This window comes from Janthinobacterium sp. BHSEK, from assembly GCF_056174685.1.
In genome coordinates this window covers 1-57,671 of the sequence record NZ_JBWBYV010000030.1, presented here as the reverse complement: position 1 = coordinate 57,671, position 57,671 = coordinate 1, and the positions used below count along the sequence as shown (strand labels likewise).

Sequence of the window (57,671 nt, the reverse complement as noted above, 5' to 3'; positions counted from 1 at the left end):
GGTAAAGCCCAGCTTGGCCGCTTCGCGCAAGCGCTCCTGGCCCCGTGGCGCGGGGCGGATTTCACCGGCCAGCCCCACTTCGCCAAACACCACGAGTCCGCGCGGCAAGGGCTTGTTGCGCATCGACGAGTTAATCGCCAGCAACACGGCCAGGTCGGCCGCCGGTTCCGTAATTTTGACGCCGCCGACGGCATTGATGAAGACGTCCTGGTCGAAGGCGGCGATGCCCGCATGGCGGTGCGCCACGGCCAGCAGCATGGCCAGGCGGTTCTGCTCCAGGCCGACGGACAGCCGGCGCGCATTCGGCAGGTGGCTGGTGTCGACGAGAGCCTGGATTTCCACCAGCAGGGGACGCGTGCCCTCCTGCGTCACCATCACGCACGAGCCGGGCACTTGATTATCGTGCTGCGACAGGAACAGCGCCGACGGGTTCGACACCCCCTTCAAGCCCTTTTCCGTCATGGCGAACACGCCCAGTTCGTTGACGGCGCCGAAACGGTTCTTGATGGCGCGCACGAGGCGGAAACTGGAATGGGCGTCGCCCTCGAAATACAGCACCGTGTCGACGATGTGCTCGAGCACGCGGGGGCCGGCCAGCGCGCCCTCTTTCGTCACGTGGCCCACCAGGATGATGGTCACGCCCGTCTGCTTGGCCGCCCGCGTCAGCTGCGCCGCGCATTCGCGCACTTGCGCCACGGAACCGGGCGCCGAGCTGAGGGCGTCCGAATACACGGTCTGGATCGAGTCGATGACCACCACTTCCGGTTTTAAATCGGCCAACGTGGCGAGGATCTTTTCCAGCTGGATCTCGGCCTGCAATTTGAGTTCCTTGGCGTCGATGACGAGGCGCTTGGCGCGCAGGGCGATCTGCGCGCCCGACTCTTCGCCGCTGACGTACAGCACGCGCTTGTGGTGCGACATGTTCGCCAGCGCCTGCAGCAGCAGGGTCGACTTGCCGATGCCGGGGTCGCCGCCGATCAGCACCACGCCGCCCGCCACCATGCCGCCGCCCAGCACGCGGTCGAATTCCTCGATGCCCGTGCCGAAGCGGGGCACGTCGATGGCGTCGATATCATCGAGCGACAGCACGGGCGCCGTCTGCGCCAGCGACATGTGCTGCGGGTTCGAATAGCGGTTGTTGCCGCCCGTCTCGGGCAGGGTTTCCACCATGGTATTCCACTGGTTGCACGAGGTGCATTGCCCCATCCATTTGTTGCTGATGGCGCCGCAATCGCTGCAGGTGTAGATGGTCTTGACTTTTGCCATGGTGTACTTTGCCCGGGTAAGATGAAATAGCTGGTTATATATACAGTATATACAAACCGCGCTTGCGCGTCACCCTACGCTTCGTTCACCGGAACGCGCGGCGCCAGCGCGCACATCAGCTCGTAGCCGATGGTGCCGGCGGCCAGGGCCACCTCGTCGATCGGCATGCCCTGGCCCCACAAAGTGACGGCACTGCCGACCTTTGCGCCAGGTACCTGCGTCAGGTCGACCATCAGCATGTCCATCGACACCCTGCCGATCAGCCCCGTGCGCACGCCGTCGACCAGCACGGGCGTGCCTTCGGGCGCGTGGCGCGGGTAGCCGTCCGCATAGCCGCACGCCACCACGCCCACCTTGACGTTGCCGGCCGCCTCATAGCGGCTGCCGTAGCCGACCACTTCGCCGGCGGCGATATCCTGGATGCCGATGATGCTGCTGCGCAAGGTCATGGTGGGCAGCAAGCCGAAGTCCTGCGCGGACGTGCCGCCGGGAGCACCGCTGGGCGTGCCGCCATACAGCATGATGCCGGGGCGCACCCAGTCGCTGTCCAGATGGTGCATCAGCACGCCGGCCGAATTGCACAGGCTGCGCGGCAGCGGCGTACCGATGCTGGACGCGCCCGCCTCAAAACGCAGCATCTGCTGGGCCAAAGGCAGGCGCGTGGGTCCCGCCTCGTCCGCATTGGCGAAATGCGTCATCAGGGTAATCGTGCCGATATGCGGCATGGCGCGCAGGCGCGCATACGCGGCGGCGATGGCGTGCGGCATGAAGCCCAGGCGGTTCATGCCTGTATTCATTTTCAGGTGCACGTCGATGGGGTGCGGCAAGCGCGCCGCTGCCAGCATGGCGATCTGTTCCTCGCAATGCACGCTGCCGTTCAAGCCATATTGGGCCATGAGCGGCAAATCGCTGGCATCGAAAAACCCTTCCAGCAGCAGGATGGGCTTGCTCCAGCCCAGTTCGCGCAAGCGCACGGCGTAATCGACCTCGACCAGCGCCAGACCATCGGCCTCGGCAAAGCCCCGCATGGCCCGTTCCAGGCCATGGCCATAGGCATTTGCCTTGACGACGGCCCACACCTTGGCGCCGCGGGCAGCGGCACGGGCACGCGCCAGATTGTGTTGCATGGCATCGAGATGGATGGTGGCGAGGAGTGGCCTGGGCATAAGCGTGACACACGGCAAGTGGGAAAGCCGTATTTTACCGGATGGGCCGCAAGCGGGGACCGCAAGCTGGTCCGCCGGCGAGCACCAGACCGGCGTCCAGGACACCATGTACAAAATGCTCACATGTGATGTATTTTTCTACGGCAGATTAATTAAGCTTCGCTTAGGCAAGACTATGCAAAGCGGCCCCGTCCAAACTTGGGGTTTGCCGTTTTTTCGTGGTATAAAGCAAGCCAGATATGATTTCAGGCATTCCAGAATGAATCGTGGTTTTTATACCATCATGGCGGCGCAGTTCTTTTCCTCGCTGGCCGATAACGCCCTCTTTTTTGTCGCCGTCGATTTATTGGTGTCCATGAAATCCCCGGCGTGGATCACGCCGCTACTCAAATTATCGTTCGTCTTGTTTTACGTGCTGTTGGCCGCTTTTGTCGGCGCTTTCGCGGATGCTTTGCCGAAAGGCAAGGTCATGTTCATCGCCAACATGGTCAAGATCTTCGGCTGCGCCCTCGTCTTCTTCCATGTACACCCTCTGCTGGCCTACGCCGTCGTCGGTTTCGGCGCGGCCGTGTATTCGCCCGCCAAGTACGGCATCCTGACGGAACTGCTGCCGCCGGAAAAGCTCGTGGCGGCGAACGGCTGGATCGAAGGCTTGACCGTCACCTCCATCATCCTCGGCACCGTCATGGGCGGCGCGCTCGTCAGCGGCCACGTGTCCGACCTGCTGCTGTCCTTCGACTTCCCCCTGATCGACACGGGCATCACCAGCAAGACGGAAGCGGCCCTGTGCGTGGTGGTCGGCATCTATGCGCTGGCAACCCTGGCCAACCTGAAGATTCCAGACACGGGCTGCGTGTATCCGCACCAGGAGCGCAATCCTATCAAACTGATCACCGATTTTGCCAATTGCTATTCCATCCTGTGGAAAGACAAGCTGGGTCAGATCACCCTGGCCGTGACGACCCTGTTCTGGGGCGCTGGCGCCACCTTGCAGCTGATCGTGCTGGAGTGGGCCAAGCAATCGCTGAACATGCCGTTCGACAAGGCGACCAGCCTGGTGGGCGTGGTCGCCATCGGCGTGGCGGCCGGCGCCGTGCTGTCGGCGCGCTTTATTCCGCTGCGCAAGTCGCTGACCGTCATTCCGCTCGGCATCGCCATGGGCGTGATCGTCATGATGATGACGCAAGTGCACTCCGTATGGATCGCCTACCCGCTGCTGATCCTGATCGGCGCCCTGTCCGGCTTCTTCGTCGTGCCCATGAATGCCCTGTTGCAACATCGCGGCCACGTGCTGATGAGCGCAGGCCATTCCATCGCCGTGCAGAACTTCAATGAAAACCTGTCGATTCTCACCATGCTGGCCGTGTATTCGATCATGATCCGCTTGCACCTGCCGCTCAATATCATCATTACCCTGTTCGGCCTGTTCGTCGCTGGCACCATGTACGCCATCATGCGCAAGCACAAGCTGAACCAGGCTGAGCATGACAACTTGTCATTGATTGGCGAGCAGAAGCATTAAGCAATGTGGCGTCGGATTACGCGCTATGCGCTAATCCGACCTACATGACTCCGGCGTTACGGCTTTGGTTCTTGGTTACGCAGGTAGCGCACCTGCTATCCGCCGCGCGGCTGCCTGCTCCGTCCAGTCATGGGGCACGACAAAACCGCGCGTGCGCTCCACTTCCCAGCCTTCGATAGTATCCACCGTGGCCACCATCACCGGTTGCGCCAGATCAAACAACTGCGCGCGCAAGGCTTCCACATCCAGCACTGCCACCCCGCACCCCTTGAACGGCGCCAGCCATTGCAGGCGCGGCAGCACGATATAACGCTGTTCCGGCAATTGTGCCGGCGTGCACCAGAAGCCGTGACCGTGTGCCGGGGAAATGCCGTCCATGCCGGGCGCCGTGCCGAGGGCGTAAAACAGCCAGCCCTTGACGAGCGCCTGCGCCGCGCGCACGGGCTGCGCCAGCAGGCTTTGCGCGGCCGGATGGCGGGACAGGGCCAGTTGCTTGTCGAGAATTTTGCGCATCTTCAAGCCCAGGGTGTCGGCCAGATTCGGGCCGATCAAGTGGTTGAAGACGCCGGGATCGGGCGTGCCTTCGAGCAGGTAGAACTTGGTGGCGAATTCCCAGTGCAGCAATTCACTGTCGTCATGCAGCAGGAAATCGAATTCGCCGACCGTGTCGTTGCGGTTGACCTGCACCTGCAGGCCATGCGCAGCCAGCACGCCGTGTTGCTCAAAATAAAAGGCCAGCAGCTTTTCAGCATACAGGCCCAGGCGGGAATAGAATTTCGCCCCCAGCGCCGCATCGAGCGGCGATGGGTCATCCTGCAGCACCCCCAGCCAGGCGACCACGGCAGGCGTAACGGGAGGCAAGCTGGCGATGCGCCCACCCCAGTGGGGGCTGGACGGGTCCAGCAAGTCGGGCGAGTCGAGCAGCCAGGCCAGCGCCCGCACGCGGGGGTGCGTCAGATGGCCCCAACGGCGTTCGAAGCGGGCCTGGAAAGTAGCGACGGCCGTATCAACCACCGTGCGTGCTTTTCGCCAGGCACAGGTCGGCCCAGGCGCGCGCCTTGGCCTTGCCCGTCTCGTCCTGCAACAGCATTTCCAGATGGAAGGTGGCGATCAGCGAGGCATTGCCCAGCTGGCGCACCTTGCCGCGCACGGGCTTTTCGCCGGGATGGATGCCGGCGGCGGCCATCGAGCCGAGCGTCAAAATAGTGCGCGGCTGCAGCAGAGCCAGTTCGCGGTCAAAATACGGGCGGCAGGCGGCGGACTCGGCCTCGGTGGGCAAGCGTTCCTGGCCCGCCGCGTCGAGCGGACGGCATTTCAGCAAGTGCGTGATGTACACGTCGCTGGCCGCGTCAACGTCGATGGCTTTCAACATATTGTCGAGCAACCTGCCCTGCTCGCCCGGCAAGGCGCGCCCTTCGCGCTCTTCCAGCCGGGACGGGCTGCTGGCCAGCATCAGCCAGGCACCCTGGCGGTCGCCACGGCCCACGACGACGCCCTTGCGCGTCTTGCACAAGTCGCAGCGCGCGCATTTGGACACGGCGGCCGCCAAGCCATCCCAGTCGAGGGCGGCGATGTCCGTATCGCTGAGCTGTCTGGCGGGCGGCGGCGGAGGCGCATCGTCGAACCAGGCCGTGTCGTCGGGCGCGGCGGCAGGCACTGGCGTAGCGGCAACGGCGACGGGCGCTTCGGCCCGCACCTCGGCGGCAACTTCGACGACGACCGCAGCGGCCACCTCGGCAACCACCTCGATCACGGCTTCAGCGGCTTCGGCCACGGTTGGCTCCAAAGCGGCTTCCATCTCCACGGGAGCTTCAAGAGCTTCAATAGCCTCGGGGGCAACACCCTGGCGCAAGCGCCACAGGGGGCCGACACCCATTTCATCGAGGAAAACGGCGCTGCGGCTCATAAGGTATAACGCATGACGATGGCGTCCTCACGTTGCGAATTGGCCGCCGGATAATATCCCTTGCGGCGGCCTATCTGTTCAAATCCATAGCGCTGGTAAATATCGAGCGCGCGCGTATTCGACGGGCGCACTTCCAGCAGCATCGATTCCATGCCCAGCTGGCGCGCGCAGGCGCAGGACTGGTTCAGCAGGAAGCGGCCCAGCCCCTGCCCCTGGATGGCGCCCTCGACGGCCACGTTCAGCAAGTGCGCCTCATCGACGACCAGCATCAGCAAGAAGTAGCCGAGCAAGGTGCCATCCACGTCGCGCAGCACCCAGGCCGGGTAGCCGCTGTTGAGGGAATCGACGAAGTTGCCGTGCGTCCAGGGATGCGGGTACACGCGCTGCTCCAGCGCCAGCACCTCCAACAGGTCCGCCTCACGCATCGGCTGATAGTCGAGGCGCAGCAAGTCCCAGCCGGCCGCGCTGTCCTTGCCCGTCTCAATCATTGTGCCGACTCCGCAGCGGCCTTGGCGGCCTGCATGTCGAGGCGCTCGGCACTGGTATACGCGATCTTGTTGCGCAAATACAAAGGCTGCGCCTCGGCCGCCGTCACGCACCGGCCGGCCGCAAAGGCGATGCGCGCCAGCTGCGCCACCTGCACGGCGTGCGGCATGATGACGGCATCGGCCGTGGCGGTGCACGGCAACGCAGCCAGCGCCTCGGCATAGGCGCTAAAACCGTTGCCGCAGCCGGCCACGTCGCCTTGCGGCGCCACGCCGCTCGGCGCGCTCAGGGCCGGTGGCGAAACGATCCGCAAGCCATCCTGGTAATCATATTGCGCCCAGTACACTTCGCCCATGCGGGCGTCGAGCACGGTCACGATGTGCTGTGCGCCATGCTGCTGGTGGCATGCGAGGGCCATCGCGTCGAGCGTGACGACGGGCACGACGGGCAGCTTGGCGCCATAGGCCAGGCCTTGCGCGATGCCGCAGGCCGTGCGCACGCCCGTAAACGAGCCGGGGCCGGAGCCGTAGGCGATGGCATCCACGTCGGCCAGGGTCACGCCCGCTTCCGCCAGCAATTCCTGCACCATGGGCAAGATCGACTGGGAATGGGTGCGCACGCCCGACGAGGCACGGGACAGGACGACATCGCCGCGCAACAAGGCGCAGGAGGCGAGTTCGGACGAAGTTTCAATGGCAAGCAAGGTGGGAAGTAAGATAGGCATGCCGTATTTTACCTTGCCGCGCCATGGCGCGGCACTCCCCGCTGCGGCCTGCCCGGAGCAGGCGGGCAGCGGTCAAGCTGACGCGGCTTGCACAGCGGCCCCGCGAGGACGGCTATAATGAACGGCGCAGCCTATTATTTGACCGGCATCAAGTCTGCCGCGCCAAGCAATCGTTCAGCCATGACTAAGCAACACTACTAAGCTACATCGCTCAGCAACATCGTCTTTCCACTCTTGCCCTGGTCCGTTCCGTGAATCCACTTCTTGCTAAACTGCAACCATATCCATTCGAAAAGCTGCGCCAGCTGTTTGCCGGCGTGACGGTCAATCCCGAGTATGCGCCCATCAGCCTGGGCATGGGCGAACCCAAGCACCCGACGCCAGCCTTCATCGAGCAGGCGCTGGTCGACAATATCCACGGCCTGGCCAGCTATCCGACCACCATCGGTTCGGAAGCCTTGCGCAGCGCGATTGCCGGCTGGCTGGAGCGCCGCTACGGCATCCCCAAGCTCAATCCTGCCACGCAAATCCTGCCCGTGAACGGTTCGCGCGAAGCGCTGTTTGCGCTGGCGCAAACGGTGATCGATCCGTCGGCCGGTTCGCTCATGATCAGCCCGAATCCGTTCTACCAGATCTATGAAGGCGCGGCCTACCTGGCCGGCGCCGAACCGTATTTCGTCAACTCCGACCCGGCGCGCAATTTCGGCTGCGATTACGACAGCGTACCGGCCAGCGTGTGGGAAAAGGTCAAGCTGCTGTTCCTGTGTTCACCGGGCAACCCGACGGGCGCCGTGCTCACCCTGACGGACTGGGAACACCTGTTCGCCCTGTCCGAGCGCTATGACTTCGTCATCGCCGCCGACGAGTGCTATTCCGAGATCTACCACGGCGACACGCCCCCGCTGGGCGCGCTGCAGGCGGCGCACATGCTGGGCCTGTCCACCATCGAGCGCCCGTATGCGCGCCTGGTGGTGTTTTCCAGCCTGTCGAAGCGCTCGAACGTGCCGGGCATGCGCTCGGGCTTCGTCGCCGGCGACGCGGAAGTACTGAAAAAATTCCTGCTCTACCGAACCTACCACGGCGGCGCCATGAGCCCCGCCGTGCAGGCGGCCTCCGTCGCGGCCTGGAACGACGAAACCCACGTCGAGGAAAATCGCGCCAAGTACCGCGCCAAGTTCGACGCCATCACGCCGCTGCTGCAATCGGTGATGGACGTGCAATTGCCGGACGCCGGCTTCTACCTGTGGGCCGACGTCAGCCGCACGGGACTGTCCGACACAGAATTCGCGCAACGCCTGTACGCCGAATATAATGTCACGGTATTGCCTGGCAGCTACCTGGCGCGCGACGCGCACGGCATCAATCCGGGCCGCAACCGCATCCGCATGGCCCTGGTGGCCGAAACGGCCGAAGGGCTGGAAGCGGCCTTGCGCATAGTAAAATTCTGCCAGCAGCTTTCCGCATCCGCATCAACCAACTAAATGAACAAGACATCATCATGAGCCAACAACTGCAAACCATCATCGACCAGGCCTGGGAAAACCGCGCCGAGATCAATCCGCGCAACGGCACGGCCGAACTGCGCGACGCCGTCTCCCACGTCATCAATGGCCTGGACAACGGCAGCATCCGCGTGGCGGAAAAAACCTCGGGCGACTGGGTCGTCAACCAGTGGGTCAAGAAAGCCGTGCTGCTGTCGTTCCGCCTGGAAGACAACGTCGTCCTGCCATCGGATGGCACGATGCAGTTCTACGACAAGGTGCCGACCAAGTTCGCCAACTACACGGCCGAAGACTTCGCCAAGGGCGGTTTCCGCGTGGTGCCGCCTGCCGTCGCCCGCCGTGGCAGCTTCATCGCCAAGAACGTCGTGCTGATGCCGTCCTACGTCAACATCGGCGCCTACGTCGATGAAGGCGCCATGGTCGACACCTGGGCCACCGTCGGTTCCTGCGCGCAGATCGGCAAGAACGTCCACCTGTCCGGCGGCGTCGGCATCGGCGGCGTGCTGGAACCGATGCAAGCGAACCCGACCATCATCGAAGACAATTGCTTCATCGGCGCCCGTTCGGAAATCGTCGAAGGCGTCATCGTCGAAGAAAATTCCGTCATCTCGATGGGCGTGTACATCGGCCAGTCGACCAAGATCTACGACCGTGCCACGGGCGAAGTGACCTACGGCCGCGTGCCAGCCGGCTCCGTCGTGGTCTCAGGCAACCTGCCTTCGGAAGACGGCAAGTACTCGCTGTACTGCGCCGTGATCGTCAAGCGCGTCGATGCAAAAACCCGCGCCAAGACGGGCATCAACGAGTTGCTGCGCGGTATCTGATGACTGCGCCGCAAGGCGCACGCAGCACCCTGAATGTCCCGCTCCGGCGGGACATTTTCATTTCCGACTAGCAACTTCAATCGTCCCGCTGTCCTGTTCCATCCTGTCCTATACTGGATGGCATGAATACTCCTCCCGTCTTGATCGTCGGCGCCGGTCCTACCGGCCTCATGCTTGCCTTGCGCCTGGCGCGCCATGGCGTCGATTGCCGCATCATCGATAAAAACAGCGGCCCCGGGCAGGCGTCGCGGGCCATGGCCGTGCATGCGCGCACCCTGGAGTTTTACCAGCAGCTGGGCTTTGCGGACGAGCTGGTCAGCCTGGGCATCAAGATCAATGCCATGCACATCCACGAAGGGGGCGAAGAGCTGGTAAAACTGGCGCTGGGCGAGATCGGCGAAGGCCTGAGCCCCTATCCTTTCGTGCTGAGCCTACCCCAGGACGAGCATGAACGCTTTCTGATCAGCAAGCTGGCGGCGGCCGGCGTGCACGTGGAATGGAACGTCACGCTGGACCTGTGGACGCAGGACGATAGCGAAGTGCAAGCCATCCTGCTCCACAATGGCGAACGCCAATATTGCACGTTTGACTATATCTGCGGCTGCGACGGCGCCCGCAGCAAGGTACGCGAGATCGCCGGCTTCGCGTTCTCGGGCGGCACCTACGACCACCTGTACTACGTGGCCGACGCGCAAGTGGCCGGCAACAACACGGATTTGCACGCCCACCTGGGCGCGAACTCTTTCGCGCTGATGCTGCCCGTGCGCACCAGCGGCATGCAGCGCCTGATCGGCATCCTGCCCGACCGTTCCGACGGCGCGCCGGCGCCCGTCTTCGACGACGTGCGGGAACAGGTGCAAGCCTTGCTGGGCATCCACGTCGAACACGTGAACTGGTTTTCCACCTATAAAGTGCATCACCGGGTAGCGGCCCAATTCCGCGCCCGGCGCTGCTTCATCCTCGGCGACGCGGCCCACTTGCACAGCCCCGTGGGCGGCCAGGGCATGAACACGGGCCTGGGCGACGCCGTCAACCTGGCCTGGAAACTGGCGCAAAAGCTGCACGACCAGAGCAACGATGCCCTGCTCGACACCTATGAAAGCGAGCGCATCGTGTTTGCCCGCAAGCTCGTCGCCACAACCGACCGCGCCTTCCAGGCCATCGTCGCGCAAGGCATCGCCGGGCAATTCCTGCGGCGCTGGCTGGTGCCGCACGCGCTGCCCTTCCTGTCCGGCTTCGCGCGGGCGCGCCGCTTGCTGTTCAAGACCGTATCGCAAATCGAGATCAGCTATGAAGACAGCGCCCTCTCCGCCGGCCATGCGGAATACCTGCGCGGCGGCGACCGCCTGCCCTGGTTCTCGGACGGCACGCAAGACAATTTTATCGCCCTGCGCAGCATGGATTGGCAATTGCACATCTATGGCGAGCCGGCGCCCGAGCTGCTCGACGAGGCGCGCGTGCTGAAACTGCCCGTGCATTGCTACACCTATAACGTGGCCGCCAAGCTGGCCGGCCTGGGCCGCGACGCTGCCTACCTCGTACGCCCCGACGGCCACATCGCGCTGGCCCTGCACCTGCAGGAAAGCGGCGCCCTGCGCGCCCTGGCCTTGCGGCTGGGCCTGCATTTTGGTCCTGCCGAACCGGGCAAGGCGGCGCCACGGCCCGTGTAGGCCGCCGCACTCAAGGTTTGTGCTGCATCAACGCGTTGAGATTTAATTTACTTGCTTTGTTTGCTTTGTTTGACTTCGTGTCCTATGCTGAAACATGCATTGCAAGGAGTTGGCCATGTCAAACACATCAAACACACGTCGCCCTGCCAGCAATGGCGACACCGGCACAATTGATGAGGCAGCCCCCGAAGCCGCGCAGGCTCCAGCCGCCCCCTCGCTGGCCAGGCAGTTGGCGGATACGCTGGCTGCCAGCGCCACCGGCTTGCGCTTCAATATTGCGCAAGACACCTTCCAGGAAGCCTATGCATCGCTGCTGGACGCCGTACCGCACGACGACCGGCCCGCGCTGCTGGCGCAAATGCGGCGCGATCTCGATATCGTGGCCGAGCGCGAACTGAACCTGGCTTCCGTCCTCGACATTCAGGCAGGCCACGTCAGCACCCGGCAATTCATGCGCGGCCTGGAAGAGCAGGAACGGCAGCAGCGTGAAAAAGACGTGGCCTCGCACAGCTTGCTATCCGGCCCCGAATTGCGCGCCCGGCTGGCAGTCACGCCGCAGGCAATCAGTGCGGCAATGAAAGCCAGGCGCCTGTTCGCCTTGCGCGGCGCCTCCGGCGAATATGTTTACCCCGCATTTTTCGCCGATCCCCGCCACGACCGCCACACCCTGGAAAAAATCAGCAAAATTCTCGGTGACTTGCCCGGCGCCGCCAAATGGGACTTTTTTACCATCCCGCGCCTGTCGCTGGGCGGCAAGTCGCCGCTGCAAGCCTTGGCAAAAGGAAAACTCGACGCCGTAATGGCGGCCGCCCGCGCCTACGCCGACGAATAGCGGCGCCCCCGTGGCAACCTTGCGCCTGCCCCGCTTGCCGCAACTGCCCGCATCGCTGCAAACGGTGCGCTGCGATCCCGCCACCTTGTACCGGGTTTCCGGCCATGCCACGGGTGAACCGTACTTCGGCAGGGCGAATACCTACCGCTTCGACGATCCCCACCCGCAGGCGGCGACCCGATTCGGCACCTGCTATCTGGGTAGTTCGCTGGCCGTCGCCCTCGCTCCATCCGGACTTCGGCCAGGTGGCGACGCAACTGGGCATTCGCAGCGCCTGGCCCTGAACCTGCCCGTAACATGCAACCGTGTTGCACTGCCGCATCGACTACGCATCAACTGTATAATGGCGGCTACCATCGCATTTTGGCCTGGCGCAAGCGCCGCGATCAAGCGAACCGCATTCATTCCCCTTAGCCCTACCCATGACGACCATTACACTCTACGGTATCCCCAACTGCGATACCGTCAAAAAGGCCCGCACCTGGCTGGCCGCGCAGCAACTCGATTTCACCTTCCACGACTTCAAGAAGCAGGGCCTGGAACGCGCCACAGTGGAAGCGTGGCTCGGGCAATTGCCGTGGGATGTGCTGGTCAACAAGAAAGGCACGACCTGGCGCGCCCTGTCCGACGAGCGCAAAGCCGCCACCGTCGACGCCGCCAGCGCCCTGGAACTGATGCTGGAAAACCCATCCATCATCAAGCGCCCCGTGCTGGACAAGGATGGCCAGTTCAGCGTGGCGTTTTCCGATGCCCAGTACAAGAACATTTTTTCAGTTTAAACCCGACACCAGCAAGGCTGGGGTCGTACGGGGACGCCGAGTCCCAAGGGTACGACCCCGCTCCACACCATGACCACCTCCAAAACCCTCGCCCTGACCGAAAAACTGATCGCCCTATCCTCGGTCACGCCCGACGACAAAGGCTGCCAGCAGCACCTGATCGACCTCCTCACGCCGCTGGGCTTTGTCTGCGAGACGATCCAGTCGAACGACGTCACCAACCTGTGGGCACGCCGCGGCACCACCTCGCCCGTATTCGTCTTTGCCGGCCATACGGACGTGGTGCCGACCGGCCCCGTCGAGCAATGGCGCTCGCTGCCCTTCATTCCCACGCACCGCGACGGCAAGCTGTACGGCCGTGGCGCGGCCGACATGAAGACGTCGATCGCCGCCATGGTGGTCGCTTGCGAGGAATTCATCGCCGCCACGCCCGGGCACACGGGTTCCATCGCTTTTTTGATCACCAGCGACGAGGAAGGCCCGGCCACGGACGGCACCGTCATCGTCTGCGAGCAACTGAAGGCGCGCGGCGAGCAGATCGACTATTGCCTGGTCGGCGAGCCGACCTCGAGCTCGCAGCTGGGCGACATGATCAAGAACGGCCGCCGCGGCTCCCTGTCGGGCCGCCTGACGATCAAGGGCGTGCAAGGCCATATCGCCTACCCGCACCTGGCGAAAAACCCGATCCACGAGGCGGCGCAGGCGCTGGCCGACCTGGTCGAAGAGAAATGGGACGCCGGCAACGAGTATTACCTGCCGACCTCGTGGCAAATGTCGAACATCAACGCGGGCACGGGCGCCAATAACGTGATTCCGGGCGACATGGTGATCGATTTTAACTTCCGCTTTTCCACGGCCAGCACGGCGGAAAGCCTGCAGGAAAGAGTGCACGCCATCCTCGACAAGCATGACTTGCAATACGATTTACAATGGACCCTGAGCGGCCTGCCCTTCCTCACGCCGCGCGGCACCCTCTCCGATGCGCTGTCGTCGGCCATCCTGGAAGAAACGGGCCTCACGACGGAGCTGTCGACCACGGGCGGTACCTCGGATGGCCGGTTTATCGCGCAAATCTGCCCCCAAGTGATAGAATTCGGGCCGCCCAATGCCAGTATTCACAAGATCGACGAGCACATCGAACTGCGCCACATCGATCCCCTGAAGAATATTTACCGGCGCACGCTGGAGCATTTGCTGCCCGTCTGAACCAGAATACCGAGGCCCGTCACGGCGGGCCAGAACACCGTCTTTTCGAGAATGCCATGACCCCGAACCCGTTTTCCACGCCACGCGACCTGCTGCGCTACGCCGTCACCCGTTTCAACACCGCCAAGCTGTTTTTCGGCCACGGCAGCGCCGAAGCGTTCGACGAAGCGGCCTATCTGATCCTGCACACCTTGAAGTTGCCGCTCGACAAGCTGGAACCGTTTCTCGACGCCAAATTGCTGCCGTCGGAAGTGGCCAGCGTGATGACGGTCATCGACCGCCGCAGCATCGACCGCGTGCCGGCCGCCTACATCACCAAGGAAGGCTGGCTGGGCACGTATAACTTCTACGTCGACGAGCGCGTGATCGTGCCCCGCTCCTTCATCGCCGAGCTGATCCCTGAATACTTCTCGCCATGGGTGGCGGAACCGGAAGCCGTGGAAAACATCCTGGAACTGTGCACCGGTTCGGGCTGCCTGTCCATCATGATGGCCGATGCCTTCCCGAACGCCAGCGTCGACGCCGTGGACATTTCCGCCGATGCCCTGGCCGTGGCCAAGCGCAACGTCGACACGTACAAATTGCAAGACCGCGTGCACCTGATCGAATCGGACCTGTACACGAACGTGCCGGCCAAGAAATACGATTTGATCATCAGCAACCCGCCGTACGTGAATTCCGCGTCGATGGGCGCCCTGCCCCAGGAATACCTGGCCGAACCGCAGATCGCCCTCGACGGCGGCAGCGACGGCATGGACCTGGTGCGCAAGATCATCGCCGGCGCAGCCGAGCGCCTGACGGACGACGGCATCCTGATGATTGAAATCGGCAACGAACGCGCCTACGCGGAAGCGGCCTTCGGCGAGCTGGGCCTGACCTGGCTGACGACGAGCGCCGGCGACGACATGGTATTCCTGCTGACGGCCGAGCAGCTCAAGCTGGTTTGATCGACTTGGTAGGTCGGATTAGCGTAGCGTATTCCGACATGCCTGAATTTTACGGCGAGGGGTAAAGCCCAGCCTTCACAAAGAAAAAAATGATACGTTTCCTACAAGTAAGCCTGATGCGCGGCATCAAACCGTTGCTCGAACAAGTCGACGTCACCCTCAATCCGGGCGACAAGATCGGCCTGATCGGCGCCAATGGCGCGGGCAAATCGAGCCTGTTCGCCATGATGCGCGGCGAACTGCACCCTGACCAGGGCGAGATCGATTTCCCGGCCAAATGGCGCGTGGCTTACGTGGCGCAGGAAACGCCGCCGCTGGACCGTGCCGCACTCGACTACGCGATCGACGGCGACGTCACCTTGCGCAAGCTGGAAGCGGAACTGGCGCGCCTGGAATCGGAGCCGGCCACGTCGGAAAACGGCATCGCCATCGGCGAGATCTACAGCGCGCTGGCCGATGCCGACGCCTACACCGTGCAGTCGCGCGGCGAGCAATTGCTGCTGGGCCTGGGCTTTACCCTGGACCAGATGCAGCAGCCGGTGGCGAGTTTTTCCGGCGGCTGGCGCATGCGCTTGAACCTGGCGCAAGCGCTGATGTGCCCGTCCGACCTGCTGCTGCTCGATGAACCGACCAACCACTTGGACCTGGACGCCATCATCTGGCTGGAAGACTGGCTCAAGCGCTACGCCGGCACCTTGCTGATCATCTCCCATGACCGCGACTTCCTCGACGAAGTGGTCAACGTGGTCGTGCATATCGACGAGCGCAAGCTGAAACGCTATTCGGGCAACTACTCGAGCTTCGAGCGTCAGCGCGCGGCGCAGATGATCCTGGCCGCCGGCGCGCTGGAAAAGCAGCAGCGCAAGCGTGCCCATCTGGAATCCTTCGTAAACCGCTTCAAGGCGCAAGCCTCGAAGGCCCGCCAGGCGCAAAGCCGCATGAAGGCGCTGGCGAAGATGGAAGAACTGGCGCCCTTGCGCGCCGCCGCCGAATTCTCGTTCGAATTCCGCGAGCCTTTGAGCGCACCGAACCCGCTGCTGGTGATGGAAGACGTCGACGCGGGCTACAAGATCGAAAACGAGGCGACGGGCGAAATCACGCATAAAACCATCGTCAACGGCATCAAGTTTTCGCTGCAGATCGGCCAGCGCATCGGCCTGCTGGGCCAGAACGGCGCCGGCAAATCGACCCTGATCAAGACCATCGCCGGCGAACTGATGCCGTTGACGGGCGACGCCACCCTGGGCAAGGGCCTGAACATCGGCTACTTCGCCCAGCACCAGGTGGAAATGCTGCGCCACGACGAATCGCCGCTGTGGCATCTGTCGAAGATCGCCCCGACCACGCGCGAGCAGGAATTGCGCAACTTCCTGGGCGGCTTCAACTTCCCCGGCAACATGGTCACCAGCTCGATCGCGCCGTTCTCGGGCGGCGAAAAAGCCCGCCTGGCGCTGGCCCTGATCGTCTGGCAGCGCCCGAACCTGCTGCTGCTCGATGAGCCGACCAACCATCTGGACCTGGAAACGCGCGAAGCGCTGACGGAAGCCCTGGCGCAGTTCGAAGGCACCCTGGTCGTCGTATCCCATGATCGCCATTTGCTGCGCGCCACCACCGACGAATTCATCATCGTCGCCGACGGCAAGCTGCAGCCGTTCGACGGCGACCTGGACGACTACAAGGACTGGCTCTTCAAGACCAAGCTGGGCAAGGGTACCGATGTGCTGCCGGCCGCCGGCAAGGCCAACAAGACCGATTTCCCGGTAACGTCGTCCGTCCCTGCGCCGGCCGCCGCCCCTGCCGCGCCCGTGCGCGACAAGCGCAAGGAAGCGGAGGAACGCCAGAAAACGGCCGCCCTGCGCAAGCCGATCGAGAACAAGATCAAGCGTCAGGAAGAGCAGATCGCCAAGCGCAACGCGCAAAAGGCGGAAACCGATGCCAAGCTGGGCGAGCCGACCATCTATGACGCCGCCAACAAGGCCAAGCTGAAGCAATTGCTGGCCGACCAGACCTTCTTCACCAAGGACCTGGCGCAGCTGGAAGCGGAATGGCTCGATCTGCAGGATCAGCTGGAAAAACTCGCTTAATCAAGCAGCGACAAAAGACGACCTCCGGGTCGTCTTTTTTTTCAGGCTACCTGCATGGGACTGGGGCTGCGGATGGCCATCAGGCGGTCGATGTCGACGAGAATCAGGCGGCGGCCCGCCACCGTGCCCAGGCCCAGCAGATAGTCGGCCTCCGCCTCGCCCAGGCCGGGCACGGCGGCGATGTCGCCGGGCGCCAGGCTGACGATGTCGGTGACGCCGTCGACCACCATGCCCATCACGCCATTGCTCAGCTGCAGGATGATCACGTCGGTGGCCGGGTCGGGCGCGCCGTGGGCGCTGCCGAACGCGGCGCGCATGTCGACGATGGGGATGATCACGCCGCGCGAGACGGCCACGCTGTGCAGCACTTCCCCTTCCGAGGAAAAGCGGTCGAGCTCCTTGAGCGGACGCAATTCCCGCACGCAGCGGTAGTCGAGGCCGTATTCCAGGCCGCCCAGCCGAAAGCTCAAGTACTGCGTCAGGCATTGCGCGGTTGCGGCGCCAGGCGTGGTCGTCGGCTGCATGGTGTTCCTTTCATCCGGTAAGCGCTGCCAGGATGCGCAGTGGCGCAACGTTGGCCCCATGCTAACCAGCATCGCCACAGGCGGCGTTGAGAAACATCAACTTTCCAGGAAGGCATCATTGGCTGGCCGTCCCGGCCTTGCGCCGGCGCAGCCAACTTCCCTTACAATACCCACATCGTTTCTCCACAGGCAGGCCATGCAACACCTCGTCAATCCCGCTGAAGTTGAATTTTCCGCCATCCGCGCCCAGGGCCCGGGCGGGCAAAACGTCAACAAGGTGTCCAGCGCCATCCATTTGCGCTTTCCCATCGCCGCCTCGTCGCTGCCGGAAGCGTACAAGGAACGGCTGCTGGCCCTGCGCGACAGCCGCATCAGCAAGGATGGCGTGCTGGTCCTCAAGGCGCAGCAGTCGCGCAGCCAGGAGCAGAACAAGGAAGAAGCCTTGCGGCGCTTGCAGGAAATCATCGACAGCGTGACCTTCCTGCCCGCCGTGCGCCGCGCCACCAAGCCCACGCGCAGCTCGCAGCGGCGCCGCCTCGACAGCAAGAGCACGCACAGCGTCCTCAAGCAGTCGCGCGGCAAAGTCACGGATTAAACGCTAGGGCAGCGGCGCATACGTCCAGTCCAGGCTGCCCGTGCTGTCCGCAAACACGGGCTGCGTGGCCGGCGTGGCGCTGCGCAGCAAGGCCTTGATCTCCTTCGGCGGCCGGTCGTAGACCTTGGCCGGTCCGGGCGGCACGACCAGGGCGCGTACCGTCGTCTCACCATCGACCAGGCCCAGGGTGCAGCGCGACTGGCCAGCCGTCGCCTGCCGCTCCTGGCGCAATTGTTCCACCAGGGCCAGCATCTGCGCGTGCAGGATTTCCGACTGTTTGACTTCCACGCGCAGCCGCGCCACCTCTTTCAGGACGGGGGCGATGCGCGTGGCCAGCTTGTCGTATTGCAGCTGTTGCGCCGGCTGCAGCTGCAATTCGCCGCGCCGCAGCTGGCCCGCCAGGGTCAGATAGTTGCGCACCTCGGGCAATTGCGCGATGGCGTCGATTTCCTGCTGGCGCTTGTGCCGCATCTGCTGGTGTTGCGCGGCCTTCGCCAGGCTTTCCGCCATCTTTTGCTCCAGGGCGCTCAAGTCGGGCACCAGCGGGAACAGCAACATCTCCACCTGCTTGCGCGGGCCGGCGCTGCCGATGCGGATGGTGCGCGCCGCCACGGCGCAGCCTTCGGCCAGTTCGATGACGACCTCGTCGGCGATAATTTCGCAATTGCTGGCGCTGTCGATCACCACGCGCGTGCCGGCGATGACGCAGCTTTCCGCGCGCTTCACGTGCACTTCGCCGCTGAGCGCCTGCAGCACGGAACCGGAAGCGACGCCCTCGACGCGCACGTCGCCATGCTCGTTGAACGCCGTGCCGCCCACCAGATTGCGCTGTAGCCATATTAATCCGCCATGCGAGTGCAGATGGCCGTACACATCGCCATGGATGGTGATGTCGCTGCCGTCGAGCTGGCGCTGCTCCTGCACTTCGCCATATTCCTCGTAGGCGGCGCGCAGCTTGAGGTTGCCCGTGGTGCGGCTGCTGACGCCTTCGCGGCTGACGATCTTGTTTTCGATGGAAATCTTGCCGTGCTCATCGACATTCACGTAGCCATCCTGCGTGGCCACGACGAAATCGCCATCGCTGAAGCGCTCGACCGCCGTGCCCACGCCGGCCACCGCCGCCAGGTCCAGTTCCAGCGGCGCGGGCGGCGGCAGCGCCGTGCCGGCCAGGTCGTAGCCGGGCAAGCCGGGGAACGATGGCAGCAAACGCAGCAGGCGCGCATGTTTTTTCACTTGCGGAAAGCGGTTCTTGAAGCTGAGCAGGTCGAGCCGGCCATCGGGACGTTCGCGCGGCGCATCGTCGCGGTGGATGCCTTGCGATACCTCGACCAGCTGGGCGTCGCGCCCCGGCTGCGGCGCCAGCGCCCGCGCCACCGTGATGCGCTCGGCCTTGCCGCTGCCGAGCATGGCGCGCACGGCCGCGCTATCGATGCCGTAGCGTACGCCCTTGCCCCACAGGTCGGCCACCAGCTCGTCGAATTCGCGGCGCGCCGGCACCTGGCCATCCGCGTCAGGAAGCAATGCTTCAAAGTAAAACTCGGCGCTGTCGCCGCGGATCTTGACCTGTTTATACAGCGCGCGGCGCTGGGGCGGGAATGGCGCCACGCGGGCGGCGATGCGCAGCAAGGCGTCGCCCTTGGGCGCGGCGCGGGGCGTGGGGGCATGGAACAGGGTCAGCAGGAACAAACCGTAATCGAGTCCGGCCAGCAGCTGCCCCGACTGGAACAGCTGGTCGACGGCGGCGCGCAACTGCGCCGGCGCCAGCGACAGGTCGAGACACACGCCCTCGCCGCGCTGGACGAGGCCATGCGGCAGGCTGCCTGCGGGCGCCGCATCAGGAACGGGCGTGTCGTCGTCGCTCACCACTTGCCTCCCCCAGCAACAGATTCAGAGAATTGTCTTATTGCACTATAACAATATCACGGGGCGTGGCGCTGTGCCTGGCTGGACAACAATGTTGAGGGCAAAATGCAGACAGGGCCATGTCTTGCGAGATGGCCCTGTCGGATGAGGTGTGCGATGCCTAGCGGCGCGGCGGATTCGAATAGATGTCCTGGCCCACTTCGTTGATCTGGCGGCGCAGGTCGCGGCGCTCGTCGGGCGTCATGCGGCCCGTGCGGCGCGAAGCGTCGGCGCCTTCGTTGGCACGGCGCTGCTCTTCGGCGCGCGTGTCGAAACTGCGTGCGTCACGCTGTTCGCGCAGTCGCGTATCATTGCTATTGCTGCGCTGTACCTGTTCGTACCGCTGGGCCTGCATTTGCTGCTGGTCGTCACGGCGTGGCGGCGGCTGGTTTTGCGCCAGCGCCAGGCTGGCGGCCAACACGGAACAAACGGCAAATGCGGACAGCACAGTCGTACGTGCGGCGATAGCTGCGCTGGGAGCGGCGTGAATTTTTTTAGTAAAGATATTCATTGAGTTCCTCTTCCGCAATGCCGTATAAACTTAAAGCTGATTTCCACTGTGGCCCCAGTGTATGATGCTTTACACGGTGCAGTAAGAGTAATTGGGTAAAGTTTGTAACACTTTGTAATGGGTCGCCACAGCCCCTTGCCGACGCCGCGCGAGGCGTTACTATAGCAACTAATATAAGATAACACGACACCCTAAATGACCACAACCTCCACTACCGGCAGCAATACAACAACGCAATCGATCCACGGCCACCAGGCAAAGATCATGGTGGTCGATGACGATGTGCGCCTGCGCGACCTGCTGCGGCGCTACCTGACCGAACAGGGTTTCAATGTCTTCACGGCAGAGAGCGCGACGGCCATGAACAAGCTGTGGCTGCGCGAACGCTACGACCTGCTGGTGCTCGACCTGATGCTGCCGGGCGAAGACGGCCTGTCGATCTGCCGCCGCCTGCGCGGCGCGGGCGACCAGACGCCGATCATCATGCTGACGGCCAAAGGCGAGGACGTGGACCGCATCGTGGGCCTGGAAATGGGTGCCGACGACTACCTGCCGAAGCCGTTCAACCCGCGCGAGCTGGTGGCCCGCATCGGTGCCGTGCTGCGCCGCAAGGGTCCCGATGAAATCCCGGGCGCGCCGTCGGAAACGCCGCAAACCTTCGAATTCGGCGACTTCGTGCTGGACCTGGGTACGCGCACCTTGAAAAAGAATGGCGAAACGGTGCCGCTGACCACGGGCGAATTTTCCGTGCTGAAAGTGTTTGCCCGCCATGCGCGCCAGCCGCTGTCGCGCGAGAAACTGATGGAACTGGCGCGCGGACGCGAATACGAAGTGTTCGACCGCAGCCTGGACGTGCAGATTTCGCGCCTGCGTAAACTGATCGAACCCGATCCGTCGAGCCCGCTGTTCATCCAGACCGTGTGGGGCCTTGGCTACGTCTTCATCCCGGACGGACAGCCGCGCTGATCGCTGGCGAGGCATGATGAAGCTTGTTCCCGATATCAGCCTGGCGCGGCTGAAAAGCGGCCTGTTCTGGCGCACCTTTTTGCTGCTCGGCACCTTGACCACGGTCAGCATGATCACCTGGATCGGCATGATTTCCGTCATCCAGCGCGAACCGCAGGCGCAGCAGATTTCCGCCCAGATCATTTCCGTCGTCACCATCACGCATGCGGCCCTGACGCACTCGGCGCCCGAGCTGCGCCGCGAACTGCTGTTCGACCTCGTCAGCAACGAAGGCATCCGCATCTTCTCGCTGGAAGAGGACGACCGCATCGAGCCGCCGCCCGACAATTACCTGATGCCCGAGATCGAGGCGCTGGTAAAGGCCAAGCTGGGCAAGGACACGCGCTTTTCCGCGCGCGTCAACGGCGTGGCCGGTTTCTGGGTCAGCTTCAAGATCGACGACGACGAGTACTGGCTGATGCTGGACCGCGAGCGCCTGCGCGGCCTGACGGGCTTCCAGTGGCTGGGCTGGGCCAGCCTGGTATCGCTGCTGTCCCTGCTGGGCGCGGCCATCATTTCCAGCCTGATCAATCTGCCGCTGTCGCGCCTGACGGCGGCCGCGCGCGACATCGCCAAGGGCAAGCAGCCGGCGCCGCTGCCGGAAAAGGGCCCGATCGAAATCATCGAGGCGAACCGCAGCTTCAACCAGATGGTCGATGATCTCAAACAGGTGGAATCGGACCGCGCCGTGATTTTGGCCGGCATTTCGCACGACTTGCGCACGCCGCTGGCGCGCATGCAGCTGGAAGTGGAAATGGCCAACCTGTCGGACGAGGCGCGCGAAGGCATCCAGTCCGATATCGGGCAGATGGACGCCATCATCGGCCAGTTCCTCGACTACGCCAAGCCGACGGAAGCGTCGAGCTTTACCGATGTCGACCTGAGCGGTTTGCTCCACGACATGACGCGCGAAGCGATGCGCCTGCCGGATGTGAAGCTCAACGCCAGCATCGCCGACGGCGCGCATGCGATGGGCAACCCCACCGACTTGCGCCGCGTGCTGAACAACCTGATTGAGAATGCGCGCCGCTATGGCAAGACGCCGGGCAGCGACGTGACGGAAATCGACATCGCCTGCCACGTGCGCACCAGCCACGGCGCGAAAAAGGTCATCATCGAAGTACAGGACCACGGCACGGGCGTGCCGGCGGAAAAGATCGAGCAGCTGATGAAGCCGTTCACCCGCCTCGACACGGCGCGCGGGCAGGCAAATGGCGCAGGCCTGGGCCTGGCCATCGTCGACCGCGTGCTGCTGCGCCACGGCGCCGAATTACAGGTGCGCAACCGCGAAGGCGGCGGCCTGGCGTTTCAGATCAGCTTGCCGGCGGCTTAAGCGGCCTAAGCGGCGGAAACGAACGGCACGGGCGTGCCGTTCCCTGCTGTTCAAACCGGCGCCTGCTCCGGCGTCAGCAATTTATTCATCAGCAATTCCGTCGCCCCGTAGCCGTACAGGGAATCGCTTTCCATGCCCGGCGTATCGAAGGGGATCGATTCCTCGCGGTTCAGCTTGGCAGGATCGGCGTCCGCATAGCTGGCGCGCCAGGCGCGCTGCAGGGATTCATTGCGGCGGATAAAGGCCGGCATGGGCCAGGCATCGCGCTCCCAGTGGAGGCTGTCGCCCAGCAGGGGCCAGCGCTCGTTGAGCAGGGCCATGTCGCCCGTGCGCAGGCGGCGCACGGCCTGTTCCGGCCGCAAGCCTTCCAGCTCTTCCAGTGTGGGCAAAGTGTCGCGCTTCGGCCCGAACATATACGCCAGCATGATGCGCCCGGCAGGCGCCCTGCGCGCCACCACGCCGACGGCATAACCGCCGCCCGGCAGGGGCACGGCAAACCAGCTGCCTTCTCGGTATGGTAATGATTTCATTTCTGCAAACTCCCCCAAAATCGTGTTCGGGGCACAGTCTACGCGAAGCAAAGGCTATGTGGCGCATGGTACGCCACAACAACAAACCAATAGTTACAATATTTTCTCGTCATAGTGATACTGGGCAACAATCGGCCCCGCCTTGAACAGCGCTTCCTTCATGGCCGTATCCAGGCGCGCATCGCGGCGGCGCATCCATTCGAGCAGCATGGCCGCTTCCTTGCGGCTGGTGTCGCCCGCATGCGCCAGCACGCGGCGCAGTTCGGGGTCGGTGCACGCCTCGAAGCGCTGGCTGTTCAAGTCCAGCGCCTGCAGCGCGGCGATGGTGGCGCCGATGGCGCGGTGCATGTCGAGCGCGGTGGCCGGCAAGCCGGATTCTTCCAGTGGGACGGTGGTCATGCGCATTCCTTTTCGCGTGGTGGTGACATCGGCTGCATTCTCCACCGCGCGGGCGAAAAGCTCAAGCGTCCACGACACGATTCCACCCGTTCGGCCATAATCATGGCTCAGCAACAGCCTACACCTCGGCAGCGGGAGCCCCATGTTCAATTTCGACTTTTACAATCCGACGCAAATCCTCTTCGGCCAGGGCCAGATCGCCGCCATCGCCGGCCTGATCCCGCCGCAGGCGCGGGTCCTGATGACCTACGGCGGCGGCAGCATCAAGCAGAACGGCGTCTACGATGAAGTCAGGGCGGCGCTGGCCGGCCACACGGTGCTGGAATTTGCCGGCATCGAACCCAATCCCAGCTATGAAACCCTGATGCAGGCCGTGGCCATGGTGAAAAGCGAGCGCATCGATTTCCTGCTGGCCGTCGGCGGCGGCTCCGTGGTCGATGGCACCAAGTTCATCGCCGCCGCCGCCCTGCACGAGGGCGAGGCGTGGGACATCCTGGCGAAAGGCGGCAAGATCGTCGAGGCCGCCCTGCCCTTCGGCACCGTTTTGACGTTACCGGCCACGGGTTCCGAAATGAATGGCTCGGCCGTGATCACGCGCAAGGCCACGCAGGAAAAGCGCTCGTTCATGAGCCGCAAGGTGTATCCTAAATTTTCCGTGCTGGATCCGTCGAAGACGTTCACCTTGCCGCTGCGCCAGGTGGGCAATGGCGTCGTCGATGCGTTTGCGCATGTGATGGAGCAGTATCTGACCTACCCCGTGAACGCGTCCGTGCAAGACCGCTTCGCCGAAGGCATTTTATTGACCCTGATCGAGGAAGGCCCGAAAGCCCTGTCGCACCCGGACGACTACGACGTGCGCGCCAACGTGATGTGGAGCGCCACCCTGGCCTTGAACGGCCTGATCGGCGTGGGCGTGCCGCAGGACTGGTCCACGCATGCCATCGGCCACGAATTGACGGCCCTGTACGAGCTCGATCATGCGCAGACGCTGGCCATCATCCTGCCCAGCATGTTGCGCGTGCGCAAGCAGGCCAAGCGCGCCAAGCTGCTGCAATATGCGGCCCGCGTGTGGGGCCTCGATGGCGGCGACGAAGACGGCCGCATCGAGGCGGCCATCGCGCGCACGGAATTCTTCTTCCGCCACATGGGCGTCAAGACGCGCCTGGCCGATTACGGCCTGAACCATGCCAGCGTGGACGCCGTCGTGTCCGCCCTGGAAGCGCACGGCATGACGGCACTGGGCGAACAGCGCGAAGTGACGCCGGCCGTCAGCCGCAAGGTGCTGGAACTGAGTCTGTAGATTTCGTCGACACTGTTGTAAAACGGTCGGCCAGGGGGACAGCCGGCCGTGCTTCATGCTAAGCTGTCAGTTCGCTAGGGGTCCTGGAGCAGTCATCCGGGTGAGAGATACCCTTCGTACCTGATCTGGATAATGCCAGCGAAGGAAAGCGCAAAGTACCTCCCTCCTTTGATAGCTCCTGCGTTGGCGCCAGCCGAACAAGCAGCCTGCCGTGCTCTTTCCCAGAGCCGGCTTGAACCACGAGCAATCTATGTCCACACCGAATTTATCTGTTTCCGTCCTGACACTGGCCATCCTGCACGCGTTTGCCGCGCCGGCCTTCGCCGCGAATGACACCACCGAAGCCGCCGACCCGCAGGCGCAAAGCATGGCCGAAGTCGTCGTCACGGCCAGCAAGGCGCCGGCCGCCAAGCGCGCCTCCGTGGGTGGCTTTTCCGACGCGCCGCTGCTGCAGACGCCCGCGTCCGTCACCGTCATTTCGCAAAAAGACATGCAGGACTTGCAAATCCGCAATCTCAGCGATGCCGTCAAGCTCGACGCCAGCATCAACGATGCCTACAACGCCGTCGGTTATGCGGAACAGTTTACGATCCGCGGCTTCAAGCTCGACAACAATTCCAGCTACCGCAAAGATGGCGTGGCCATTCCTGGCGACACGCAAATTCCGCTGGAAAACAAGGAACGCATTGAAGTGCTGAAAGGCCTGGCCGGCTTGCAGGCGGGCGTGGCCGCGCCGGGCGGCGTGATCGACTTCATCGTCAAGCGCCCCACCGCCGCGCCGCTGCGCACGGTGACCGTGGAAACGCGCGAACGGGGCACCTTGTACGGCGCCGTCGACCTGGGCGGACGCCTGGAAGACACGCGCTTCGGCTACCGGGTCAACGTGGCGGCCGAACGCCTGCGCTCCTACATCAAGGGCGCGGACGGCAACCGCAAATTCATTTCCGGCGCCTTCGACTGGCAGATTTCGCCGCAAGCCCTGCTGCAACTGGACGCCGACTACCAGGACAAGGCGCAGGCCACGGCGCCCGGCTTCCAGCTGCTGAACAATAAAACCTTACCGACCGGCATCAGCGCCGACGCCATGCTCAACCTGCAGCCGTGGACGCGCCCCGTGGAAACGATCACGAGCAATATCGGCCTGCGCTTCCAGTACACCTTCAATGACGACTGGCATGCCACCCTGTCGGCCAACCAGCACTCGTTCAAGCGCGACGACTACACGGCCTTCCCGTATGGCTGCAGCGGACAAGACCTGTACCCCGGCTTCTGCGGCAATGGCGATTACGACGTGTATGACTACCGCAGCCTGGGCGAGACGAAAAAGCCGCTGAGCGCGCAAGCCATGATCCAGGGCAAGTTCGCCACCGGCTCGCTACGCCATGACTTCACGGCCGGCGTCTCGACCTTCCGCCGCAAGGACCGCGCCGGCCTGTACGTGTACGACTGGGTGGGCGTGAGCAATATCTACCAGCCGCAGATCGTCGGCACGTCGCCCGGCGTCACGGGTCCCGTGCGCCTGGTGCGCAAGGATACGGAAAACTCCGTCTTCGTGCAGGATATCGTCAGCCTGGCGCCGAACTGGAAACTGCATGGCGGCTTGCGCCATATCAATGTCGACGGCTACCAGTACGTGCTGAAGGCCGACACGGAAATCCGCGCCAAGCACGATTTCCTGCTGCCGAACGTCTCGCTCGTCTACACTCCGCTCGACAATGTGTCCGTGTATGCGGCCTATTCGCAGGGCATGGAACATGGCGGCACGGCCGACCGCAAGGCGATGAATGCCAACGAAGAGCTGTCGCCGAGCCGCTCGAAGCAGATCGAATTGGGCGCCAAGATGGATGTGACGCCGGACTTCATGCTGGCGGCCAGCCTGTTCCAGATCCGCAAGGGCCTGGAATTCCAGAACACGGCCGGCTACTTCGTGCGCGAAGGCCAGGCCCAGCACCGGGGCCTGGAATTGTCGGCCCAGGGCAAGGCATCGTCCAGCCTGAGCCTGGGCGCTTCCGTGACGGCCCTGAACAGCCAGCAGTCAGGCACGGGCAATGCGGACCTCGACGGCAAGCGCGTGCCCAACGTGCCCGCCTTCAAGGCGGCAGTGCATGCGGACTACGCCGTGCAACAGGTGGCGGGCTTGAGCGTGAACGGCAGCTGGGAATATGCGGGCAAGAAAGCGTTTGAGTACAACAACACGACCTTCGTGCCGTCATACCACGTGTTCAACCTGGGCGCCGCTTACGCCACGCGCATCGCCGGCACGCGCGCCGTGCTGCGCGCCGCCGTCAACAACGTAGCCGACAAGTTCTACTGGCGCGATGTGACGCCGGAGTCCGACGGCTACCTGTACCCGGGCGCCAGCCGCACCTTCAAGGTGTCGGCGCAGTTCGATTTTTAATTCCTGTAAAGATTGATCCTGGGCGCAAGAGACCTGGCACGGGGACGACGGCGAGGATGGCGAGGAAGCTGGAAATATTTCCTAATAGAAATTGATTTTATTGCTACAATAAATATCATTATTTGCAACTACCCACCCTTGCCGATGCCTACATTGCCACGCGCCTTGCCCTTACTCGTCGCCGTCCTGTTCCCGACTTTGGCGGCCAGCGCTGCCTGGTCGGCAGAGCGACTCATCCCCATCGAACACTTCACCAAGCGCGATGCCGTCAGTAAGCTGCGGCTTTCGCCAGATGGCAAGCATTTGGCCGTGACGGTGCAAGTTCCCCAGGGTGAACGCATGGTTCCCACCATCGGGATCTACAGCCTGCCCGAGATGCAACTGGTCGGCACGCTGCGCCTGCGTATCTTTGAAGTGCCGATGAGCTACTTCTGGCTGAACAACCGGCGCCTCGTCATGCGCAAGGGCGAGGAACAAGGCTCCCTCGAAAAGCCCATGTCGACGGGAGAAATCCTCGCCTTTGACCTCGACGGCAACAAGCAGGAATATTTGTATGGCTATGAAATGTTTCGCTCATCAAGCCGCGGACAGTATCAGGATGATTATGGCTACGCCTATATCAATACCATTCCCCGGCCGCGCACGGGTCATGTCTTTCTGTCCGCCCAGGACTGGGATCGCGACCGCTCGATGCTGTATGACGTGGACAGCAAACAGGGCGTGCGCAAGCTGATCGCCAATATTGCTGCGCCGCGGCTGAGTTACATCTTGCAGAATAATCAGGTGCCACGTTTTGCCTATGGCTGGAACGACGAGCTCACTCCCATCTTGTATCGCTATGACGATGCCAGCAGCGAATGGCGTCTGCATACGATGCAAAAAGGCAGGAATTTCATTCCATTCCAGTTCACGCCGGACGACAGCGCGTTTTTCGCCTTTCAGAACAACGATAACGGCCCGTATTCGCTGATACGTCAAGAACTTGCCAGCGGCAAACAAACTGTCCTGGCGCAGGATGCCGTCGGCGACGTCAGAACTGCCATGCTGGCGCCCGACGACACGCCATTTGCCGTCGTCATCGACATCGGCAGGCCACGCACCGTGTACGTCGATCCTGCCAGCGATAGCGCCAGACTGCACCAGCAATTGAGCGCCTCGTTTCCGGACGATCATGTCCAGTTCATCAATTTCACGGACGATGGCGCCACCTTGCTGTTTGCCGTTTCCAACGACCGCGATCCGGGCAGCTATTACCTGTATCACAAAGCCAGCAACAAGGCCGACCTGCTGTATGCGACCATGGCCGACATCGATCCGGAACAGATGGCCCCGCGCCGGCCGATTGCCTTCAAGGCACGTGACGGACTGGACCTGCATGGCTACGTGACCATGCCGAAGCATGCTCCCGGCGTCAAGCTGCCTCTGGTGGTGATGCCCCATGGCGGCCCGCACGGCATCGCCGACACCTGGTATTTCGATAGCGACGCCCAATTCCTTGCCAGCCGCGGCTATGCGGTGCTGCAGGTAAATTACCGTGGCTCCGATGGTCGCGGCGAGCGGTTCCGGCGCGCCGGCTATCGCCAATGGGGTACGCTGATCCAGGATGACATCCTCGACGGCCTCGCGGCCGTACTGGCGCAGGGTGAAGTCGATGCCAGTCGCGTCTGTTCGTATGGCGCCAGCTTCGGCGCGTATGCGGCCATGATGCTGCCTGTCCGTGCGCCTGGCGCCTTCAAATGCGCGATTGGCTATGCCGGCGCGTATGAACTGAAGCTGCTGCAGGACGCCCCCATGACGCGCCGCCTCAAGTATGTGCGGCGCGAGTTCCAGGACTATCTGGGCGAGGATACACGCGAACTCGATGCCATTTCACCGAGCCAGCAAGCGCAGCGGATCAAGGTGCCGGTGTTGCTCATCCATGGCGACAAGGATGAGACCACGCCGCCCGTGCAGGCCGAGCTGATGCGCAAGGCGCTGATTGCCGCCAATAACGCGCCCGAATGGATGATGGTGGAAGACGAGGGGCATGGCTTTTACAAGACGCGCAACGCCACCGCGATGTATCGGAAACTGGAAGCATTCCTGCACCAGCATATTGGCAGGCCTTAACGCTGCAGGACTGCCGCAGCCCCCGCCATCCAGCCGTCAACCTGCTTCAAGCGCTGCGCGAGTGGACCGTTGACCAGCAGGTAGGCGATGCCGCGCGCGTCCAGCTCGTCGAGCAGATAGCGGTAGATCAGCTGGCGCACGACTTCCGATTCGCGCTGCAAACCGTCTGGCGTCCAGGGGCTGTCGGGGGCAGTCACGATGGTCGCGTGGTATTGATGGCCGGCGGCCAGCGCCGCCAGTTGCGCATCGGCGCCATTGAAATAATGGCGGCTGTAGACCAGCGTCATCAAGGGCGTCGTGTCGCAGAACAGGAAGTGACGGGCTTGCGCGGCGGCCGCGTCTTCGCGTTCAACTTGCGTACGCGCAATCCCATACTGGTCTTCCGCCACAGGCACCCTGCCCTGCGTGGCGACGAACTCACGTAAATACTCGGGCACCCAGACGGTGCCGTAGCGCTCGGCCAGGGCCGCCGCCAGGGTCGACTTGCCCGACGATTCCGCGCCCAGGATGGCCACGCGCACGCAGCGGCCCGTCACTTGAGGACCATCGCGCCGGGCGCGGCCGGGGCCGACTTCTTCCACGCCAGCAAGCCGATAACGGCCATCACCACGAAGAAGGCGTACAGTACGGCCGTCAGGGTCAGGCCCTTGTGCACATACAGCCACACATACAGCACGTCGACGATGATCCAGGCGATCCAGTTTTCCAGTTTCTTGCGCGACAACAGGAATTGCCCCACCAGGCTGCCTGCCGTGAGGAAACCATCCGCATGGGGCACGTCCGTGTCCGTCGTCGTCAGCAGCCAGGCGATGAGCAGGAAACCGGCCAGCCAGCCCGCGGCGCAGGCCAGCCAGCCGCGGCCATCGAGGCGCGTGACGGGCAGGGTCTTGCCGCCGCTGGCCGGATGCAGCCACTGGTACCAGCCCCAGAACGAGACGCTGATGAACAACAGCTGCAGGGCCATGTCGCCATACAGGCGCGACTCGAAAAACACGAATCCGTAGGCGGCCGAGGAAATGATGGCGAACAGCCACGCCCAGTGATTCTGGCGGATGTTCAGCGCAACGGTTGTCAGTGCCAGGACAAAGGAAATCAGTTCAAGCGGCGTGGTGGCAAAACCCAGCAGGAGAAGCGTATCGTTCATGGGAATCGTGATGAGGCTGGTGGTGCAGTATGCAATACCGGCCATGAATAAGCAAGATTGCCCTTGCCGTCCGCCCCCTCCCCGCCTCAGGCGAAGCCTGCCCTGGCGGCGCGCGCCAGCGAATGCCGCACGATCAGCTTGTGAAACGGGCGGATCAGCAGGATGTAGGCGCGTCCCACCCAGTTGTGGCAATGCACGACGCTGGAAACGGTGACGTTGCCATGCCGACCCTCGTCGCGGTTGCGCAGCACGGACAGGCGGAAATCGAGATGGCTGTCGTCCTCGCCCAGGATGATCTCGTCGTCGCTGACGGCATAGATGCGGAAGATGCCGATGCGCTTGCCGGGCCGCGCTTCCATCTGTTTTGCCGTCCGGATGCCGAAACGCGCCACGATGGCGTCGCGCAGCACCATCAGCTTGCGCGCCCAGCCCGGCTGCCTGCCCAACAGCTGGCGCGCCAGGCTCTGCATGTCCATCTGGCGCGCCTGCGCCGTCGGCAAGTCGACGGCGTACGCATCGGCCAGGTTGCTGCCGGGATACAAGGGGGCGATGCTGGCGCCGGGCGGCAAGTCCACGGTGCGGACGGCAATGTTCATCTCATGCATGTGCTCTCCATGTTTTCAGTGATAACATGCCCATCATACACGACAATGTGAACAGCGATAACATAGAATGACAACAACGAGCACCTATCATCACGGCAACTTGCGCGACACCCTGGTCGCCACCGTCATCGCGCAACTGGCGCAGCAGCACGACGCCGCCCTGTCGCTGCGCGAACTGGCGCGCACGGTGGGCGTCTCGGCCGCCGCCGTGTACCGCCACTTCCCCAGCAAGGAAGCCCTGCTGGCCGAGGTGGCGGCGGCCGGCTTCGCCAGCCTGATACAGAAATGGGAAACGCAGCTGCCGCCGCCGGGCAGCCTGGCCGCCGAACAGCGCTTTCAATTGCTGGGCCAGCAATACATCGAATTCGCCCTGGCCGCGCCCGCCCACTACCGGCTGATGTTCGAACACCAGGACGTGCGCCAGTTCCCCGCCCTGCAGGAAGCGGCGCAAGCGTGCTTTCAATATGTGCTGCAGACGGCGGGCGCGGCCGTGCGCGAAGCGGGCCTCGATCCCCGCTGGGACAAGGCCGCCGCCAGCGCCGGCTGGTCGCTGGGCCACGGCTACGTGATGCTGCTGTTGAGCGGCCGCCTGGCCATGGCGGACGGCGGCGACGCGCTGTCGCCGGCCATGGTGCCGCGCTTCTTCCAGTTGCCGGTGGAGGCGCTGTGGCAGGCCGATGAAAAACAGTGATGGCTGTACAGATGAACAGACATCGCAAGATGAGTCCCCCCTACTTGATACATTGTTGATTTATGCAGGATATTTCAATCGACACGCTCTCCGTGATCGCCAGGCAATGCATTGCCGTCACGTGCCTGCAACGTTTTTGCCGGCGCTTTGATATGGATCATCCCGCCCTGGCCGCGTTCGCCGCTCACGTGTGGAAAGTGGCGCAACTCGCGCCTGGAGGGTTTGCAGCCTGGGAACGGGGCTTTGCATCCCTGGCCGTGACGGGCATGGGCGATCCCTGGCCGGAAGACGTGCGCGCGGCACTGCCCGGGCACCTGCTGGGCACGCTGGAAGCACTGGTGCAGCATGTGCTGGAAACGAGCGCCTGCACCTGGCATGGCGATGACCTTGCGGCAAGCAGGCGCCAGCTGGAAGCCGTCTTTGCCATCTGCGTCCGGCATGACGTGGCGCTACCGCAGTTTGGGCACTATGCGCAGCACGATGCGGCGCTGCGCGGCAGCTGGGGGCCGGCGCTCACGGACGGGGAAGTGAAGGCCTGGCAAGCCCTGATATAACGTTCACGCCAGAAGGTCTTGGCGCACCTGTTCGAGCAGGCGCTCCTCTTCATCCGTATCGGCATCGATTTGCGTGACCACGGTCCAGAACGGCGCGCACGTCTTGATCTGCTCGAAGGCATGGCTCGTTTCCAGCCGCACCATGGTTTTCCTGAGGCTGTGCAGATAGCCTTCCTCGATGGCGCAGAGCAGCTCGTCATCGGCGGCGTCGATCAGCTCGCTTAAAGCATCTTCGATCCTTGCATGCCCCTCCTCCCACAATTGCCCGATTTCCGGCACGTCGGCTTCCATGCACTCGTTCGACCAATCAGGAGGATAGTAATCGCGCGCCCTGTTACCGGGATCGGTATCAAAGCTCAGCGAAATGGAAGGGAACGATACGGCGTTGAAGGCAAAGGCTGAAAATGCCTGATCCTTGAAAGCGGACGCGCCCAGCAGCGCCAGCGATGCGCTGGCCAGCCTGAACCAGGTTGCCTCGACGTCGTAGGCTGTTTCAAACGCGTGCCAATCCGGCGGCAAATCGGGAGTCTGGGGCATGGGAACCTGTCGAAAAAGAATAGCGGTGGATAGTGCGCGGAATTATACGTGGCGCAGGCAATGCGGCAGGTCGTGGCGCGTGAACAGTGCGGGGCCATGCCGGAACCGCAAACCGGCGGGACGCAGCGCATAGTCGTCGGCCAGGAAATATGGTTTTTGTAACAGCGCGGCGGCGCTTGGCTGCGGGATGGGTGGCGGCGGACGGACGCCCATTGCCGCGTCAAGCAGGCTTTTTCGTTGACCATCCCAAGGCGGCAGATCAGCCGGTGGCAATGGCAGGACTTTATCGAGGTTGGGAAAACGGCGATTGGGGTTGAAGCCGAGGGCACGACTAAGTACGCCGTAACGTTCCGCTCGCGCCTTATCAATATACGGAACCAGCATATTTGCGAGATCAAATGGATCTCCGAATTCAATCTTGAGTTTGTTTGCGCATTTCTCGCAGCCCAGCCTTACTCCGGTATGTAATACTTGCAACGCACGTTCTTTGGTTTCAGTTGTTCTTTCCCCATCAGACGTGCCGTCAGGCGTTCTTACTACAACATATAAATAAGATAAATCATATGCGGATGGGCCATATCCCTGCCCCAGCGCGCATTCCATCATCTTGATTGCCACAGGAATGTTCCCCCACATTTCAGCACCTGGATAATCCTTCCCCGCAGTGAGTTTTTCTCCTAAAAAACCCAGCGCTTGCGGGTTACCCATCTGCGCAGCCTTTTGCCAAAAGGCATAAGCACGAGTGATGTCGCCGTTGACTCCGGTGCTATTCGCAAAATACGTCCCCATCCTGTCATAGGCGGCCGGTATGCCGAGCCGCATCGCCTTTTCCACCAGTTGCACCGCTTCTTCCTCACCATATAGAGGATCGCGTCCTTCCACATACAGGCTGGCCAGATTGAGCATCGCCTTCCAGTGCAACCGCTCTGCCGCTTGACGCGTCAGATCAACGATTTTTTTGTAATCGCGGTCTTCCACGGCAATTTCGGGATCTTCCATGGCGCGCGCTTCAAGGAACCAGTCCTCGGCTTGCGCATCAATGGGCGGTACCTTGCTCGCCTCGGTTTCGCAAATGAAGTCGGGAACATGCGGATTGAAGAGCGGCAGGCTCTGGTTACGTGGCAAGACTTTGTCGTCTGGCATTTTGCAGGCAAGCAGGCAGCACAAGACAATCAGCGACGCAAAGCGTCCTCTCGCGGCAGCCATGCTGGATTGATTGCTATCCATTGCCTTATCCAAGAGCAGGAAGGGACGCATCCATCAAATGCCACGTCACCTCGTCGTCAGGCAAGTCCAGCAGCCAGTCGCGGCGTGGTCGCGGGAATGGCGCGCCCTGGTTCAGCCACGCCTGGCGCCAGTACTGGTTGACGATGGCCTGCAGCGGATGGTCGGCAGCCACCCACGGTTGCCAGACGCCGCTGACCGGACAGACCTGGTCGCAAGCGCAGCTCAACAAAGGCTCGGGCCGCGCCACCTCGCGCAGCAAACCGCGCGCCGCGCGCGGCTCCACGGCGCCATGGTTGTGCCGTATCGTCAGGCACGGCTCCCACGTCACAGAGCCATAACGGCTCTTGCCAGCGGCATCGAGCACGCTGAAATGGCGGAACGCTTCGCCTTCACTGAACAGCCGGGCCGGCTCCGTCAAACCCTGCCCACCGGCGGGTTGCCAGTATGCGGAAAACGGCGCAGTCGGTGCGTCGCTGTGCAAGCCGGTGAGACGCAGCGCATAATCGGCGGCCAGGAAGTACGGTTTTTGTAATAGCGCGGCGGCGCTTGGCTGCGGAGTGGCTGGCGGCGGACGGACGTCCATGGCGGCGTCAAGCAGGCTCTTTCGTTGACCATCCCACGGCGGCAGATCGGCCGGTGGCAATGGCAGGATTTTATCGAGGTTGGGAAAGCGGCGATTGGGGTTGAAGCCGAGGGCACGACTAAGTACGCCGTAACGTTCCGCTCGCGCCTTATCAATATACGGAACCAGCATATTTGCGAGATCAAACGGATCGCCGAATTCAATCGTGAGTTTGTTTGCGCATTTCTCGCAGCCGAATGCTACGCCCTCATGTAGAACTTTAAGAGCAAGTGCTTTAGTTTCTGGCGTACGCGGTCCGCTAACTCTCCCTGTGGCCATTCTCGGGGAGGCATACATGTAAGATAAATTATATGCAACTGGTCCGTACCCTTGGGAAAATGCACATTCCATCATTTTTATTGCAACAGGAATATTAGCCCAATACCCTCCGCCTTCATTTGCAGGACCTACATTTAGTTTATCTGACAAAAAATCCATCGCTTGGGGATTACCCATTTGCGCCGCCTTTTGCCAAAAGGCATAAGCGCGAGTGCTGTCGCCGTCAACGCCGGTGCCATTCGCATAATACGTTCCCATCCGGTCATAGGCCGCCGGTATACCCAGCCGCATCGCCTTTTCCACCAGTTGCACCGCTTCTTCCTCACCATATAAAGGATCGCGTCCTTCCACATACAGGCTGGCCAGGTTAAGCATCGCCTTCCAGTGCGAACGCTGCGCCGCTTGACGCGTCAGATCGACGATTTTTTTGTAATCGCGGTCTTCCACGAAAATTTCAGGATCTTCCAAGGCGCGCGCTTCGAGGAACCAGTCCTCGGCTTGCGCATCGATGGGCGGCACCTTGCTCGCCTCGATTTCGCAAATGAAGTCGGGAACATGCGGATTGAAGAGCGGTAGGCTTTGGTTACGCGGCAGGACTTCTTTCGTGTCGTTTGACATTTTGCAGGCACCTAAAATGAAAATCAGGAAAACTGCCAAGATAAAAAAAGGCAGGGGAAGAGGGAAATTTTTATACTTTTTCATGCTCATCCCAAACGTATCGTGGAACTGCGTCTATCTTCCAAGGGGAGCAAGAAGCCGGTCATTTTCTTGTGGTCCGCACTTGCAGAATCAGATTTTTTCCTGCCACGGTTTTCTCCCATCAACTCCACCCACTTCCGATAAGCAGCTATAATTTCCGCCTTCGTCCCCGCCCCGCCATCAACCAATCCCCCGCTATGCATGCGCCACACCCGCTTGCGCAAATCGCGGGCCACGCGGTGATCGTCGGTGGCGATATTGATCTCGCTGTCGACGGCCATGCTGCGCTGGTTCAGGTTGGCGCTGCCCAGCGTCATGAACGCGTCGTCGACCAGCATCAATTTGGAATGGATGTAGATTTCACGGTAGCGCCAGCGGTCCTTGTCAAACGCGCTGACGTTGAGCATGGCCACCGACACCTTCAGCCCGAATTCGCTTTCGAGCGTCATCGCGCCGGGTTTGTTGATGCCGTTGGCATGCTGCACCACGTCGGGCAACTTGACTTCCGCCTCGGTGGAAATGCCGAATCCGGCCCTGACACGCCGGGTTTTCGGTCGCTTGTTGTAGTCGTCGATCATGGTGTTTTGCCCCGTCATGCCAGCGTGCTGCCCCAGTGCCGCCAGCGTGTCGTGGGTGCGCGGCACCATCTGCGCGCGCTCCGGCACGGGAATGACGATGAACACGTGCATGACCGGCATATCTTCAAGGCTCTTGCCCGCCTTGACACTGCCGGCCTTCCAGGCGGCGACCACCTTCTTGCGCTCGGCCAGCAAGTGCCGGGCCCATTCTTCATACTGGAAATACTGGTTTTCCACGTACAGGTAGCCGGCCGCCAGGCTGGCCTGGGTCACGGCGCGAAAATAGGTTTCCTTGATCGTCTTGTCTTGCTCCTCGGGCTGCGTCAGAACGATCTGCACGGTGGAGTCGCTTGGTCCGGCCTTATCCAACAGCCGCGCCGGTGGGCTGCCACATGGCAACTCCCGGCTAACACAGTCGGTGGAAGCCGAACGCGTGCGGTCGTCGATCGCGCGGTCCCATGCCTTCACGAAATTGTTGTAGAGCGCGATCAGCGCCTTGCCGCCGTCGATGCGGCAGGCGTAATCCTGATAGGGCTTCAAGGTGGCGAAGCCGCCGTCCTCGGCCACTCCCTGCACACACTCGCGCCGCTCGTTGACGCCGCCCTGTTCGCGGCGCGTATCGTCGAGCAGATGGGCCGTCGTGTCCCAATAATCGGTCACCGAGTTCAGGCCCATCACGTAACCGACGGCCTTGGCGCCCTCTTCGTGATCGAAATCGATCAGGACCGGCTTCTGGTGGTGCGTGCCCAGGTATTGCATGCCGGGCTTTTCAATTTCCCCCATCGTCAAGCCGTGCGGCTGGCTTATTTCGGTCGCGATACTCTTGCTGATCGCGGTGCTGTCGCCGTGCCGCAAACGAATCTCCAGGCCGCCAAACAGGCCCTTGAACGCGGCCGCATACCAGCTGTGACAATATTCTTGACGCGCCATCATCGGCATATCCTCGGTCCGGACGTACTCGCCCCAATAACCATTGCCTGCAACCGGTTTCTTTTTTTGGACCGCATCGTGCAACATCGCCAGGCTGGCTTTGGCGCTGATGTCATCAAAGCGTTGTCCATCGGTTTTCCATGATGAGGTGCCGTGCGAATAGCCCGGCATATTGCGCACCATCGGCGAACCGATCCGGTCATGCCAGACCAGCAGGCGTACCCTGACGTGCCGCCGTGCGGCGGCGATCAGCAAATCACCAAAGGTTTCGCCACGCGGCCAGGTGGCGCTGCTGCCGCGCACCAGTTCCATGCCCGGATCGAAACCCCAGCAGCACAGGTCGATCGAATGTTTAGCCTTGGCGATCTCGCCGGCGATGTCGGCGAACCCTTCCTGTCCGCAAATGAACAGTGTCAGCTTGCTGTTATGCGTAATCGGATGAGTGGCCTTGCCCTTCAGGTTGCGGTTTTCCAGCAGCCACTGGAGCGAACTGGTCGCAGTCCGTCCGACTTCGTCGATATGGGTGGTTTCGATGCGGCCGCTCGATTCCGGCATGGCGCTCTCCAGTCAGTGTCGTGCATCATTGAACCCCGCGGCCGTCGGCCGTGTCGTCGAACGCGCGCCAACCGCGGTTCGACAGCTTGTGTTCGCCGTCCGGCGCCGCGTCCGGGTCAAAGCGTGCGCTCGCTTGCAATGAAAACTCTTCGCCATTGCCAAGGACGACACGGTAGCGCGGCGTGCCATCCTGATGCGCGATCAGGATGCGGCCGAATTCGTCGGTCAGGCCTTGCTCGACTTCGGCTTCCCCGTTGTACAGCGTGTACGGCACCTGCGCGTATTGCCCGCCATCCGCATGGGCCTGTATCGTATGCTGCAACTGCCCCGCTGCCGGCGCGATGGGCGGCTCCTGCTCCGGTTGCGGCCGGTTCTTGGGGGCCAAGGTTTCCAGGTTTCCATGGAACAGCGTCGGCGACGCGGTAAAAAACTGGACCTTGTCGCTAATTTCAAGCATGCAGGCGCACGCCTTTGCGGCCGCGAATATTCACCCAGTCCGTCTGACTGATCAATTCCAGCACCTTGTTGGCGACGATATCGACCGCATCGGTTTGCGCCGCGATCTGCACCGGGCCAGCTGCGGCGATCAGTTTCATGCCAGCCTTGTGGACGAACAGGCGGAACGCTGCGCCGATGCTGGCGAACAGGCCGCCGCCGGCCGCCAGCGACAGGTCGCGCCCGGACGTCAGCGCAGTGTGCTCGGCGCTGGCGATGTGCGTCGATTGCGCGGTCGTCGTTTCGATACCGGCCGGACTGGCCAGCACCAGATGCGGCTTGGATAGTTCGGGAAATGCGCTTTCGCCACTGCCGGCACCACCCTTGATCCCGGCATGCTGGGCATTGAGCACATCGGCGGCGGCACCCTGCTGGGCGGCGCTTTCTTGCGCGCCGTAATGCTGCGCCAGGGCGGCAAGCGCCTTGTGCCGCTCAGCAGCCTCGGCCAACCGGCGCAAGGTTTCATCCATGCTCTTGATATGCGAGGCGGCGCCAGGGCGCGCTTCGGTGGTCAGCAACATGCCGCGCCCGGCCCGCGCCACGCCCCAGGCGTCTGACGCCAGTTCCCAGCCCTCGCCACGCGCATCCTTGCGCCCGCCGGCGTCTTCGATGCGGCTGATGCAGCCGAGCGACAATTGGCTGTGCTGATGATCGCTTTTCAGTTGCGCCTGGATGCGCTGGTGCGTGTCGTCGAACACCAGCTGGTTGCCGCGCACGCCGCAGCCGCCGCCAGGCATCAGCTCGGCGCTGCGCCAGCCGCCCAGCATGCGTTGCCCCGGCAAATTCCACGGCGGCGCATGGTTGCCGTTGTACACAGCACCGACGATGACGGGACGGTCGATATTGCCGTCGAGAAACTGGATCAGCACTTCCTGGCCGATGCGCAGCAGCGCGATCTGGCCAAACGCCTGGCCCGCCCATGGCGTCATGACCCGGATCCATGGCGAACTGCCCGCGTCGAACTTGCCCAGCCGGTCCCAGTGAAATTGCACCTTCACCCGGCCCAGCCCGTCGGTATGGATGGTTTCGCCTGCCGGCCCGGTGACGATCGCCGTCTGCACGCCCGGCAAGGCGCAAGGTGTGCTGTTGAACTGCCGCCCCGGATACCAGCGGATGCTCTTGCGGATGCAGTTAAACCGGTTTTCATAATGCGACTTCGCGCCCGTGCCTGCCTGGTAATTGTTGCTGGCGACGTGATCGACCGACAGGATCAGGTATTCGCGCGCGCCGATGTCCGGGCGCGCCGCCTCACCTCTGGCCGGCATGGATTGCTGGGCGCTGAAGTGTCCGCCCAGCGTGAAACTGCGCCCGGCCTGGGCGCAGCGGTGATTGCCGCCCGCTTCGAAGTATTGCGCCTGGCAGTTCTGCTCCTGCAGGCGGCGTTGCGCCAGCGCTTCGCCGTCGCCCATGCCGGCATAGCCATAGCCGGTGTTTTGATACAGTTCATGGGCAAACACGTCGCCCTGCTGGTGCAGCGCATAGCCGCTGGCGCGGCTGGCATACGGATGCTTGTAGTTGAAGCTGGCCAGCGTGAGCGAGCCTGAGGCGATCTTGCGTATTGCCTGCCAATCGCGTATGCCGTCGCGCTCCAGCGAGCCGGCGCCGCTGCAAAACACCATCTCGTCGGCTTCGCTGGCATGGCCGTCGCCTGGATCGATGCTGTCGCTCAGCCAGGTATTGTCGCCCAGACAGAGCGTATGGCCGTCGGCGCGATGTTCATACCAGTAATGAATACCCTGGTCTTCCCAGCGCCGGTGCAGATGGTTGTAATCGGTTTCATTATGCTGGTTGGCGCAGCTTAATATCGCTTTTTCCTCATGCAGCCGGTTTTGCCAGTCGCGCTGCAAATAATGATTGAAGGTCGTTTCACTGATGTCGATGACCGTGCGTTCGTGGAACGAAACGTTGTCCATGCGCAGCCTGGACAACGCCAGCCAGGGTTGCAGCACCATCTGGTAGAAGGCGAAACCGCCATCGCTGCGCAACAGGCGAAATTCGCCGACGTAACCATTAAAATAGCGCAAGCTGCCGTCATCGCGCACCATCGAAATCGTGACCATGCGTCCCATCATCGCCGTCAGGGGAACGTGGAGATTGTCGGACAGCACTTCGACGTCGAAGCGGAAGTCGCGTGACATTTCCTCGTGTGCCCGCAAGCTGTTGACCAGCAGCGCGGTGTCGGGCGGACCGTCCTCGCGCGGAAAATCCATGCGCAGCAAGCGGCTGTCCTGAACTTGTCTGCCCGCGCCGAAAAGGCGCGCAAGATCGGCTGCCAGCTCGCCATCATCCATATTGCCTCCATCGCATAGTTTCCCTGGTCCATGCTAACCATGGCGGACGCTGGCATATTGATGGAACTCAAATCAGTTGGCCATACGCAAAAAAGCCGCATCGGCCCCGGGGCGGATGCGGCTTTGCGCTAATGCAAGCTGAAGCTTACTTGTTGGCAGTTTTCACAGACTTGGGATACTTGATCGTCATTTCCTGCAGCAAATTATCCGCGTGGTCCACTTCCTTCATCACCCACAGCATGTAGCGGATGTCGAGGTGGATGGCGCGCGTGATGGCCGTGTCGAAGTACCAGTCCTTGGTGATCGATTCATACGTCGAATCGAAGTTCAGGCCGATCAGCTCGCCACGCTTGTTCATCACGGCCGAGCCGGAATTGCCGCCCGTGGTGTCCGCGCTGGTGAGGAAGTTGACGGGCACCGTGCCCAGGGCCGGGTCGCGGAACTGGCCGTAGCGCTTTTGCTTGACGGCGTCGATCAAGCCTTGCGGCGCTTCGAACGGGGCCTTGCCCGTGACTTTCTCGACGATGCCTTCCACGGTCGTGAACGGCCCCTTGGTGATGCCGTCGCGCGGCGAATACGGCGCGACCGTGCCGTAGGTCACGCGCAGGGTCGAGTTGGCGTCAGGATACACCGGCTTGCCTTGCGATTTCTTCCAGGCGATCACGGCTTGCATGTATTGCGGAATCACGCGTTCCAGGTTACCGTCGATTTCCTTGCGGCGCTCTTCCAGCGCCAGTTCCACGGGCTGCAGCTTGACGGCCAGCTGCATGAAGGCGTCGTCGGACTGGGCCACGGCAGCCTGGTCCTTTTCCAGCCAGGCCAGGCGCTTGGCCGTGTCAGCCAGTTGCGTCTGCTGGTACAGGGCCGCCACGGCGCCTGGGGCCGGCAGCAGCGCGTCCAGGCCTTGCGGGTGGCTCTTCGCCGCCAGCTGGGCATAACGCTTCAGGCCGGCTTCAAAACGCGCCTGGTCGACCTTGTTGACATACGACTGTTCCAGGCGCGTCAGACGGGCCTTGATGAAGGCCAGGTCGCGCTGCTGGAAGCCCGATTCGCGCTCGGCGTCCGGCTTCTGGCGCTCTTGCGACAGGCGGTAGACGGTGCGCGCGCTTTTCAGCAGATCGCTGTTGGTGGCCACCGTCCAGGCGAACTCTTCTTCGCTGAGGGCCATGTCGCTGGCGATCGCCGCGTCCAGTTCGGCCAGCAGGGTCGCCGACACGTTCGGCTGCTTGGCGTACCAGGCGCGGAACTCGGCGTCCTGTCCATCCTTGATGGCGGCGATGTCCTTGCGGGCGAAACCGTCGAGCAAGCCCTGGGTTTTCTTCAGCACGTTGTTGATGCTTTTCACCACGCTGGCGTAGCGCACGGCGGAGGCGGCATCGCCCTGCGTGGCGTCGGCCATCACGGCCAGGTCAGCTTGCAGTTCGGATACTTTCAGGGGGAAGGCCGTATCGCGCGCGAAGCGGATTTCCGCCGGCAGCTTGTAGCGGCTGGTGCGGCCGGGGTAACCCGCCAGCAAGATGCCGTCGCCGGCCTTCAAGCCTTCGGCCGAGACCACCAGGAAGTCCTTCGACTTGTACGGCACGTTGTCGGGCGACGGGTCGGCCGGACGGCCATCCTTGCCCACGTAGGCGCGCAGGAACGAGTAATCGCCCGTGTGGCGCGGCCATTCGTAGTTGTCGGTGTCGCCGCCGAAGTTGCCGATCTTGTCCGATGGCGCGTACACGAGGCGCACGTCGCGTATCATCATCTGGCGGATGCGGTAGTACTCGAGGCCGCGGTGGAAGGCTGGCACGGAGCAGCGGTACATCTTGTCCGTTTCGCATTCGGCGATCAGGTCCTTGATGCGCTTTTCCACGGCTTCGTGGCGCGCGCGGCCGCTCATGTCGGCCGTCAAGCCTTTCAGCACGCGCTCGCTGACGTTTTCCACCTTGTCCGTCACATACACCAGGCTGTTCGGACCGCCCGGCAGCTCGCCAGCGCGCGTCTTGGCCAGGAAGCCGTTGGTGATGTAATTGTGTTCCGGCGTGGAATTGCGCTGCACGGCGCCATACGCGCAGTGATGGTTCGTCACCACCAGGCCCGCGTCGGAGACGAAAGCGGCCGAGCAGCCGCCCAGCGACACGATGGCGCTCATCGGGTGCTTGCTCAGGTCGGCGAGTTTTTCTGCAGGAATGTCGATGCCGACCCGTTTGAGTTCGGCTTTCAGCTGTGGCAGCTGGTGTGGTTGCCACTGCCCTTCGTCGGCGTGTGCGCCGGCGAACGCGCCCAGTAAGGCGACTGGTAAAACGATTGTTTTGAACAAGATATGCCCCTCCATGAATAGCAGGCGAAAGTATAGCCTGTCCAAGGGGCCTGGGTCGGCAAAAATTGACCCATTGCAATTTCTGTATCAGGCGGACGGACGCCCCACGCCGTGTAGCGGAATCTGCAATGCCAGCCGGCAGCCGGCACCCGACGCGGGCAAGCCCACCTCGAAATGCCCGCCCAGCGCCGTCACCCGCTCAGCGATGCCGATCAGGCCAAAACACTGTTTCTTGCGCTGCTGCTGCGGCGTGATGCCGATGCCGTTGTCGCTGATGGCCACGTACACGGCGCAGGCATCCGAACTGAGCTCGATCTCGACCTGGCTGGCCTGGGCATGCCGCATGACGTTGCTGAGCGCTTCCTGCACGATGCGGAACAGCACGATCTCGGCCTGGCTGCCGATGGCGGCAAACAGGGCCTCGTCGCGGATCAGCAGGCGGCAGGCGACGCCGCTGCGCTTGCGGAAGTCCCCCACCTGCCATTCGATGGCCGCCTGCAAGCCCAGGTCCAGGGCCATCGGGCGCAGCTCGTTCATGATGCCGCGCACGCTCTTGATGGTGGTGTCTACATTGCTGAGCACGGCGCCGACGCGGCGGTGCAGGCGCGGATGGGAACCCTCGGTGCGCGCGCTGAGCATGGAAATGTCGATGCGCAGCGCCAGCAGGTTTTGCCCCAGCTCATCGTGAATATCGCGCGAAATGCGCTTGCGCTCGTCTTCCTTGGCCGTTTCCAGGTGCAGCGCCAGCTGGCGCAGCTGGGCGTGCGACTGGCGCAAGGCGCTATCCATCAGCTTGCGTTCCGTGATGTCCGTGTGCGCCACCACCACGCGCAGCGGCCCTTCGCCGAGAAAACGGCTGATCCTGGCCTGCGACCAGCGGGGACCTGAGCGCGTGGTAAATTCGTATTCGAGCGCAAATGCGTCGGCGTTGCCGGCAATGACGGAGCGGATGCCCGCGGCCAGCTCGCGTCCGGCGCTGCGCTGCCAGCGCGGGTCCATCTCGCAAAATTCCAGGTAGTTCAGCGGCCGCGGGATTTGCCCGACGAAGGCCAGGCAAGCCTGGTTGGCATGCACGATGCTGCCAGCCTGGTCCAGCACCAGCACGCGGTCCGTCAGCGAATCGATGGTGGCATGAAAGAAACGCTCGGCATCGCGCAAGGCTTCCTGCGCCCGCTCGCGCTGGTGCACTTCCAGCTGCAGGTGCTGGTTGGCCCGCAGCAGTTCGGCCGTGCGGTCGACGACCCGCTGGTCCAGCTCGCGGTGCAGTTCGCGCAGGTCCGCCTCGGCCAGCTTGCGTTCGGTGATATCGGAAAAGACGCCGACAAAATGGCTGATGGCGCCGTCCTGGCTGCGCATGGGCGTGATCGACAGCGATTCGACGAAGCGCTCGCCATTCTTGCGCCGGTTCACCAGCTCGCCATACCAGCTGCCATCCTGGTGCAGGCTGCGCCACATGGCTTCATAAAACTGCGGCAAATGCGTGCCGCCGCCGAGAAAGGACGGGTCGCGTCCGATGGCTTCCTCCGCCTGGTAGCCGGTGATGGTGGTGAAGGCGGGGTTGACGGAAATGATATGGTTGTCGCTGTCCGTCACCAGCACGCCTTCGCGTATGCTGTCGAGAATGACGAAGGCGCGCCGCAAGGCCGATTCGCGCGCGTGCTCGTCGCCCAGGTCCGTCACCAGCATGCGCGCCGTGGCGCTGGCCGCGTCGAAATTGGCCTCGATGCGCACCATGCCCATGCCGCCCGTGCCGCCCGCCTCGGCTTCGAACAGCTGCGCTTCGAGCACCTGGCGCGCACCGCTGTTGAAGACGGCGTCGAGGAAACGCCGGAAGCGGCCCTGTGCATGGGGCGCGACGAATTGCTCGAAGCGCCGGCCCAGCAGCTGGTTCTTGTCGCGCTGCAGCAAGCCGCAAGCGGCCACGTTGACGCGCGTGACGACGCCATCGCACGCCAGCGAAAAATAGCTGACGGGCGCCTGCTCATACAGCTCCGCATAACGGTCGCGGCTGCTTTCAAATTCATTCTTCAGCTGTTCCAGCTCGGCCAGGGCCGCACTCTGCATTTCCAGCTCGATCTGGCTGACCTGCAACTCGTGCAACTGGCGCATCACGTCTTCATTCGACTGCGGCGGCGGCACGGGCTGGCGCTGCTCCGCCGCCAGCTGTTCCGCCTGCTCTCTCAGCCGGGCAGGCACGGCACCGCTGTCGAATGGCTCGCTCATGACACGTGCTCGCCGCTACCGCCGCCTGCCGCGGCGCCGGACTGGATCTGGCGCAGCTGGGCTTCCAGCAGCTTCGATTCCGTGATGTTGATGAAGGTCACCACCACGCCATCGATCACGTTTTCAATCGTGCGGTACGGCATGATGCGCACGTTGTACCAGCGCCCGTTCTTGGTCGGCACCTGGCGCTCGCAAAACACCAGGCTGCGGATGACTTCCAGCGCATCGTCTTCCAGGCCCGGATAATCGAGGTCGTTGACGATGTCGCTGAGCGGACGGCGCAAGTCCGTCTGGATCAGCTTATAGATTTGCGTGGCCGGCGCCGTGAAGCGGCGGATGCGCAGATCGCTGTCGAGGAAGATGGTGGCGATATCGGTGCTGTTGAGCAGGTTCTTCATGTCGCTATTGACGAGCGACAAATCATCGACCTTCGATTGCAGCTCGGCATTGACCGTGTACAACTCTTCGTTCAGCGACTGCATCTCTTCCTTCGAGGTGGTCAATTCCTCGTTCGTCGATTGCAGCTCTTCATTGGTCGACTGCAATTCTTCATTAGCCGATTTCAATTCCTCGCGCGAGGTCTGCATCTCGTCGCGCACGGCCTGGATCTCATTGCGCGCCTGCGCCAGCTGCTGTTCCAGCTCCAGCACCTTGGGGTTCGGCGAACGGCCGCGGCGCGCTTCGGCCACCAGGGGCACGCTGGAAAACGTGACAAAGACCATGCCGCGCAGGGATTCGGGCTGGCTCAGGGCTTCGGCGCTCAGGTCGACGCCCAGCGATTGCCCCAGGTGGTCCTTGACGACCAGGCCCTTCAGGCGGACCACGCTTTCGCTTTGCAGCGCCTGCTTGATCAGGCCGGCCAGCTCGTAGCGCAGGCCTTCGCGCGCCATGGCATGGATATTCCAGTTGGCCTTGCCGGCGGCCGGTTCGAGAAAGGCGCCCGTGCGGCCATTGATGTACAGGATGTCGCCATCCTGGTTCAGCAGCGCGGCGGCTGGCGAATATTTCTGGAGCAATAATTGCTCGACATGGGATTGAATCTTTCCAGTCATGCTGACTTCTCTCGTGTCGCTAGGTGTAGGGGGGGATGCCAACGATACCTTGGTGGGAAAATACGTGGGCAGGCGCTGGCGTGCCAGATTGTCGAGGCGGCGGTACAGCCGGGTCGACGTGGTCAGCGGCGAAAACAGGTCGAAAAAATGACCGGGCGTATCGGCGCTGCCCAGCAGCAAAATCCCATCGCGGTTCAAGGCGTAATGAAACAGGGGAATCAAACGCTGCTGCAGCTTGGCATTGAGATAGATCAACAAGTTGCGGCAGCACAGGATGTCGAGCTTGGTGAACGGCGGGTCCGAAATGATGTTTTGCTGGGCAAAGATGATCGTGTTGCGGATCTCTTTCTTCACATGGTAGCCGTTCTTGTCATTGATAAAGAAGCGCTCCAGCCGTTCCGCGGACACGTCGCTGATGATGCTGTGCGGAAAGCGCCCCTGGCGCGCGCGGTCGATGGCGTCGGCCGACAGGTCGGTGGCAAAGATCTGCAGGCTGTACTTCGACGGCGGATTGCTGCTGGCCACCACTTCATGGAAGACCATGGCCAGCGAATACGCTTCCTCGCCCGTGGAACAGGCGGGCACCCAGGCCTTGAAGGCGCGGCCGTCCGGGTGGGCCGCCAGCATTTGCGGCACCACCACCATCTTCAGGTATTCCCACACCTTCTGGTCGCGGAAAAAGCTCGTCACGCCGATCAGCAATTCCTTGAACAGCAAGTCGATTTCGGCGGGATTGGCGCGCAAATACGGCACGTAGTCTTCCATCGACGTCATCTGGTACAAGCTCATGCGCCGCTCGATGCGGCGCAGCACCGTGTTGATCTTGTAGTCCGTAAAACTGTTGCCCGTGTGCTCGGACAGCAAGGCGACGATTTCCTGCAGCGAGTTGCGTCCATTCGGCTCGTGGCCCGGCAGGCTGAGGAAACTGCTGCGGAACAGATAGGCGATGATCTTGTCCGGCATCTTGTCGGGGAAATCGATGAGGTCCACCACTTCGGCCGCAATCGCGCTTTGCGGCATCATGTCGAACTTGGCCGTATCCGGATACTGGGCCAGGGTCAGGCCGCCCGCCTGCTTGATGGCCTGCAAGCCGCGCGTGCCGTCGCTGCCCATGCCGGAAAAGATCACGCCCACGGCCAGTTCGCCCAGCTCGGCGGCCAGGCTCTCGAAAAAGGCATTGATGGGCAGGCGGTGCCCGCGCAGCTGCACCGGCTCGCTGAGCACGAAACGGCCCTTCGACAGTCCCAGGTCCGCATTCGACGGAATCACATAGATATGGTTCGGGCGCAACTCCGCCTGGTGCGTGATTTCCGTGACGGGAATGCTGGTGGCGCGCTGCAGCAATTCGGGCAGCATGGCCTTTTGCGTGGGATCAAGGTGCTGGATCACCACATAGGCAATCCCGCTTTCCTGCGGCACGTTCGCCAGGAAAGCGACGATGGGATCGAGCCCGCCGGCGGAAGCGCCAATGGCCACCACGGGAAAGACGATGGTGGCCACTTCGGGGACGGAAGCATTGCTGTGTTTACTGCGTGTCATCGTCGGCAAGATAGCAGCCACGGCCAAAGCGTCAGGCTGGGAATTGATAATCTTGCATTCTAGCACTCAAGATGGACAGGAAAACACGAATTTGGCGCAGGGCTTTTCCCTGCGCCAGGCTGCCCCCTAGCCGTCCCCCTTACTGCGCCTGCGGCGCGTGCCAGCCGCCGCCCAGCGACTGGATCAGGGCCACGGCCGTCGTCTGGCGGTCCGCCTGGGCCTGCACCAGCGAACGGCGCGCCGACAGGGCCGTCACCTGCGCCGTCACCACGTCCGTGTAGCCGACCTGGCCCGCGTTGTAGCGGTTCAGCATCTGCTGTTCGACCTGGTCGGCGGCCGACGACGCCTGCTGGCGCAAGGCCAGCTGCTCGGCCAGCGCGCGCGTGGCCGACAACTGGTCTTCCACGGCGCCAAAGGCACTCAATACCGTCTGGCGGTAGCGCGCCACGGCCGCCTCATGCCCCGCCTTGGCCGCGTCCACGCTGGCCGTGGTGGCGCCCGCGTTGAACAGCGTTTGCGCGGCCGACACGCCCAGCGACCACAGGCTCGACGATGCATTGAACAGGTCGCCCACCTTGCTGGCGCCGGAACCGTACGATCCCGTCAGGTTCAGGCTCGGGTAATACGCGGAACGGGCGATGCCGATCTGCTCGTTGGCCACGGCCACCCGGCGCTCGGCGGCGGCGATGTCGGGACGGCGCTGCAGCAGGGTCGACGGCACGCCCAGCGGCACCTCGGGCACGGTCAGCGTCCACGGCGCCACGGCCAGGCTGAAGTCGGACGGGGCGCGGCCCAACAGGATGGCGATCGCGTGTTCCAGCTGCGCGCGGGCGCGCGTCTGGCTCGACAGGTCGATCTGCGCATTGGCCAGCTGCGTCTGCGCCTGCAGCAGGTCGGACTTGGCGGCGATGCCCGAGTTAAAACGGTTGCCGGTGATTTCCAACACGCGCTTGTAGCCATCGATGGTGGCGTTCAGCAGCGCGATCTGCGCATCGCTCTGGCGCAGCGAAAAATAATTGGTGGCCAGCTCGCCCTGCGCCGACAGGCGCGCGGCGGCCAGGTCCGCCGCGCTGGCGGCCGCGCTGGCGTCGGCCCCCGTCACGCCGGCGCGCAGCTTGCCCCACACGTCCGGTTCCCACGAGGCGCCGATGGCGGCCTTGAAGTTGTTGTTCGTCTGCTGCTCGCCCCCGCCGCCCGAACGGGCGCCGCTGCCCGTCAGGTTCACCGTGGGGAACAGCGAGGCGCGCTGTTCGCGCACCAGCGCGCGCGCCTGCTCGTACGACGCGATGGCGGCCGCCACGTTCTGGTTCGATATGTCGATGCCTTCGGCCAGCTGGTTCAGCTGCGCGTCGCCGAACAGGGTCCACCACGGGCCCCGCTCCAGGGTGTCGGCCGGCGCGGCAGGCTGCCAGCCGGCCGCCTCCTTGAACGTTTGCGGCGCGGCGGCCGTCGGCGTTTCATACGCGGGGCTGACGGCGCAGCCGGCCAGCAGGACGGCAGCAGCCACGGCCAGCAGACGGCGTGCGGGAACGGCGGAGGAAATAGGTTTTACTTGCTTCATGATTGTGTGCTCGGGTTATCTGGCCCAGGAATGCGGCTCAATTGCTGCTCGTCGGCGCTGCGCGTGCGCAGCTTGTCGAGCAGGATGTAGACCACCGGGGTGGTCAGCAATGTGAGTAACTGGCTGGCAATCAGGCCGCCGATGATGGCGACCCCCAAGGGCTGGCGTAGCTCTGACCCCTCGCCGAAACCGATCGCCAGCGGCAAGGCGCCAAGCGCCGCCGCCAGGGTGGTCATCAGAATGGGGCGGAAACGCAGCAAACATGCCTCGCGCACCGCTTCCACCGCTGTCAGTCCGCGCGAACGCTCGGCCTCCAGCGCGAAGTCGATGATCAATATAGCATTTTTCTTGACGATACCGATCAACAGGAACACGCCGATCAGGGCGATGATGGAAAACTCCATGCGGAACAGCAGCAGCGCCAGCACGGCGCCCACCCCCGCCGAGGGCAAGGTCGACAGCACGGTGACGGGATGGATCAGGCTTTCGTACAGGATGCCCAGCACGATGTAGATCACCACGATGGCCGCCAGGATCAAGAGCGGCTGCTCCTTGTTGCTGTCCTGCGCGCTCTTCGCCGAACCCTGGAAGCTGCCGCGCACGTTGACCGGCATGCCGATTTCCGACTCCGCCTGGGCCACGGCGGCCTGCCCGTCGCTGAGCGGATAGCCATCGGCCAGGTTGAACGACACGGTGGTGGCCAGCTCGCCGCCCTGGTGGTTGATCGAGGTCGCCGTCGAGCTTTCCGCAAAGCTGCTGAACGACGACAGCGGCACCATGTGCGCCAGGGTCGTCGACAGGGCCGAGCCGCTGGACGGGTCGCGCGCCGCCGTCGTGTTGGACGCTGTCGCGGCAACGCTGGTGGTGGCCGTCGCCGTCGTGCTGGTGGCCGCGACGGCCGCCGCATTCGACGCCGGCACATACACGGAGCGCAGGGCTTCCGGGCTTTGCGCATAGCGGGGCGCCACTTCCATGATCACGTGGTACTGGTTCAGCTCATCGTAGATGGTCGCCACCTGGCGCTGGCCGAAGCTGTTGTACAGCGCATTGTCGATATCCTTCACTTGCACGCCCAGCTGCGTGGCGCGGTCCTTGTCGATGGAAACAAAGGTTTCCACGCCGTTTTCCGCCTGGTCCGTGTCGACGTCGATCAGGGCCGGCTGCATCTTCATCTGGTCGGCCAGTTTCGCCGCCCATTTCTTCAGGTCCGCCTGGTTGTCGCTGATCAGGGTGTACTGGTACGTGGAATTGCTCGAGCGCCCGCCCATGCGCAAATCCTGCACGGGGTTGAGGAACAGCGAAATGCCCGTCACCTTGGCCAGCTGCGGACGCAGGCGGGCGATCACGGCTTGCCCCTTGTCCGTGCGCTGCGACGCGGGTTTCAGGTCGATGAACATGAAGCCGCCCCCTGCCCGTCCGCCGCCCGTGAAGCCGACGACGGTGGCGACGGCCGGATCGTCCTTGATGATGTCGACCAGCTGGCGCAATTTACTCTGCATGGCCTGGAACGAGATGCTCTGGTCGGCGCGCATGCCGCCATTGATCTGGCCCGTATCCTGCTGCGGAAAGAAGCCCTTGGGCGCGGCCGCGAACAGGTACACGTTCAAGCCGACGACGAAGACGAGGATGGTCATCACCAGCGCGGCGCTCGACAGCGCCCAGTCCAGGCAGTGCTCGTAGACTTTCAGCATGCGCTCGAAACCCCGTTCGAACCAGCGCGCGACCCGGCCAGGCGGCTGGTGCTGCTGGCCACTTTTCAGCAGCCAGGCGCACATCATCGGCGTGGTCGTGAGGGAGATGACGAGCGAAATCATCACGGCGGCCGACAGGGTCACGGCAAACTCGCGGAACAAGCGCCCCACCTGCCCGCCCATGAACAGCAGCGGAATGAAGACGGCCACCAGCGACAGGCTGATCGACAGCACGGTAAAGCCCACTTCGCGCGCACCCAGCAGGGCCGCCTTGAAGCGGTCCATGCCCGCCTCGATGTGGCGCTGCGTGTTTTCCAGCACCACGATGGCGTCGTCGACGACGAAGCCGGTGGCCACCGTCAGCGCCATCAGGGACAGGTTGTTCAGGCTGAAACCCAGCATGTACATCACGCCGAAGGTGCCCAGCAGGGAAACGATGGTGGCCACGGCGGGAATGATGGTGGCGCGCACGCTGCGCAGGAAAGCGCTGACCACCAGCACGACGAGCACGATGGACAGGATCAGGGTGAATTCGATCTCGTGCAGCGACGAGCGGATGGAATTGGTGCTGTCGGACGCCACCTGCAGCTTGATGTCGCCCGGCAGCTGCGCCTGCAGTTGCGGCAGCAGCGCGCGCACGCCGTCGACGGTGGCGATGACGTTGGCGCCGGGCTGGCGCGTGATCAGCACGATCACGGCCGGGTCGCCATTGAACAGGCCCAGGGTGTTGTTGTTCTCCACGCCGTCGACCACCTCGGCCACGTCGTCGAGGCGGATGGCGGCACCGTCGCGCCAGGCCACGACCAGGCTGCGGTAGTCGGCCGCGCTGCGCCCGCCCGAGGCCGTCGCCGCGCCCGAATAGATCTGCAGGCTGCGCTCGTCGCCGGAAATCGCCCCTTTCGGCCGGTTGGCGTTGCTGGCCTGGATGGCCGCACGCACGTCCTCCATCGACACGGCATAGTGATTGAGCTGATACGGCAGCAATTCCACGCGCACGGCCGGCAGCGAACCGCCGCCCAGTTCCACGTCGCCCACGCCCTTCACTTGCGCCACCTTTTGCTGCACCAGGTTCGACACGGCATCGTAGATCTGGCCCGGCGTGCGCGTTTTCGACGTCAGCGCCAGGATGATCACGGGCGCGTCGGACGGATTGGCCTTGCGGTAGGTGGGATTGCTACGCAAGGTGGCCGGCAAGTCCACGCGCGCGGCGGCAATCGCGGCCTGCACTTCGCGCGCGGCCGAATCGATCTTGCGGTTCAGGTCGAACTGCAGGTTGATGCGCGCCGAACCCGTGCCCGACGACGACGTCATTTCGTTTACGCCCGAGATCACGCCCAGGCGCCGCTCCAGCGGCGTGGCTACCGAGGTGGCCATGGTCGCGGGGCTGGCGCCGGGCAGGCTGGCGCTGACGGAAATGGTCGGATAATCGACCTGCGGCAGCGGCGAGACGGGCAGCACGAAGAACGCGCCGACGCCCGCCAGCGCGATGCCGATGGTCAGCAGCACGGTGGCGATGGGACGCTTGACGAACGGTTCGGACAGGTTCACGCGGCACTCCCCGCACCCGGTTTATCGAGACTGACAGCGTTCTTCCCTTTGCCCGCAAAGCGCTGGCCCAGGCGGTCGAAGCCCAGGTAGATGACGGGCGTGGTAAACAGGGTCAGCACCTGGCTGACGATCAGGCCGCCGAAGATGGCCAGGCCCAGCGGACGGCGCAACTCGGCGCCCTCGCCCCAGCCCAGCATCAGCGGCACGGCCGCGAACAGGGCCGCCAGGGTCGTCATCAGGATAGGACGGAAACGCAGCAGCGCCGCCTGGTGGATGGCTTCCTGCGGGCTTTTTCCCTCGTCGCGCTCGGCCTCGATGGCGAAGTCGATCATCATGATGGCGTTCTTTTTCACGATGCCGATCAAGAGGATGATGCCGATGATGCCGATCACGCCCAGGTCCTGGCCCGAGATCATCAGCGCCAGCAAGGCGCCCACGCCGGCCGACGGCAGGGTCGACAGGATCGTCAGCGGATGGATGTAGCTTTCGTACAGCACGCCCAGCACGATGTAGACGCAGACGACGGCGGCCAGAATGAGCCACAGCTGATTCGACAGCGAGTTTTCATACGCGCCGGCCGCACCGAGGAAGGTCAAGGTCACCGATGGCGGCAAGGCGATGTCCTTCGCCGCCTGGCGGATGGCGTCGACGGCGCTGCCCAGCGCCACGCCCTGCGTCGTGTCGAAGCCCAGCGTCGTGGCCGGGTATTGCGCCACGTGCGTGATCTGCAGCGGCGCCTGTTTTTCGCTGACGCTGGCAAAGGCGGACAGCGGCGTCGACTTGCCGGAACCCGTGCGCACCTGCAGGTCCGACAGGTCGGCCGGCGTGGTGACGATGCCCGGTTGCGCCTCAAGGATCACGCGGTACTGGTTGGTTTCCGTGAAAATCGTCGAGATGATGCGCTGCCCGAAGGCGTTGTACAGCGCGTCGTCGACGGTGGCCGTGGTCACCGACATGCGCGCGGCGCTGTCGCGGTCGATCGCCACCGTGACGGCGGCGCCCGTGGCGCCCGCATCCGTGACGACGTTGCGCAACTGCGATTGCTCGCGCATGCGGGCGGCCAGCTTGCCGGCCCACTCGGTGACGGTGGCCGTGTCGGCCCCTTCGAGCGAGACGCGGTATTGCGTCGGCCCCGATTCCGCATCGATGGTCAGATCCTGCGTCGGCTGCAGATACAGGGTCACGCCGGCCACCTGGGCCACGCGGTTGCGCAGGCGTTCCATGATCTCGTCCTGGCTGCCGCTGCGCGGGCGCTTCAGGTTGATCAGCATGCTGCCCGTGTGCAGCATGGTGTTGTTGGCCGCATCGACGCCGACGAGGGAACTCAAGGTATCGACAGCGGGGTCTTCCAGCAGCGCGCTGGCGGCCGCTTGCTGCAAGGTGGCCATGCGCGCGTACGAGACGGCTTGCGAGGTTTCGATGCGCGCCTGCAGCTGGCCCGTGTCCTGCGTGGGGAACAGGCCTTTGGGGATGGTGATATACAGGACGACGGTCAGCAGCAAGGTGGCCAGGGCCACGAGCAGGGTCAGTCCCTGGCGTTTCAGCACCCAAACGAGCGCAAGGTCGTACTGATGGATGACCTTGTCGAGGAAAGCCTGGATGCGCTGGCCCGTGGCGCTGATTTTTTCATCGGCGTGGCTTTTCAGCCAGCGCGCCGACATCATCGGCACCAGGGTCAGCGAGACCACAGCGGAAATCAAGATCGTGATGGCCAGGGTCATGGCGAATTCGCGGAACAGCCGGCCCACCACGTCGCCCATGAACAGCAGGGGAATCAGCACGGCGATCAGGGACACCGTCAGCGAGATGATGGTAAAACCGATCTGCGACGCGCCTTTCAGGGCGGCGGCCATCGGCGTTTCGCCCTCCTCGATGTAGCGGGCGATGTTTTCGATCATGACGATGGCGTCATCGACGACGAAGCCCGTGGCGATGGTCAAGGCCATCAGCGACAGGTTGTTCAGGCTGTAGCCGAGCAGATACATGACGCCGCAGGCGCCGATCAGCGAAATCGGCACGGACAGGCTGGCGATCACCGTGGCGCGCAGGCTGTGCAGGAAGGCGAAGATCACCAGCACCACCAGCAGCACGGACAATAATAATTCCATTTCCACGTGTTCGACGGAGGCGCGGATGCCCGTCGTGCGATCGCTCAGCACGTCGAGCTTCATGGCAGCCGGCAGGCTGGCCTGCAGGTCGGGCAACAGGGCCTTGATGGCGTCCACCGTCTTGATGACGTTGGCGCCGGGCTGGCGCTGCACGTTCAGGATGATGGCCGGCTGCTTGCCCGACCAGGCACCGAGGCGCGTGTTTTCCGCGCTGTCGACGACATTGGCCACGTCAGCCAGGCGCACGGGCGCGCCGTTTTTATAGGTGATGATCAGGCGCTTGTAATCTTCCGCCGTCACCAGCTGGTCGTTGGCGTTGATGGTGAACGAGCGCGTGGGGCCGTCGAAACTGCCCTTGGCGCTGTTGACGTTGGCCGCCGCGATGGCCGTGCGCAGGCTGTCGAGGCCCAGGCCGTACGAGGCCAGCAATTTGGTGTCGCCCTGGATGCGCACGGCGGGACGCTGGCCGCCCGACAGCGAGACGAGGCCCACGCCATTGACCTGGCTGATCTTCAGCGCCAGGCGCGTGTTGACGATGTTCTGCACCTGCGTCAGCGGCATCGTGTCCGACGTGATGGCCAGCGTCAGCACGGGCGCGTCGGCCGGGTTGATCTTCGCGTACACGGGCGGCGCCGGCAAATCGGTCGGCAGCAGCGAGCCGCCCGCGTTGATGGCGGCCTGCACTTCCTGCTCGGCCACGTCCAGGGTCTGGCCCAGGGTGAATTGCAGGGTGATGAGGGAGACGCCGGCCGCGCTGGTGGAACTCATGCGCTGTAGACCCGACATCTGCCCGAACTGGCGCTCCAGCGGCGCCGTGACGGTCTGGCCCATGACTTCCGGACTGGCACCCGGGTACAGGGTCTGCACCTGGATGGTGGGGAAATCCACCTGCGGCAAGGCGGCCAGCGGCAGGAACTTGAAGCCGACCAGCCCCGCCAGCACGATGGCCAGCATCAGCAGCGCCGTGGCGACGGGGCGCTGGATGAACGGCGTCGATGGACTCATTGCGCAGCGCCCTTCGCCGGGGCGGTCGCCGGCGCACTGGCGGAAGCCGGTGCGCTGGCCGCGCCGTCAGCCTGCTGGCGACGGTGGCGGCGTTCGCCGTTCGCGCCAGCGGCACCGCCAGCACCGCGCGCGCCGGCCGGCTTGTCGCCCGCCAGGGTGACTTTCGCGCCTTCCTTCAGGCGGTCGGCGCCTTCCGTGATGACTTGCTCGCCCGCTTCCAGGCCGGCGCGGATTTCCACCATGTCGGTGGTGGCCTGGCCCCGCGTGACCATGCGCACGGTGACGGTTTTATCCGCTTTCAGCACATACACGAAGTCGCCGTTATTGCTGTGACGCAAGGCCGTGACGGGCACCAGCACGGCGCCCGTGATGTTGCCCAGCTCCAGGCGCACATTGACGAACTGGCTGGGGAACAGCGCCATCTTGTCATTCGTGTAGCGGGCCTTGGCGCGCACGGTGCCCGTCTGCACGTCGACCTGGTTGTCGAGCGCCGTCAGGCTGCCCTTGTCCAGGGTATGCGTGCGCGTGCGGTCCAGCGCCAGCGCCGCCAGGGCCGAACCGCCATTCAGGCGTTCCTGGATGGTCTGCACCTTATCCTGCGGCACGGAGAATTCCACGTCGATGGGCGAGAGCTGCGTCACCACCACCACGCCGCCCGCGTCGCTGGTGCTCACCAGGTTGCCGATATCGACCACCTTCAGGCCCGCGCGGCCGCTGATCGGCGATACCACCCTGGTGTAGCCCAGGTTCAGCCTGGCCGTGCCTTCGGCGGCGCGGTCCGTCATGACGGTGCCTTCCAACTGTTTTACCAATGCGGCCTGCGTGTCGACGTCCTGGCGCGCGATGGAATCCTGGCCCAGCAGGGTTTGATAGCGCTTCAGGGTCAGGCGCGCGTTTTCCAGCTGCGCCTCGTCGCGCTGGCGCTGGCCCGTGGCCTGCATCAACGCCATCTCGAACTGCGCCGGGTCGATCTGCGCCACCACCTGGCCCGCCTTGACCATGCCGCCTTCCTTGAATTTCAGCTCCTTCAAGATGCCCGACACTTGCGGACGCACCGTCACCGTGGATGCGGCCGTCACCGTGCCCAGCGCATCGAGCACCACGGGCAGGTCGGACTTCACGGCTGTGGCCACGCCCACGGTGGTCGAGGGCGCGCCGCGGCGTCCGCCTGGCCCGCCTGGGCCACCGGGACCGCCGGGGCCGCCAGCGCCGGCGCCGCCCTGGGCGCTGGCGCCGGAATGGGTCAGGTACCAGGCACCGCCGCCCAGCGCGCCCATCACTGCCAGCGCGATGACGCTGCCGACGATTTTCAAGCGGCGGCTGCGCCGCGGGGTATGGGGTGTTGTCTGCGAATCCATCGCTTATCCTTGTAGTGGCCGCTGGCACGGCGAGTCTATGGCGCCGGCCGAGGTGGGACACACTCAGGCCGAACGACCGTTTTTCGGGGTTGATTTAGCTGTAAAGCGTCAGGGAGTCAAGAGCTGAAGATCAGCTGAAAAAGCCATACTCCCATCGTGAAACGACTCTAGCATAGTCATGTAACTGTTTCATTTCTACTTGAAACAATTCCACACGACAGCACGGACAGGGCCGCGGCATGCGCATCGGCAGGCGGCCGGCACCCTATGGGAAACGATGGAAAAATCAGGCTTGCAGGGGCGGACGCCATGGCGCCGGCGCGGCGCGCGCGACTGGCATGCAGATACAAACTCGCTACAAATCTCCCGCCAGGCCACTTGACCGGGCGCCAGGCAGCGCATCGGGCGGCGCCGGCACCTTGTTAGCCGGATTGACAGCGGGCACCGGCATCAGCCCGCACCCGCCCGGCAAAACAAGGCGCCCGAGGCAGCAGTGGCAAGGGGCGCCCTGCTGTTGACGCCGGCGCCGCGATCAGAACTGGTATTTGACGGAGGCA

Annotated in this window: 44 protein-coding genes and 1 riboswitch (1 of these 45 running past the window's edge); of the genes, 17 read left to right on the top strand and 27 right to left on the bottom strand. The window is 63.4% G+C overall.

Translation table 11 applies throughout. The features are described 5' to 3' along the window. Positions 1 to 1,266: the 5' portion of a DNA repair protein RadA gene (gene radA / locus AC0V2Y_RS11775; protein WP_230540493.1), read on the bottom strand. Its footprint begins 111 nt before the window's first position; the window shows 1,266 of its 1,377 coding nt (coding positions 1-1,266); it begins with the start codon at positions 1,264 to 1,266; its stop codon lies off the left edge, out of view. A gap of 74 nt (positions 1,267 to 1,340) precedes the next feature. Further along, on the bottom strand, positions 1,341 to 2,432 hold the full coding sequence (gene alr, locus AC0V2Y_RS11770; protein ID WP_475415256.1) for an alanine racemase: 1,092 nt from the start codon (positions 2,430 to 2,432) through the stop codon (positions 1,341 to 1,343). A 259-nt stretch (positions 2,433 to 2,691) separates the two neighbouring features. On the opposite strand from alr, the gene lplT reads away from it, so the two are divergent. Then, positions 2,692 to 3,954 (top strand): lysophospholipid transporter LplT, encoded by a 1,263-nt coding sequence (lplT, locus tag AC0V2Y_RS11765; protein ID WP_475415255.1) that lies wholly within the window; start codon positions 2,692 to 2,694, stop codon positions 3,952 to 3,954. 75 nt (positions 3,955 to 4,029) lie between these two features. On the opposite strand, the gene AC0V2Y_RS11760 is transcribed toward lplT, so the two are convergent. The 4 genes from AC0V2Y_RS11760 to tsaB form a co-directional block, all read right to left on the bottom strand. After that, on the bottom strand, positions 4,030 to 4,968 hold the full coding sequence (locus AC0V2Y_RS11760) for a DUF1853 family protein (RefSeq protein ID WP_475415254.1): 939 nt from the start codon (positions 4,966 to 4,968) through the stop codon (positions 4,030 to 4,032). Continuing rightward, positions 4,961 to 5,728: a uracil-DNA glycosylase gene (locus AC0V2Y_RS11755; RefSeq protein WP_475418341.1), complete on the bottom strand. Its 768-nt coding sequence runs from the start codon at positions 5,726 to 5,728 to the stop codon at positions 4,961 to 4,963. The genes AC0V2Y_RS11760 and AC0V2Y_RS11755 overlap by 8 nt, the downstream gene beginning before the upstream one ends. A 128-nt stretch (positions 5,729 to 5,856) precedes the next feature. Beyond that, the gene (gene rimI / locus AC0V2Y_RS11750) at positions 5,857 to 6,348 is read right to left on the bottom strand and encodes a ribosomal protein S18-alanine N-acetyltransferase (protein WP_475415252.1); all 492 of its coding nucleotides are present in this window, start codon (positions 6,346 to 6,348) and stop codon (positions 5,857 to 5,859) included. After that, positions 6,345 to 7,070: a tRNA (adenosine(37)-N6)-threonylcarbamoyltransferase complex dimerization subunit type 1 TsaB gene (gene tsaB / locus AC0V2Y_RS11745; RefSeq protein ID WP_475415251.1), complete on the bottom strand. Its 726-nt coding sequence runs from the start codon at positions 7,068 to 7,070 to the stop codon at positions 6,345 to 6,347. Before tsaB ends, rimI begins: the two co-directional genes overlap by 4 nt. A gap of 251 nt (positions 7,071 to 7,321) precedes the next feature. Between tsaB and dapC the strand changes: the two genes are divergently transcribed. The 8 genes from dapC (at position 7,322) to AC0V2Y_RS11705 (ending at position 16,914) form a co-directional block, all read left to right on the top strand. Beyond that, the gene (dapC, locus tag AC0V2Y_RS11740; protein ID WP_475415250.1) at positions 7,322 to 8,551 is read left to right on the top strand and encodes a succinyldiaminopimelate transaminase; all 1,230 of its coding nucleotides are present in this window, start codon (positions 7,322 to 7,324) and stop codon (positions 8,549 to 8,551) included. A gap of 17 nt (positions 8,552 to 8,568) precedes the next feature. Then, the gene (gene dapD, locus AC0V2Y_RS11735; protein ID WP_070223998.1) at positions 8,569 to 9,396 is read left to right on the top strand and encodes a 2,3,4,5-tetrahydropyridine-2,6-dicarboxylate N-succinyltransferase; all 828 of its coding nucleotides are present in this window, start codon (positions 8,569 to 8,571) and stop codon (positions 9,394 to 9,396) included. A 122-nt stretch (positions 9,397 to 9,518) separates the two neighbouring features. Next, a complete protein-coding gene (locus AC0V2Y_RS11730; protein ID WP_475415249.1) occupies positions 9,519 to 11,066 on the top strand; it encodes an FAD-dependent oxidoreductase in 1,548 nt (515 codons plus the stop codon). A 115-nt stretch (positions 11,067 to 11,181) separates the two neighbouring features. Continuing rightward, on the top strand, positions 11,182 to 11,898 hold the full coding sequence (locus AC0V2Y_RS11725) for a hypothetical protein (RefSeq protein ID WP_475415248.1): 717 nt from the start codon (positions 11,182 to 11,184) through the stop codon (positions 11,896 to 11,898). Positions 11,899 to 12,320: 422 nt separating this feature from the next. Continuing rightward, complete coding sequence (locus AC0V2Y_RS11720; RefSeq protein WP_475415247.1) at positions 12,321 to 12,677, top strand: ArsC family reductase; 357 nt, start codon at positions 12,321 to 12,323, stop codon at positions 12,675 to 12,677. 69 nt (positions 12,678 to 12,746) lie between these two features. Continuing rightward, on the top strand, positions 12,747 to 13,883 hold the full coding sequence (gene dapE, locus AC0V2Y_RS11715; RefSeq protein ID WP_475415246.1) for a succinyl-diaminopimelate desuccinylase: 1,137 nt from the start codon (positions 12,747 to 12,749) through the stop codon (positions 13,881 to 13,883). 56 nt (positions 13,884 to 13,939) lie between these two features. After that, complete coding sequence (prmB, locus tag AC0V2Y_RS11710) at positions 13,940 to 14,830, top strand: 50S ribosomal protein L3 N(5)-glutamine methyltransferase (RefSeq protein ID WP_475415245.1); 891 nt, start codon at positions 13,940 to 13,942, stop codon at positions 14,828 to 14,830. 89 nt (positions 14,831 to 14,919) lie between these two features. Beyond that, positions 14,920 to 16,914 (top strand): ATP-binding cassette domain-containing protein, encoded by a 1,995-nt coding sequence (locus AC0V2Y_RS11705; protein ID WP_475415244.1) that lies wholly within the window; start codon positions 14,920 to 14,922, stop codon positions 16,912 to 16,914. Positions 16,915 to 16,955: 41 nt separating this feature from the next. Here the strand turns inward: AC0V2Y_RS11705 and AC0V2Y_RS11700 are convergent, their stop codons facing one another. After that, on the bottom strand, positions 16,956 to 17,438 hold the full coding sequence (locus AC0V2Y_RS11700; protein WP_475415243.1) for a chemotaxis protein CheW: 483 nt from the start codon (positions 17,436 to 17,438) through the stop codon (positions 16,956 to 16,958). A 196-nt stretch (positions 17,439 to 17,634) separates the two neighbouring features. Between AC0V2Y_RS11700 and arfB the strand changes: the two genes are divergently transcribed. Next, the gene (gene arfB / locus AC0V2Y_RS11695; protein ID WP_034749850.1) at positions 17,635 to 18,033 is read left to right on the top strand and encodes an alternative ribosome rescue aminoacyl-tRNA hydrolase ArfB; all 399 of its coding nucleotides are present in this window, start codon (positions 17,635 to 17,637) and stop codon (positions 18,031 to 18,033) included. A gap of 3 nt (positions 18,034 to 18,036) precedes the next feature. On the opposite strand, the gene AC0V2Y_RS11690 is transcribed toward arfB, so the two are convergent. Both AC0V2Y_RS11690 and AC0V2Y_RS11685 read right to left on the bottom strand, forming a co-directional pair. Next, complete coding sequence (locus tag AC0V2Y_RS11690; protein ID WP_475415242.1) at positions 18,037 to 19,896, bottom strand: flagellar assembly protein A; 1,860 nt, start codon at positions 19,894 to 19,896, stop codon at positions 18,037 to 18,039. A gap of 160 nt (positions 19,897 to 20,056) precedes the next feature. After that, positions 20,057 to 20,446: a hypothetical protein gene (locus AC0V2Y_RS11685; RefSeq protein ID WP_475415241.1), complete on the bottom strand. Its 390-nt coding sequence runs from the start codon at positions 20,444 to 20,446 to the stop codon at positions 20,057 to 20,059. A 264-nt stretch (positions 20,447 to 20,710) separates the two neighbouring features. Between AC0V2Y_RS11685 and ompR the strand changes: the two genes are divergently transcribed. Both ompR and AC0V2Y_RS11675 read left to right on the top strand, forming a co-directional pair. Beyond that, a complete protein-coding gene (ompR, locus tag AC0V2Y_RS11680) occupies positions 20,711 to 21,412 on the top strand; it encodes an osmolarity response regulator transcription factor OmpR (protein ID WP_223278807.1) in 702 nt (233 codons plus the stop codon). A gap of 13 nt (positions 21,413 to 21,425) precedes the next feature. Then, positions 21,426 to 22,784 carry a sensor histidine kinase gene (locus tag AC0V2Y_RS11675; RefSeq protein WP_475415240.1) on the top strand — a complete coding sequence of 453 codons (1,359 nt, stop codon included), beginning with the start codon at positions 21,426 to 21,428 and terminating at the stop codon, positions 22,782 to 22,784. A gap of 50 nt (positions 22,785 to 22,834) precedes the next feature. Here AC0V2Y_RS11675 and AC0V2Y_RS11670 read toward each other — a convergent pair whose 3' ends face one another. Then, positions 22,835 to 23,314 (bottom strand): Imm26 family immunity protein, encoded by a 480-nt coding sequence (locus AC0V2Y_RS11670; RefSeq protein WP_475415239.1) that lies wholly within the window; start codon positions 23,312 to 23,314, stop codon positions 22,835 to 22,837. A gap of 93 nt (positions 23,315 to 23,407) precedes the next feature. Next, positions 23,408 to 23,713, bottom strand: coding sequence for a ferritin family protein (locus tag AC0V2Y_RS11665; protein ID WP_034750230.1), 306 nt, complete (start codon positions 23,711 to 23,713; stop codon positions 23,408 to 23,410). A 142-nt stretch (positions 23,714 to 23,855) separates the two neighbouring features. On the opposite strand from AC0V2Y_RS11665, the gene AC0V2Y_RS11660 reads away from it, so the two are divergent. The 3 genes from AC0V2Y_RS11660 to AC0V2Y_RS11650 all read left to right on the top strand — a co-directional run bounded on the left by AC0V2Y_RS11660 (position 23,856) and on the right by AC0V2Y_RS11650 (position 29,520). Continuing rightward, the gene (locus AC0V2Y_RS11660) at positions 23,856 to 25,013 is read left to right on the top strand and encodes an iron-containing alcohol dehydrogenase (RefSeq protein WP_475415238.1); all 1,158 of its coding nucleotides are present in this window, start codon (positions 23,856 to 23,858) and stop codon (positions 25,011 to 25,013) included. 66 nt (positions 25,014 to 25,079) lie between these two features. Further along, a riboswitch (TPP riboswitch) is annotated at positions 25,080 to 25,177 on the top strand. Between the two features lie 86 nt (positions 25,178 to 25,263). After that, complete coding sequence (locus AC0V2Y_RS11655; RefSeq protein WP_475415237.1) at positions 25,264 to 27,411, top strand: TonB-dependent siderophore receptor; 2,148 nt, start codon at positions 25,264 to 25,266, stop codon at positions 27,409 to 27,411. 12 nt (positions 27,412 to 27,423) lie between these two features. Next, the gene (locus AC0V2Y_RS11650) at positions 27,424 to 29,520 is read left to right on the top strand and encodes an alpha/beta hydrolase family protein (protein ID WP_475415236.1); all 2,097 of its coding nucleotides are present in this window, start codon (positions 27,424 to 27,426) and stop codon (positions 29,518 to 29,520) included. Here AC0V2Y_RS11650 and AC0V2Y_RS11645 read toward each other — a convergent pair. The 3 genes from AC0V2Y_RS11645 to AC0V2Y_RS11635 form a co-directional block, all read right to left on the bottom strand. Further along, positions 29,517 to 30,101: an AAA family ATPase gene (locus tag AC0V2Y_RS11645; protein ID WP_475415235.1), complete on the bottom strand. Its 585-nt coding sequence runs from the start codon at positions 30,099 to 30,101 to the stop codon at positions 29,517 to 29,519. The genes AC0V2Y_RS11650 and AC0V2Y_RS11645 overlap by 4 nt on opposite strands. Continuing rightward, positions 30,053 to 30,664, bottom strand: a complete 612-nt coding sequence (gene pnuC, locus AC0V2Y_RS11640; RefSeq protein ID WP_475415234.1) for a nicotinamide riboside transporter PnuC — start codon at positions 30,662 to 30,664, stop codon at positions 30,053 to 30,055. The genes AC0V2Y_RS11645 and pnuC overlap by 49 nt, the downstream gene beginning before the upstream one ends. A gap of 86 nt (positions 30,665 to 30,750) precedes the next feature. Then, positions 30,751 to 31,269: a DUF2867 domain-containing protein gene (locus AC0V2Y_RS11635; RefSeq protein ID WP_475415233.1), complete on the bottom strand. Its 519-nt coding sequence runs from the start codon at positions 31,267 to 31,269 to the stop codon at positions 30,751 to 30,753. Positions 31,270 to 31,336: 67 nt separating this feature from the next. Here AC0V2Y_RS11635 and AC0V2Y_RS11630 point away from each other — a divergent pair, with 67 nt between their 5' ends. Together AC0V2Y_RS11630 and AC0V2Y_RS11625 are read left to right on the top strand one after the other, a co-directional pair. Beyond that, positions 31,337 to 31,960: a TetR/AcrR family transcriptional regulator gene (locus AC0V2Y_RS11630; protein WP_475415232.1), complete on the top strand. Its 624-nt coding sequence runs from the start codon at positions 31,337 to 31,339 to the stop codon at positions 31,958 to 31,960. A gap of 152 nt (positions 31,961 to 32,112) precedes the next feature. Next, positions 32,113 to 32,514 (top strand): hypothetical protein, encoded by a 402-nt coding sequence (locus tag AC0V2Y_RS11625; protein ID WP_475415231.1) that lies wholly within the window; start codon positions 32,113 to 32,115, stop codon positions 32,512 to 32,514. A gap of 3 nt (positions 32,515 to 32,517) precedes the next feature. Here the strand turns inward: AC0V2Y_RS11625 and AC0V2Y_RS11620 are convergent, their stop codons facing one another. The 13 genes from AC0V2Y_RS11620 to AC0V2Y_RS11560 form a co-directional block, all read right to left on the bottom strand. After that, positions 32,518 to 33,051 carry a hypothetical protein gene (locus AC0V2Y_RS11620; RefSeq protein WP_475415230.1) on the bottom strand — a complete coding sequence of 178 codons (534 nt, stop codon included), beginning with the start codon at positions 33,049 to 33,051 and terminating at the stop codon, positions 32,518 to 32,520. Between the two features lie 42 nt (positions 33,052 to 33,093). Further along, positions 33,094 to 34,278, bottom strand: coding sequence for a tetratricopeptide repeat protein (locus tag AC0V2Y_RS11615; protein ID WP_475415229.1), 1,185 nt, complete (start codon positions 34,276 to 34,278; stop codon positions 33,094 to 33,096). 4 nt (positions 34,279 to 34,282) lie between these two features. Beyond that, positions 34,283 to 35,881, bottom strand: a complete 1,599-nt coding sequence (locus AC0V2Y_RS11610) for a tetratricopeptide repeat protein (protein ID WP_475415228.1) — start codon at positions 35,879 to 35,881, stop codon at positions 34,283 to 34,285. 2 nt (positions 35,882 to 35,883) lie between these two features. Beyond that, a complete protein-coding gene (locus AC0V2Y_RS11605) occupies positions 35,884 to 37,941 on the bottom strand; it encodes a phospholipase D-like domain-containing protein (protein ID WP_475415227.1) in 2,058 nt (685 codons plus the stop codon). A 25-nt stretch (positions 37,942 to 37,966) separates the two neighbouring features. Beyond that, complete coding sequence (locus AC0V2Y_RS11600) at positions 37,967 to 38,398, bottom strand: hypothetical protein (protein WP_475415226.1); 432 nt, start codon at positions 38,396 to 38,398, stop codon at positions 37,967 to 37,969. Further along, the gene (locus AC0V2Y_RS11595; protein ID WP_475415225.1) at positions 38,391 to 40,727 is read right to left on the bottom strand and encodes a type VI secretion system Vgr family protein; all 2,337 of its coding nucleotides are present in this window, start codon (positions 40,725 to 40,727) and stop codon (positions 38,391 to 38,393) included. Before AC0V2Y_RS11595 ends, AC0V2Y_RS11600 begins: the two co-directional genes overlap by 8 nt. Before the next feature lie 145 nt (positions 40,728 to 40,872). Further along, a complete protein-coding gene (locus AC0V2Y_RS11590) occupies positions 40,873 to 43,029 on the bottom strand; it encodes a S46 family peptidase (protein ID WP_475415224.1) in 2,157 nt (718 codons plus the stop codon). An 87-nt stretch (positions 43,030 to 43,116) separates the two neighbouring features. Further along, positions 43,117 to 45,252, bottom strand: a complete 2,136-nt coding sequence (locus AC0V2Y_RS11585) for a PAS domain-containing sensor histidine kinase (protein WP_475415223.1) — start codon at positions 45,250 to 45,252, stop codon at positions 43,117 to 43,119. Beyond that, complete coding sequence (locus AC0V2Y_RS11580; RefSeq protein WP_475415222.1) at positions 45,249 to 47,843, bottom strand: chemotaxis protein CheB; 2,595 nt, start codon at positions 47,841 to 47,843, stop codon at positions 45,249 to 45,251. The genes AC0V2Y_RS11585 and AC0V2Y_RS11580 overlap by 4 nt, the downstream gene beginning before the upstream one ends. 139 nt (positions 47,844 to 47,982) lie before the next feature. Next, positions 47,983 to 49,404, bottom strand: coding sequence for an efflux transporter outer membrane subunit (locus tag AC0V2Y_RS11575; RefSeq protein ID WP_475415221.1), 1,422 nt, complete (start codon positions 49,402 to 49,404; stop codon positions 47,983 to 47,985). After that, complete coding sequence (locus AC0V2Y_RS11570; protein WP_475415220.1) at positions 49,401 to 52,643, bottom strand: efflux RND transporter permease subunit; 3,243 nt, start codon at positions 52,641 to 52,643, stop codon at positions 49,401 to 49,403. Before AC0V2Y_RS11570 ends, AC0V2Y_RS11575 begins: the two co-directional genes overlap by 4 nt. Further along, positions 52,640 to 55,756 (bottom strand): efflux RND transporter permease subunit, encoded by a 3,117-nt coding sequence (locus tag AC0V2Y_RS11565; protein ID WP_475415219.1) that lies wholly within the window; start codon positions 55,754 to 55,756, stop codon positions 52,640 to 52,642. The genes AC0V2Y_RS11570 and AC0V2Y_RS11565 overlap by 4 nt, the downstream gene beginning before the upstream one ends. Beyond that, positions 55,753 to 57,114, bottom strand: a complete 1,362-nt coding sequence (locus AC0V2Y_RS11560; RefSeq protein ID WP_475415218.1) for an efflux RND transporter periplasmic adaptor subunit — start codon at positions 57,112 to 57,114, stop codon at positions 55,753 to 55,755. The genes AC0V2Y_RS11565 and AC0V2Y_RS11560 overlap by 4 nt, the downstream gene beginning before the upstream one ends. Between the last annotated feature and the right edge of the window lie 557 nt (positions 57,115 to 57,671).

What these genes read in the sequence shown, in the direction of transcription:
- AC0V2Y_RS11705 (WP_475415244.1), top strand. Translation starts at nt 14,920, where the DNA reads ATGATACGTTTCCTACAAGTAAGCCTGATGCGCGGCATCAAACCGTTG.
- AC0V2Y_RS11580 (WP_475415222.1), bottom strand. Translation starts at nt 47,843, where the DNA reads ATGACACGCAGTAAACACAGCAATGCTTCCGTCCCCGAAGTGGCCACC.
- arfB (WP_034749850.1), top strand. Translation starts at nt 17,635, where the DNA reads ATGCAACACCTCGTCAATCCCGCTGAAGTTGAATTTTCCGCCATCCGC.
- prmB (WP_475415245.1), top strand. Translation starts at nt 13,940, where the DNA reads ATGACCCCGAACCCGTTTTCCACGCCACGCGACCTGCTGCGCTACGCC.
- AC0V2Y_RS11600 (WP_475415226.1), bottom strand. Translation starts at nt 38,398, where the DNA reads ATGCTTGAAATTAGCGACAAGGTCCAGTTTTTTACCGCGTCGCCGACG.
- ompR (WP_223278807.1), top strand. Translation starts at nt 20,711, where the DNA reads ATGGTGGTCGATGACGATGTGCGCCTGCGCGACCTGCTGCGGCGCTAC.
- AC0V2Y_RS11655 (WP_475415237.1), top strand. Translation starts at nt 25,264, where the DNA reads ATGTCCACACCGAATTTATCTGTTTCCGTCCTGACACTGGCCATCCTG.
- pnuC (WP_475415234.1), bottom strand. Translation starts at nt 30,664, where the DNA reads ATGAACGATACGCTTCTCCTGCTGGGTTTTGCCACCACGCCGCTTGAA.
- AC0V2Y_RS11675 (WP_475415240.1), top strand. Translation starts at nt 21,426, where the DNA reads ATGATGAAGCTTGTTCCCGATATCAGCCTGGCGCGGCTGAAAAGCGGC.
- AC0V2Y_RS11620 (WP_475415230.1), bottom strand. Translation starts at nt 33,051, where the DNA reads ATGCCCCAGACTCCCGATTTGCCGCCGGATTGGCACGCGTTTGAAACA.
- AC0V2Y_RS11625 (WP_475415231.1), top strand. Translation starts at nt 32,113, where the DNA reads ATGGATCATCCCGCCCTGGCCGCGTTCGCCGCTCACGTGTGGAAAGTG.
- dapE (WP_475415246.1), top strand. Translation starts at nt 12,747, where the DNA reads ATGACCACCTCCAAAACCCTCGCCCTGACCGAAAAACTGATCGCCCTA.
- AC0V2Y_RS11565 (WP_475415219.1), bottom strand. Translation starts at nt 55,756, where the DNA reads ATGAGTCCATCGACGCCGTTCATCCAGCGCCCCGTCGCCACGGCGCTG.
- AC0V2Y_RS11725 (WP_475415248.1), top strand. Translation starts at nt 11,182, where the DNA reads ATGTCAAACACATCAAACACACGTCGCCCTGCCAGCAATGGCGACACC.
- AC0V2Y_RS11560 (WP_475415218.1), bottom strand. Translation starts at nt 57,114, where the DNA reads ATGGATTCGCAGACAACACCCCATACCCCGCGGCGCAGCCGCCGCTTG.
- AC0V2Y_RS11595 (WP_475415225.1), bottom strand. Translation starts at nt 40,727, where the DNA reads ATGGATGATGGCGAGCTGGCAGCCGATCTTGCGCGCCTTTTCGGCGCG.
- tsaB (WP_475415251.1), bottom strand. Translation starts at nt 7,070, where the DNA reads ATGCCTATCTTACTTCCCACCTTGCTTGCCATTGAAACTTCGTCCGAA.
- AC0V2Y_RS11585 (WP_475415223.1), bottom strand. Translation starts at nt 45,252, where the DNA reads ATGAGCGAGCCATTCGACAGCGGTGCCGTGCCTGCCCGGCTGAGAGAG.
- AC0V2Y_RS11660 (WP_475415238.1), top strand. Translation starts at nt 23,856, where the DNA reads ATGTTCAATTTCGACTTTTACAATCCGACGCAAATCCTCTTCGGCCAG.
- AC0V2Y_RS11610 (WP_475415228.1), bottom strand. Translation starts at nt 35,881, where the DNA reads ATGAAAAAGTATAAAAATTTCCCTCTTCCCCTGCCTTTTTTTATCTTG.
- AC0V2Y_RS11730 (WP_475415249.1), top strand. Translation starts at nt 9,519, where the DNA reads ATGAATACTCCTCCCGTCTTGATCGTCGGCGCCGGTCCTACCGGCCTC.
- AC0V2Y_RS11615 (WP_475415229.1), bottom strand. Translation starts at nt 34,278, where the DNA reads ATGGATAGCAATCAATCCAGCATGGCTGCCGCGAGAGGACGCTTTGCG.
- lplT (WP_475415255.1), top strand. Translation starts at nt 2,692, where the DNA reads ATGAATCGTGGTTTTTATACCATCATGGCGGCGCAGTTCTTTTCCTCG.
- AC0V2Y_RS11720 (WP_475415247.1), top strand. Translation starts at nt 12,321, where the DNA reads ATGACGACCATTACACTCTACGGTATCCCCAACTGCGATACCGTCAAA.
- rimI (WP_475415252.1), bottom strand. Translation starts at nt 6,348, where the DNA reads ATGATTGAGACGGGCAAGGACAGCGCGGCCGGCTGGGACTTGCTGCGC.
- AC0V2Y_RS11605 (WP_475415227.1), bottom strand. Translation starts at nt 37,941, where the DNA reads ATGCCGGAATCGAGCGGCCGCATCGAAACCACCCATATCGACGAAGTC.
- dapD (WP_070223998.1), top strand. Translation starts at nt 8,569, where the DNA reads ATGAGCCAACAACTGCAAACCATCATCGACCAGGCCTGGGAAAACCGC.
- AC0V2Y_RS11630 (WP_475415232.1), top strand. Translation starts at nt 31,337, where the DNA reads ATGACAACAACGAGCACCTATCATCACGGCAACTTGCGCGACACCCTG.
- AC0V2Y_RS11635 (WP_475415233.1), bottom strand. Translation starts at nt 31,269, where the DNA reads ATGCATGAGATGAACATTGCCGTCCGCACCGTGGACTTGCCGCCCGGC.
- alr (WP_475415256.1), bottom strand. Translation starts at nt 2,432, where the DNA reads ATGCCCAGGCCACTCCTCGCCACCATCCATCTCGATGCCATGCAACAC.
- AC0V2Y_RS11665 (WP_034750230.1), bottom strand. Translation starts at nt 23,713, where the DNA reads ATGACCACCGTCCCACTGGAAGAATCCGGCTTGCCGGCCACCGCGCTC.
- AC0V2Y_RS11685 (WP_475415241.1), bottom strand. Translation starts at nt 20,446, where the DNA reads ATGAATATCTTTACTAAAAAAATTCACGCCGCTCCCAGCGCAGCTATC.
- AC0V2Y_RS11700 (WP_475415243.1), bottom strand. Translation starts at nt 17,438, where the DNA reads ATGCAGCCGACGACCACGCCTGGCGCCGCAACCGCGCAATGCCTGACG.
- AC0V2Y_RS11670 (WP_475415239.1), bottom strand. Translation starts at nt 23,314, where the DNA reads ATGAAATCATTACCATACCGAGAAGGCAGCTGGTTTGCCGTGCCCCTG.
- AC0V2Y_RS11575 (WP_475415221.1), bottom strand. Translation starts at nt 49,404, where the DNA reads ATGAAGCAAGTAAAACCTATTTCCTCCGCCGTTCCCGCACGCCGTCTG.